Origin of the sequence: Escherichia sp. 94.0001 (genome assembly GCF_013369155.2) — a bacterium.
Classification (GTDB): domain Bacteria; phylum Pseudomonadota; class Gammaproteobacteria; order Enterobacterales; family Enterobacteriaceae; genus Escherichia; species Escherichia coli_F.
Genome location: NZ_JABWMS020000030.1, coordinates 1 through 52,873, shown reverse-complemented (window position 1 = coordinate 52,873; position 52,873 = coordinate 1). Strand labels below are relative to the sequence as shown.

General features: G+C 48.3%; 46 protein-coding genes, 1 tRNA gene and 3 pseudogenes. 25 read left to right on the top strand and 25 right to left on the bottom strand.

All coding sequences use genetic code 11. The features are described 5' to 3' along the window. On the top strand, window positions 1-2,413 hold a 2,413-nt coding region (locus HEN33_RS14900; protein WP_183083438.1), incomplete at its 5' end, for an invasin domain 3-containing protein. A 51-nt stretch (window positions 2,414-2,464) separates the two neighbouring features. Here HEN33_RS14900 and eilA read toward each other — a convergent pair. The 7 genes and pseudogenes from eilA to yicS all read right to left on the bottom strand — a co-directional run bounded on the left by eilA (window position 2,465) and on the right by yicS (window position 10,117). After that, window positions 2,465-4,161 (bottom strand): annotated as a pseudogene (gene eilA / locus HEN33_RS14895) (HilA family transcriptional regulator EilA). Between the two features lie 202 nt (window positions 4,162-4,363). Continuing rightward, window positions 4,364-5,818, bottom strand: coding sequence for an IpaD/SipD/SspD family type III secretion system needle tip protein (locus HEN33_RS14890; protein ID WP_176263700.1), 1,455 nt, complete (start codon window positions 5,816-5,818; stop codon window positions 4,364-4,366). 43 nt (window positions 5,819-5,861) lie between these two features. Next, window positions 5,862-6,983: a hypothetical protein gene (locus HEN33_RS14885; RefSeq protein ID WP_176263699.1), complete on the bottom strand. Its 1,122-nt coding sequence runs from the start codon at window positions 6,981-6,983 to the stop codon at window positions 5,862-5,864. A 12-nt stretch (window positions 6,984-6,995) separates the two neighbouring features. Continuing rightward, window positions 6,996-8,777 (bottom strand): type III cell invasion protein SipB, encoded by a 1,782-nt coding sequence (locus HEN33_RS14880; protein ID WP_176263698.1) that lies wholly within the window; start codon window positions 8,775-8,777, stop codon window positions 6,996-6,998. A gap of 55 nt (window positions 8,778-8,832) precedes the next feature. Then, window positions 8,833-9,015 carry a hypothetical protein gene (locus tag HEN33_RS14875; RefSeq protein ID WP_176263697.1) on the bottom strand — a complete coding sequence of 61 codons (183 nt, stop codon included), beginning with the start codon at window positions 9,013-9,015 and terminating at the stop codon, window positions 8,833-8,835. Between the two features lie 9 nt (window positions 9,016-9,024). Beyond that, window positions 9,025-9,522 (bottom strand): SycD/LcrH family type III secretion system chaperone, encoded by a 498-nt coding sequence (locus tag HEN33_RS14870; RefSeq protein ID WP_000443167.1) that lies wholly within the window; start codon window positions 9,520-9,522, stop codon window positions 9,025-9,027. Between the two features lie 301 nt (window positions 9,523-9,823). Continuing rightward, entirely contained in the window at window positions 9,824-10,117 is a 294-nt protein-coding gene (gene yicS / locus HEN33_RS14865; protein ID WP_001306625.1) for a protein YicS, read from the bottom strand. A gap of 208 nt (window positions 10,118-10,325) precedes the next feature. Here yicS and nlpA point away from each other — a divergent pair, with 208 nt between their 5' ends. Next, complete coding sequence (gene nlpA / locus HEN33_RS14860) at window positions 10,326-11,144, top strand: lipoprotein NlpA (protein ID WP_176263696.1); 819 nt, start codon at window positions 10,326-10,328, stop codon at window positions 11,142-11,144. 3 nt (window positions 11,145-11,147) lie between these two features. Here the strand turns inward: nlpA and HEN33_RS14855 are convergent, their stop codons facing one another. The 4 genes and pseudogenes from HEN33_RS14855 to HEN33_RS14840 form a co-directional block, all read right to left on the bottom strand. Beyond that, window positions 11,148-12,071, bottom strand: a complete 924-nt coding sequence (locus tag HEN33_RS14855; protein WP_176263695.1) for a carboxylate/amino acid/amine transporter — start codon at window positions 12,069-12,071, stop codon at window positions 11,148-11,150. A gap of 110 nt (window positions 12,072-12,181) precedes the next feature. Further along, the gene (locus tag HEN33_RS14850) at window positions 12,182-13,366 is read right to left on the bottom strand and encodes a sugar efflux transporter (RefSeq protein ID WP_001172857.1); all 1,185 of its coding nucleotides are present in this window, start codon (window positions 13,364-13,366) and stop codon (window positions 12,182-12,184) included. A 397-nt stretch (window positions 13,367-13,763) separates the two neighbouring features. Beyond that, window positions 13,764-13,925: pseudogene (gene rhuM, locus HEN33_RS14845) on the bottom strand (RhuM family protein); the annotation flags it as partial. A gap of 78 nt (window positions 13,926-14,003) precedes the next feature. After that, window positions 14,004-14,098: transfer RNA gene (locus HEN33_RS14840), tRNA-Sec, on the bottom strand. Window positions 14,099-14,390: 292 nt separating this feature from the next. On the opposite strand from HEN33_RS14840, the gene HEN33_RS14835 reads away from it, so the two are divergent. The 10 genes from HEN33_RS14835 to HEN33_RS14790 all read left to right on the top strand — a co-directional run bounded on the left by HEN33_RS14835 (window position 14,391) and on the right by HEN33_RS14790 (window position 25,339). Beyond that, a complete protein-coding gene (locus tag HEN33_RS14835) occupies window positions 14,391-15,773 on the top strand; it encodes a glycoside-pentoside-hexuronide family transporter (RefSeq protein WP_000834430.1) in 1,383 nt (460 codons plus the stop codon). A gap of 9 nt (window positions 15,774-15,782) precedes the next feature. Next, window positions 15,783-18,101 carry an alpha-xylosidase gene (gene yicI / locus HEN33_RS14830; protein WP_176263570.1) on the top strand — a complete coding sequence of 773 codons (2,319 nt, stop codon included), beginning with the start codon at window positions 15,783-15,785 and terminating at the stop codon, window positions 18,099-18,101. Between the two features lie 294 nt (window positions 18,102-18,395). Further along, window positions 18,396-19,949, top strand: a complete 1,554-nt coding sequence (locus HEN33_RS14825) for a BglG family transcription antiterminator (protein WP_176263569.1) — start codon at window positions 18,396-18,398, stop codon at window positions 19,947-19,949. A 26-nt stretch (window positions 19,950-19,975) separates the two neighbouring features. Then, entirely contained in the window at window positions 19,976-20,446 is a 471-nt protein-coding gene (locus tag HEN33_RS14820) for a PTS sugar transporter subunit IIA (RefSeq protein ID WP_176263568.1), read from the top strand. A 17-nt stretch (window positions 20,447-20,463) separates the two neighbouring features. Beyond that, complete coding sequence (locus HEN33_RS14815) at window positions 20,464-20,778, top strand: PTS fructose transporter subunit IIB (protein WP_001028073.1); 315 nt, start codon at window positions 20,464-20,466, stop codon at window positions 20,776-20,778. Window positions 20,779-20,802: 24 nt separating this feature from the next. Further along, on the top strand, window positions 20,803-21,894 hold the full coding sequence (locus tag HEN33_RS14810) for a PTS fructose transporter subunit IIC (RefSeq protein ID WP_176263567.1): 1,092 nt from the start codon (window positions 20,803-20,805) through the stop codon (window positions 21,892-21,894). 11 nt (window positions 21,895-21,905) lie between these two features. Beyond that, window positions 21,906-22,757 carry a class II fructose-bisphosphate aldolase gene (locus HEN33_RS14805; protein WP_039021751.1) on the top strand — a complete coding sequence of 284 codons (852 nt, stop codon included), beginning with the start codon at window positions 21,906-21,908 and terminating at the stop codon, window positions 22,755-22,757. A gap of 80 nt (window positions 22,758-22,837) precedes the next feature. Further along, window positions 22,838-23,698 (top strand): ketose-bisphosphate aldolase, encoded by an 861-nt coding sequence (locus tag HEN33_RS14800; protein WP_032185490.1) that lies wholly within the window; start codon window positions 22,838-22,840, stop codon window positions 23,696-23,698. Between the two features lie 47 nt (window positions 23,699-23,745). Further along, window positions 23,746-24,678: an ROK family protein gene (locus HEN33_RS14795; protein ID WP_032185489.1), complete on the top strand. Its 933-nt coding sequence runs from the start codon at window positions 23,746-23,748 to the stop codon at window positions 24,676-24,678. Next, window positions 24,659-25,339, top strand: a complete 681-nt coding sequence (locus tag HEN33_RS14790) for a D-lyxose/D-mannose family sugar isomerase (RefSeq protein WP_176263566.1) — start codon at window positions 24,659-24,661, stop codon at window positions 25,337-25,339. The genes HEN33_RS14795 and HEN33_RS14790 overlap by 20 nt, the downstream gene beginning before the upstream one ends. A gap of 43 nt (window positions 25,340-25,382) precedes the next feature. On the opposite strand, the gene HEN33_RS14785 is transcribed toward HEN33_RS14790, so the two are convergent. Together HEN33_RS14785 and xanP are read right to left on the bottom strand one after the other, a co-directional pair. Then, window positions 25,383-27,092, bottom strand: a complete 1,710-nt coding sequence (locus HEN33_RS14785) for an AsmA family protein (protein ID WP_176263565.1) — start codon at window positions 27,090-27,092, stop codon at window positions 25,383-25,385. Window positions 27,093-27,212: 120 nt separating this feature from the next. Continuing rightward, window positions 27,213-28,604: a xanthine/proton symporter XanP gene (xanP, locus tag HEN33_RS14780; RefSeq protein ID WP_001295238.1), complete on the bottom strand. Its 1,392-nt coding sequence runs from the start codon at window positions 28,602-28,604 to the stop codon at window positions 27,213-27,215. Window positions 28,605-28,883: 279 nt separating this feature from the next. Here xanP and gltS point away from each other — a divergent pair, with 279 nt between their 5' ends. After that, entirely contained in the window at window positions 28,884-30,089 is a 1,206-nt protein-coding gene (gltS, locus tag HEN33_RS14775) for a sodium/glutamate symporter (protein ID WP_000468836.1), read from the top strand. A gap of 188 nt (window positions 30,090-30,277) precedes the next feature. Here gltS and recG read toward each other — a convergent pair whose 3' ends face one another. The 5 genes from recG to gmk are packed head-to-tail and all read right to left on the bottom strand — an operon-like array spanning window position 30,278 to window position 36,141. Further along, window positions 30,278-32,359 (bottom strand): ATP-dependent DNA helicase RecG, encoded by a 2,082-nt coding sequence (recG, locus tag HEN33_RS14770; protein WP_160529789.1) that lies wholly within the window; start codon window positions 32,357-32,359, stop codon window positions 30,278-30,280. 5 nt (window positions 32,360-32,364) lie between these two features. After that, the gene (gene trmH / locus HEN33_RS14765; protein WP_001070187.1) at window positions 32,365-33,054 is read right to left on the bottom strand and encodes a tRNA (guanosine(18)-2'-O)-methyltransferase TrmH; all 690 of its coding nucleotides are present in this window, start codon (window positions 33,052-33,054) and stop codon (window positions 32,365-32,367) included. Between the two features lie 6 nt (window positions 33,055-33,060). Next, the gene (gene spoT, locus HEN33_RS14760) at window positions 33,061-35,169 is read right to left on the bottom strand and encodes a bifunctional GTP diphosphokinase/guanosine-3',5'-bis pyrophosphate 3'-pyrophosphohydrolase (protein WP_032185484.1); all 2,109 of its coding nucleotides are present in this window, start codon (window positions 35,167-35,169) and stop codon (window positions 33,061-33,063) included. Window positions 35,170-35,187: 18 nt separating this feature from the next. Next, window positions 35,188-35,463, bottom strand: coding sequence for a DNA-directed RNA polymerase subunit omega (gene rpoZ / locus HEN33_RS14755; protein WP_000135058.1), 276 nt, complete (start codon window positions 35,461-35,463; stop codon window positions 35,188-35,190). Between the two features lie 54 nt (window positions 35,464-35,517). Next, the gene (gene gmk, locus HEN33_RS14750) at window positions 35,518-36,141 is read right to left on the bottom strand and encodes a guanylate kinase (RefSeq protein WP_001295237.1); all 624 of its coding nucleotides are present in this window, start codon (window positions 36,139-36,141) and stop codon (window positions 35,518-35,520) included. A 257-nt stretch (window positions 36,142-36,398) separates the two neighbouring features. On the opposite strand from gmk, the gene ligB reads away from it, so the two are divergent. After that, window positions 36,399-38,081 carry an NAD-dependent DNA ligase LigB gene (ligB, locus tag HEN33_RS14745; protein ID WP_176263572.1) on the top strand — a complete coding sequence of 561 codons (1,683 nt, stop codon included), beginning with the start codon at window positions 36,399-36,401 and terminating at the stop codon, window positions 38,079-38,081. Here ligB and HEN33_RS14740 read toward each other — a convergent pair. Together HEN33_RS14740 and HEN33_RS14735 are read right to left on the bottom strand one after the other, a co-directional pair. Beyond that, complete coding sequence (locus HEN33_RS14740; protein ID WP_000924289.1) at window positions 38,078-38,695, bottom strand: trimeric intracellular cation channel family protein; 618 nt, start codon at window positions 38,693-38,695, stop codon at window positions 38,078-38,080. The two genes, ligB and HEN33_RS14740, sit on opposite strands and share 4 nt — an antisense overlap. A gap of 251 nt (window positions 38,696-38,946) precedes the next feature. Further along, complete coding sequence (locus tag HEN33_RS14735; protein WP_000621326.1) at window positions 38,947-39,810, bottom strand: YicC/YloC family endoribonuclease; 864 nt, start codon at window positions 39,808-39,810, stop codon at window positions 38,947-38,949. Window positions 39,811-39,936: 126 nt separating this feature from the next. On the opposite strand from HEN33_RS14735, the gene rph reads away from it, so the two are divergent. From rph to HEN33_RS14720, 3 genes are all read left to right on the top strand, one after another. Beyond that, window positions 39,937-40,653, top strand: a complete 717-nt coding sequence (rph, locus tag HEN33_RS14730; protein WP_001247087.1) for a ribonuclease PH — start codon at window positions 39,937-39,939, stop codon at window positions 40,651-40,653. Between the two features lie 66 nt (window positions 40,654-40,719). Beyond that, window positions 40,720-41,361 (top strand): orotate phosphoribosyltransferase, encoded by a 642-nt coding sequence (pyrE, locus tag HEN33_RS14725; RefSeq protein ID WP_176263564.1) that lies wholly within the window; start codon window positions 40,720-40,722, stop codon window positions 41,359-41,361. A gap of 297 nt (window positions 41,362-41,658) precedes the next feature. After that, the gene (locus HEN33_RS14720; protein ID WP_176263563.1) at window positions 41,659-42,618 is read left to right on the top strand and encodes a reverse transcriptase family protein; all 960 of its coding nucleotides are present in this window, start codon (window positions 41,659-41,661) and stop codon (window positions 42,616-42,618) included. Between the two features lie 43 nt (window positions 42,619-42,661). Here HEN33_RS14720 and slmA read toward each other — a convergent pair whose 3' ends face one another. The 3 genes from slmA to coaBC form a co-directional block, all read right to left on the bottom strand. Then, window positions 42,662-43,258, bottom strand: a complete 597-nt coding sequence (gene slmA, locus HEN33_RS14715) for a nucleoid occlusion factor SlmA (protein ID WP_000818601.1) — start codon at window positions 43,256-43,258, stop codon at window positions 42,662-42,664. 106 nt (window positions 43,259-43,364) lie between these two features. Beyond that, entirely contained in the window at window positions 43,365-43,823 is a 459-nt protein-coding gene (gene dut, locus HEN33_RS14710; RefSeq protein ID WP_000976070.1) for a dUTP diphosphatase, read from the bottom strand. Continuing rightward, window positions 43,801-45,021 (bottom strand): bifunctional phosphopantothenoylcysteine decarboxylase/phosphopantothenate--cysteine ligase CoaBC, encoded by a 1,221-nt coding sequence (gene coaBC / locus HEN33_RS14705; RefSeq protein ID WP_073437610.1) that lies wholly within the window; start codon window positions 45,019-45,021, stop codon window positions 43,801-43,803. The genes dut and coaBC overlap by 23 nt, the downstream gene beginning before the upstream one ends. A gap of 171 nt (window positions 45,022-45,192) precedes the next feature. Between coaBC and radC the strand changes: the two genes are divergently transcribed. From radC to mutM, 4 genes are all read left to right on the top strand, one after another. Continuing rightward, window positions 45,193-45,861: a RadC family protein gene (gene radC, locus HEN33_RS14700; RefSeq protein ID WP_176263562.1), complete on the top strand. Its 669-nt coding sequence runs from the start codon at window positions 45,193-45,195 to the stop codon at window positions 45,859-45,861. 216 nt (window positions 45,862-46,077) lie between these two features. Continuing rightward, complete coding sequence (gene rpmB / locus HEN33_RS14695; RefSeq protein ID WP_000091955.1) at window positions 46,078-46,314, top strand: 50S ribosomal protein L28; 237 nt, start codon at window positions 46,078-46,080, stop codon at window positions 46,312-46,314. Window positions 46,315-46,334: 20 nt separating this feature from the next. Then, window positions 46,335-46,502: a 50S ribosomal protein L33 gene (gene rpmG / locus HEN33_RS14690; RefSeq protein ID WP_001051798.1), complete on the top strand. Its 168-nt coding sequence runs from the start codon at window positions 46,335-46,337 to the stop codon at window positions 46,500-46,502. Window positions 46,503-46,599: 97 nt separating this feature from the next. Next, window positions 46,600-47,409, top strand: coding sequence for a bifunctional DNA-formamidopyrimidine glycosylase/DNA-(apurinic or apyrimidinic site) lyase (gene mutM, locus HEN33_RS14685; RefSeq protein ID WP_032185475.1), 810 nt, complete (start codon window positions 46,600-46,602; stop codon window positions 47,407-47,409). Window positions 47,410-47,447: 38 nt separating this feature from the next. Here the strand turns inward: mutM and coaD are convergent, their stop codons facing one another. After that, window positions 47,448-47,927, bottom strand: a complete 480-nt coding sequence (gene coaD / locus HEN33_RS14680) for a pantetheine-phosphate adenylyltransferase (RefSeq protein ID WP_001171870.1) — start codon at window positions 47,925-47,927, stop codon at window positions 47,448-47,450. 7 nt (window positions 47,928-47,934) lie between these two features. Continuing rightward, entirely contained in the window at window positions 47,935-49,212 is a 1,278-nt protein-coding gene (gene waaA / locus HEN33_RS14675; protein ID WP_000891553.1) for a lipid IV(A) 3-deoxy-D-manno-octulosonic acid transferase, read from the bottom strand. A gap of 405 nt (window positions 49,213-49,617) precedes the next feature. Between waaA and rfaQ the strand changes: the two genes are divergently transcribed. The 4 genes and pseudogenes from rfaQ to rfaS form a co-directional block, all read left to right on the top strand. Next, window positions 49,618-50,688 carry a lipopolysaccharide core heptosyltransferase RfaQ gene (gene rfaQ, locus HEN33_RS14670; protein WP_072271709.1) on the top strand — a complete coding sequence of 357 codons (1,071 nt, stop codon included), beginning with the start codon at window positions 49,618-49,620 and terminating at the stop codon, window positions 50,686-50,688. Further along, window positions 50,685-51,809 carry a lipopolysaccharide glucosyltransferase I gene (rfaG, locus tag HEN33_RS14665; RefSeq protein WP_176263561.1) on the top strand — a complete coding sequence of 375 codons (1,125 nt, stop codon included), beginning with the start codon at window positions 50,685-50,687 and terminating at the stop codon, window positions 51,807-51,809. Before rfaQ ends, rfaG begins: the two co-directional genes overlap by 4 nt. Next, window positions 51,802-52,599, top strand: coding sequence for a lipopolysaccharide core heptose(I) kinase RfaP (rfaP, locus tag HEN33_RS14660; protein ID WP_176263560.1), 798 nt, complete (start codon window positions 51,802-51,804; stop codon window positions 52,597-52,599). Before rfaG ends, rfaP begins: the two co-directional genes overlap by 8 nt. A 36-nt stretch (window positions 52,600-52,635) precedes the next feature. Beyond that, window positions 52,636-52,873, top strand: a pseudogene (gene rfaS / locus HEN33_RS14655) (LPS core biosynthesis protein RfaS); the annotation flags it as partial.

Below are 52,873 nucleotides of genomic sequence, written 5' to 3'. Positions count from 1 at the left end.
GGTGGTCATTAAGGACGGCTCAGTGGCAGATGGTGCGATGGCGAACACGCTGCGGGTGAAAGTCACCGACGCGTTCGGCAATGCACTGGCCGGACAGACGGTCAGCGTCTCAGCGGACAACGGGGCAGCGGTTGCCGCGACGGTTATCACCGGGCCGGACGGCACGGTGGAGATCAGTGTCACCAGCCAGACGGCGGGCACCAGTGCGGTCACCGCCAGCATCAACAGCAGCAGCCTGAGCCAGAACGTCACCTTTGTACCGGGTGATGCATCGCAGCTCACTTCAACCGTTGAAACAAATAAGTCGAACTATACGGTTGGAGAGACAATCACCATCACGGTAACGCTCCGGGATGTGTTCGATAATCTGGTAACCGGTGCAGCTTCACAGTTAGCAGCTAATGGTGTGCTTACGGTGGCTGGCACCGACCCGTCAGAAACGGGAAGCTGGGTTGAATCAGGTGGCGTGTATACCACAACCCGTATGGCGACGATTGCCAGTACCAATCAGCACGCCAACCTGCAATTGCAGACGTGGAGTGATGGTGTAACGTCAGATCGCTATGACATACAGTCCGGTTCTCCGGCGCAAGCCACATCAACTATCGCTACGGATAAAAACGCCTACACCGCTGGCGACACTATAACCGTCGCCGTGACGCTGAAAGACGCGCACGGTAACCTGGTTGAAGGGGGCGAGTCCTTACTGTCTGGTGATAACGTAATAGTGGAAGGAGCCGTACGTTCAGGAGGATGGTCTGAAACCGCCGGTGTTTATACTGCTACATGGTCGGCGCAAATGGCGGGAGACTCTCACCACGCGACGTTGACTTTGCCTGAGTGGGGCAGCAGTAAACAATCAGAGAGTTATTCCATCCACAGTGGTGCTCCGGTGCAAACAAATTCAGCCATCAGGACAGATAAAACGACATATATCGCCGGGGAGTCATTAACTGTCACAGTAACGTTGCGGGATGAGTTTGGTAACCCGGCTTTAGGGCTGACATCAGGAGTTATCGAATCATATATCGATAATTTTACGGTGGGCGGCGCAGTCCCCGATTCGATGCAATGGGTCGAACAGAATAATGGTGAATATACCATGATCTGGACAGCATGGTTTGCCGAGAAAAATTTGGTTGCCAGTCTGAAATTAAAAACATGGGCAACGGAGATTAATTCCGCGCTATACGGGATACAACCAGGTGCAGCAGCAAAAACTCAGTCCACGATTATCACGGACAAAACGGTATATATCGCTGGGGAGAGCATAACGGTGACTGTTGTACTTAGTGATGCTCAGGGTAACTTTATTACTGATGGTGTCGCTCAGCTTAATGAGGAAAACGTAAAAGTCAGGAATGCAGATCCTATCCAGGGTAATAATTGGATATACAACGGCAATGGGCAATATCAAAGACAGTATATGGCGCATTTCGCGGAAGTGTATTTGAATGCTCAACTGAAGATGGTTGGTTGGAGCGATGCCAATTATTCAAATAATTATACTATTAAACCGGGTGAAGCGAGTCCGCATGGTTCACAGCTTCGTATAAGAGATGATGTTGTGGTTGTTGGGGCGGATTTACCTGTCAGTGTTTTATTAGCTGATGATTTTGGTAACCCGTTGGATAACGGTCTGGATTTGCTGGATAATGCAGTGTACTTACAAAATGTGGAGAAGAAAGAAGGGGCTAAATGGATATATTTGGGTGATGGCATATATGAGCGTACCTATATGGCCTACAAAGAAGGAGAGAACTTAAATTCATTTCTGCAGATTAACGGTTGGCGTGTAAACGGGCAACCTTCCTATACCATCCTTCCTTTTGTGGCAGTCGATTCACTGAGTGTGAATGGTGCAATATTCAGGGCGGCAGATGGTTTTCCTGAAACAGGATTTGATGGGGCTAAATTCACCTTAGTATTAACCCATAATATGAAGAATACAGATTATGATTGGACGGCAGGCATCTATGGTATTAATGTTAACAATAATGGAGAAGTCACAATAAGTCTGCCCCTAAATAGTGAAATCACTATTACCGGGAAACCAAAAGACGGTAAAGGGAATAATGTTGTATTCAAATTCAAGATGAAAAAATGGTTTACTAGTTTAGGTGCTGCCAGTAATAACACTTGGGATATTATAAATGCATCATGCAATAGCTATGGACAAGTGGCGTCATCTTTAGAATTAGCGCAGCGACCAAGTAGTGGTGTAGTTCCACGAAAAGTAGGAACGTTGTGGGGAGAATATGGTAATTTGAAAGCTTATGGCAGTACATTTAGCAGTACGGATTACTGGACAAGTACTGTACTTATAGGGGTTCACGAGAAATTCGATCCTGAAACTGGTATATCAACACCAGGATCAGGAAAGTCTTCTGGTTTGTGTGTGAGATATTTTTAACGAAATAACTACTAAATTGCCCTGCATCAGCAGGGCAATTTCTCTTCGTTCTTACGCAGAAGTACGCATCGCACTGATAGTATTAAATTCATTTTTTACATTGAGCAAACGAGGGTCGTGAAGCAAAACATTTGACCATAAATCATTGTCTTTAACTAATTGTTGCCAGCGCTTTTCATATTCTTTTTTACCATAAACAGTGTAAATTAATGGCAAAATCACACCATTTATTTTGTTGGTGTTAATACTAGCCAACAACTTCATAATGTCATTTTTTATAGATGCGCCATAGATCAGAAACTTCGTATAAAGCGAGTTAACACAGCTGTAATCAAGACCATGTTCAGGCTCAAGTTTAAGCAATAAACTTTTGGCTTTGTCATTATGTCCTTTCAGTGCCATGACATAGCCAGAATAGAGGTAATAATTGGATTATTACAGGTGTTTTGACTGTTAAGATTTAATGCAAAAGATATCGCGTTATCGAGGGGGGATGTGTAATAAAGTATAATTAATTTAAGAATGCTTATGCCGATTTTATTGGGTTCAAGAGCAATGCTTTTTTCTATTAGATTAAATGCTCTTGCAAGGTCACCGTTCAAAAAGCATAGCAGAGACTGATAATAATAAACGTCTGGCGAATTAGGTTTGAGTAAATGTGCTTGCTTAAATAGCACATTAGACACTGAATGTTCATCTTTTAGCCCACTGATTAAACCCAGTAAACCCAATGCCTGAGAATTTGAAGGGTTAATTTCAAGAGCCTTTTCAATGGAGGTTACTGCCGTAGTTATTGCTTGTTTTTGTTCACTGAGTCCAAGGAGTGCTAATGATATATGGCATTCCGCCAGGCAACAGTAGGGCAAGGTATTTTGCGGTTGCGTACTCACACAATCTCTAAATATTACTAATGCTCGTTTCAAACTCTCTGGTGTATAACGATACATTTCCATTCTGCCATTCATATACATAACAGCAGAATCCAGAGATGGCATTTGTTGTGTATTAATAGATTTAAAATTAATATTGGGTATTTTTTCAATAAGAATATTAATTACTTGTGATAATAATACGGAAAGAGGATTGTCGGGGTTAAAATCAATACTTTGATGATCAATCAACTTATGCGTTCTGGCATGAATTAATTCAATAAATAAACGCCAGTTTTTACCATAGTGAACGACCTGACCCATAATGTAATATTCTGGGCCTGTTTTATTAATAAACTGATGGATAGTAGAAAAATCGCTTGCCTCATTCGTTACCGAGGCAGGTAAAATATCTAAACCACAAAAAGCATATTTTGAAAGGCCCTGCACAAGTTCGTAATGCAGTTTTAGAACATTGATCGAACCTTCAGTACGAAATGGAAAAACAGCAAGAGTGGTAGTCGATTTTACCGGTTCATTATCGGTTACAATCACAATGGGTACAGTAAAACGGTATCCACGACCATAGACCGTTTCGATATACTTACACTGTTTATTCTCATGCAAAAGTTTGCGCAATGCATAAATACACCGTGTTAAAGATTCATCACTGGCAACACTTGCGCTCCAGACCTTATCAATAATCTCTTCTTTGCTAACAATTTCACCGTCAGCATTAAGTAATAGAATAATAACGCCAAGTTCTTTTGGGGGAATATGATATTCTTTGTTTTTGAATAATAATATTCCATTGTTTTTTAATACAAAGTCGCCAAATATATATTGTTGTGTATTATTTTTTCCATGTTGCAGTTGCATAGAACGCTCCTTCCGTTTTCTCTATTCATAGTATTAATTTGATCAATATAAAATAAAGTATTGGCAGAATTGCTCTATCAAAAAACGCTCATTTTGTAAGATTGTGATGAAGAAATGAATGAAAGCTGATGCTTAATAATATGAAACGCTGGTCCCATTTTACGAGACCAGATAGTGGACTATAATATTTGGCGTTACTTAATCAGAAACGTAAATAATCTTTCGCTGAATCAAATAATGCTGTAATGGTTGACGATAATAATTTTATAATCGTATCGTAGGTGGAGTTGGCTGTGCTGTATTTAGTCGTGATAACCTGTACATCGGTTTTCATGTTTTCTGCTTGCCCATTATAACCCGCTAACCATGCCTGGTATTCAGCTGTGCTTATTTCATAACCGGTGAATTCTTTAGATATATTTTTTTCCTTCCCTTTATTATCCCTGTGCACCATTGAATCTGAAGATTGACTCATACTGTCAATAATCTGAGGGTTGGGAATAATAACATATAAACCGCTACCTTGTGGTTCAACTTCGACAATCGGAGAAGGTGTGCGGTGTTTGGGATCGGGTGGAATTACCGGAAGTCCTAAAGCGGCGCACCATTTTTCTGCTTCTTCCAATGGAACACCAATTTTGTCAGCAGGTGCCGGAGGGTATAAAACATAGTCTGGATTGTAATGATAGTGGAAATCACCATTAGGATATTTATCGATATAATAAAAATGCATCAAGGCCTTTTGAAATGCGTTGACATCAAAAATTATCGCATCGCCTTTTTTATTAGAGTGAGTCCATTTTCCCATATTGCTTTGGATATGTTCACTGAAGTCCTGCCAGTATGCGCTCATTATCTCAACGCTATTCGCATAAATTTCGAGGTAGTCGCTACCGAGCACACTCATCAAATCAGCAATATCACTGCATATATATTTATCACTTTTAAATTCGCTTGAACTACTGGCCGTTAAAGTGCTGCTGGTTGCTGAACTTCTCACTTCGGGCGCATTACTGTTTGATGTAGAACTACCTGACATTGCTTTTTTTTGTTTCTGTATAAGCATAGAAAAAAGGGAACTATTTATCTCTGTGGCTTGAATATCTTCAGGCACAGAACTATCTAAAGAAGCGATAGCGTGAGTTAAGGTTCCTTTGGTCATTGCCATTGCACTTGACCCGGTTGTGTTGTGAGCAACGTTAGCCAGGGTTTTTCTCACAGAGTTATGCAGGGTCAATATTTTATCGGGATCCTTTAATTTTCCGTCAATAGTATTAACATTTTCTGTAAGCTGCAGAACTTTTTTTATCAGCGAATAACTTTCGTGTAAGAGCGCAGATCCTTTCTCTGACAGGTTCTCAGTTGGGAAATTTCTGAGCATGTTTTTAACGAAGTTGAGTTGTATGTCATGCTGGCATTTCCAGTCTTCATTTCGCTGGCTACGTTCACTGACTAAAGTTGATAGTTTTTCAACATCTTTCTTGAGCATAGCGCCAATATTATTATCCTTACTGGCGCTGTTATACAAATTACCCTCGCTTTTGCTGTTTTCCAGTTGATGAGGCTCCTCACTTTGCGAGGATGCCTCTTTAAGAGGAATGTTTGCATTCTGCTGACGTAAAATACCTATATTTAAATTATTATCTTTATTAATCATGTGTCATTCCTCCTTAAATATAATTAACTATTATTGCAATAATTTATGAGCGAATGCCTTGAACGATAGCACTATCAGTATCAATAATGGTTTGTATTATTTGCTGTAATAAATTGAGTGCCTGATCTCTTCCTTGAACATCACGATTAATTTGATCCAGATAGCTACTCATAACTGAATGCAAAACATTTTTAGCTTGCTCCGCAACCTCTTTTTCAGCACGAGTATATTCCGCAGCTACAGTTCCGCTTGATTGCAATGTACTGCCAAAAGCCTGAAAGAGATGATGAGAATTAGAAAGAGAATTATAACGACTAAATTTTTTATTATGACTGTCAATATGCTGTTTATCTGCAATTTGCTTATTGATACTGTCTTTTTCTTTTTCTAATTCTTCTAACGGTATTTTATTTTGGTCATTCTCAGTACTCTTATCTTCTGATAATTTATTATTTATTTCAGCAAGTCTAGCTTTTGCCTTTTTCACATCTTCATTTGTCTTTAATTTCTGTTGGTCTTCCGGTGTATCTGTTTTTTGTCCTTGGTTTGGATTAACATCATCTATTTTACCGGCGGGCTTTTTATATTCTGCATTCGCGACTACGCCAACTCCAATAACATTAACAATTGCGCCCGTTGTAGCACCAGCTAAATTTTCCCAAGAGGAGTTAATTGTTTCTTTACTCTGTAATTGGACAAGATCTTCAAAAAGGATGCTCATGCTAGCCTCGGCCTTGGCAGAGGCATTGTACATTGATGTAAAGACTCTTAAAAATTCCTCCATAATGTTCTGTTGTCTCATAGTCAAATTATCTAACATATCGAGAATGTTAAATGTTATGGTTTTCTCTGTTGACTTGGTAGACTGACAGGATGATTTTGTCGCTATGCCAGCGTTTTGAATTATATTATGTAATGTGTTATTAGCGTAATTAAGACCATCTAATACTTTACATTGTAGTTCGGGAGAAAGAGCACGGACAGAATCAATCAGCCTAATAAATTTAGTGTTTGTGTCATTTTTAATATCATTAGGCACAAAACTTTGCAGTATTTTTTTATTTTGAGATACTCTTGTTTCATAACCAGGTTGTTCATCGAACGTTGTTTTATCGAGATTCTTATTATGAGCTGTATTGTTTATGTTGCTAATGTTATTGGGCATTTTTGAATCCTCTTATACGATAGAATGGGAAGCAAATTTCAAAGATTCAGTTCGGTGTTGCAATACACGCACCATCTGAGCTACCTCTTGTTCGACGGTTTTATCTATCCTTTGCATCACTGTAAGCATTTGTTCGCGCGTTTTTGATAAATTACTCATATCCTGCTGAAGAATTTCCATATTTGCGAAATCCTCAGAGGCATATACATTCATGGCTGATGTTGCTATTGAACATACTGATGCGCTGATTTGTTCAAGTCCTTTGGCTATTTTTGCGAATAATAATATCAACTCTGCTGATTCTGTTATTTTACTGCCTACAGCATCTAATGCGGACATGACTTTTTTTGAAACAGATTTAATGATGGTTTCTACTGTGGATTTTATACTCTTTGTTACTTCTTTTGTTATTTCTTCGGTGGCAGTCTTTGTTAGCGCCTTTACGAGTTCACTTATTGCGACAGAACAAATTATCGCTGCACCAATCATTAGCGTTACCATAACAATAGACGCGGCTGCAGTTGAGTATATATCTTGTACCAAATCAATAGTCGTTTGTTTGACACCCAAAACATCCAGAAGAGCGCAGATTGCTAGCAGCGTGGGATCATATTTTGAAATAATACCCGCAAGGCCTTCAGTAAGTTTTCCTAAAATCCATCCGGTAGCCGTGGTGCCCAGCGCGATTTGACAGGTGATATCAATACCTAATACCACTGCCCCCGCTATTCCTCCAATAAGTGCCACGGCTCCAGCTAAGCTTGCACCAGCACTTGGAATAGAAGCGACAATACCAACAACAATTAAGACTGCGCTTACGGCAAAGGTAACTACAGTTACACACTCATTAACTATTTTTAAAACTTTAGTCGTGGTAGTATATTTATGTGCTGTTTCATTGAGTTTATTTTCCCTGACATGGTTAATCTCTTTCATTACCTCAGATTGATTTTTAATAGATTCGCAATTGGTGTCCCCAATAACTTCCATTACTGAGGTAATCAATAGAATAAATGTGGCTGTCGCGTTTCTGTTTTTCTGGTTTTCCTGTGTCAGGCAAATATTGGTGGTGAAGTTATTAATCTGTTCTTGCTGTTGAATTTCGTCAAAAACTTCCATACTTTGGCCGATCGCAGCATCAGCATCCATAATGGCTGTATTTAATGATTTCTCAGCTAACGATTTTTTTTGTAACGACAGCGTGAGTGTTTTTTCAGCCGCGTTTTTTTGCGTCAGTACTTTATTGTATTGTGGATCGTCTGGTTGCAGTTGCGACAACTCTTGATCCAATGTGTTGACTTTTTTTTCCAGCGATTGCACTCTTTTATCGACTGCATTGTAATTATTGTTGGCCTGATGCAGATTATCGTTGGCTTTTTGCGCTGAATCTAATGACGAGGTGTAGGCGTCGCTTAATTCACGAAACTTATTATGTACCATTTCGTGTCGAAGCAGGGTGTTGTCCAGGTTATTATGCAAGCGTGTAGTAATATCCTGATCGGCAATGCCTGATAAATTACCCAAAATCATCGTCAGGCGGGCATCGTTCGTCTTTGCTGCAGTGGCGTTATCAGAATCGGAAACCTGCATTGCAGGTATAGCAAGCATAGGTTTGTTTTCAAGACGAGGGCGAATATCGTTATCAAGGGATTTCGGGTTTTTATTAAGCCGCATGGGATCAACTTGCGTTTTGCTGCTGTCCTGCAGTCTTTTTTCCTCATCGCTATATTGTGTACGCAATGTTTCGCTGATTTGTTCAAACGTGATCGTCTGTCCCGTAATCGGTGCCGACATAATTCACCTCCTTTTTAAGCTATCATCTGGCTTAATTAACTGTTTATTATTTAACTCATGGTAGATGTTTATTTCCATCTAAAATGGCATCAACGGGAAAATAAGCAATGTGTTTATTGTTATTCTTCTCATTTATTTTATTGGTATGGTTGTTTTTTAAATCAATTGTTGCTTCCTCTTTATATTTCTTGGTTGCTTCTTCAGGCGTAAAAGAAGATTTTTTTACGTTTATGTTCATTTTGCCGACTCACTCTGTTTGAACTTCCTCTTCGGAATTGGCTGTCAAGAGTTCAAGATAAGCATTAGCCATCTCTTTAACTTTTTCATTTTGACTGTAGGTTACGACTGTATTAAATAACTCCGTGGCCATTTTAATGTTTTTTAAGCCCATCTGGCATTGGCCCATATAATAAACCAAAGAGAAATCGTTATCGGGAGATAGCATCAAACAGATATGATACATGTCGAATGCCTTTTGATAATCTTTCTTCAACTGACAGACGGCGGCATATCCCTTTAAATAATTATAATTTTGGAAATCATAAATACAGAGAAATTTAAAAAAGAGTTCAGCTTCGTCAAGTCTTCCTTTTTCATAAAAGTTATAAGCGTAAGCATAAACGCCTTCAAGGGTATCCGGGGTTATGCCATGCAGTTCTGCAAGCGTTGCTCCCATACCTAGTGCACGTTCGAACTTACTGGCAATTTCTTTATTTTCTTCTAAATCCAGATTTGCGCTTTCCATCTCTACTCTCTCCTTTCGAACATTCTTTGTTCAGACTTCACCATTTTTTAGAGGGTGGTGATATCAAAATTCGCTCATTTTTATGCCCATCCGTTGGACTTCCTTTTCTGCATTAAAAACAAGTATTGTTTCAATGAGATAAGATTTTCTATGTGATGAAATGAAAATAATGTAGAGGGAATTTTATCCACAATCCTGATGAACGGGTTCAATTCTGATTGGAATTTGAAAAAGCAGGTGATTTACTGATGTGCGAGCGTACGTCAGTGGCTGCTGGCCTGAGCGCGGAGGTGTGCGAAATTCACATATCCGGGCATTCCACCTTACCCAGCGCTTCCCAGTAGTTATTCTGATTATTACGCTCCATCGCCACAATAGCTTCGCGGATATGTTGTTTGTTACTCTCATCAGACAACATTAATTTTTCCCACGCTTCGTCTGATAATGACGCCTGTGGCGTGCAAATTTTACGTAAATCTTGCAATACCGTGGTCTTTTCTTTTGCCGACTGTAGAGAACTGAATGGCGACTCGGCCTGAGAAATGGCTGGGAAAGTCAGGAATACGGTAATCATGAGTAGCATCGTTGGCTTCATAGCTGCAACCTTCTGCAAATGTGCATCGAATGAAGCATAAGTGTAGTTTGCTTTTGCCGCTCTCATCATGCTGTACGAAAGGTGTTTGCGTGGTCAGTAAGAAGTGCCAGTTTTATATACCTTTTTCTTCTATTCGATAGCTTTTCGTTTTTTAAATCGTAGTGATCTTGCCATTATAGTCAGTTAACGATTAAAAAAAGGATAAAAAATGAAACTGACAACACATCATCTACGGGCGGGGGCCGCATTATTACTGGCAGGAATTCTGCTGGCAGGTTGCGACCAGAGCAGCAGCGATGAAAAGCACATTAAAGTGGGCGTTATTAATGGCGCAGAACAAGATGTCGCGGAAGTCGCTAAAAAGGTGGCAAAAGAGAAATATGGCCTCGATGTTGAACTGGTAGGATTTAGCGGTTCGTTGCTACCGAACGATGCGACAAATCATGACGAGCTTGATGCGAACGTCTTCCAGCATCGACCCTTTCTTGAACAAGATAATCAGGCGCATGGTTATAAACTGGTAGCGGTGGGAAATACATTTGTCTTCCCCATGGTGGGTTATTCCAAAAAAATCAAAACCGTGGCGCAAATAAAAGAAGGCGCGACAGTGGCGATCCCCAACGACCCGACCAACCTTGGTCGCGCGCTTTTACTGTTGCAAAAAGAGAAGCTAATTACTCTGAAAGAGGGAAAAGGGTTACTACCTACCGCGCTGGATATAACCGAGAATCCTCGTCATTTGCAGATTATAGAACTCGAGGGGGCGCAGCTCCCGCGCGTACTGGATGATCCCAAAGTTGATGTGGCGATTATCAGCACCACTTACATTCAGCAGACAGGGCTTTCTCCGGTGCACGACAGCGTATTTATTGAAGATAAGAATTCGCCGTATGTGAATATTCTGGTGGCACGGGAAGATAATAAGAATGCAGAAAACGTGAAGGAATTTCTGCAATCTTATCAATCGCCCGAAGTCGCTAAAGCGGCAGAAACCATCTTTAACGGTGGCGCGGTGCCTGGCTGGTAATTCTCACTCATGCCGCGCCGGACGATTTATTTTTCTGGCGCGGCGACGGGAATCCATTGAAATCAAAATCACCGATGACAGAATCAGCAGTGTGCCCAGCCAGTCCGGCAATGTGAACGTGATCCCCAGCAACAGCAAAGAGAGCAGCGCGCTACTTAATGGTTCTGCACAGCTCAAAATGCTGGCTTTTGGCCCGCCAATGAGCTGTGCGCCTTTCAGATATAGACTAAAGGTTAGCGAAGTTCCGATTACCACCAGATAGAAAAACGCCAGAATCAGGCTGCCATTAACCACGAAGTTTGTTCCTTGCCCGGCATAGAAGGGCAGCATGATTAGACCACCGATCAGCATACTCCAGCCGACGACCGGTAACGTGCCATAGCGGGCAATCAGCGTTGAGGGATAGGTGGTATAGAATGCAGCAGCAAATGCCGAGGCAATGCCCCAGAATAACGCGGCCGGAGAGATCGATAATGACGTCGGATTACCGTGTGTCACCAATAAAAAAGTCCCGATCAACGATGTCAAAATAGCGCAAAAAACCAGAATGCCCGGGCGGGATTTACGCACCAGTGAGAACCAGGCGACGATAATCGTCGGTGAGAGGAATTGCAGCACCGTTGCCGTGGCAGCATTCGATTTTTCAATGGTTAGCAAAAAAGTGAGCTGTACGGTTAGCGCGCCAACCACGGAAAAAATCAGCAGACTAATGGCATCTTTGTGATTGTTAATAATAGAAAAGATTTTATCGCCATGCACAAATGACAGCGTCAGCAGAATCAAACCGGCGAATATCAAACGCGTCATAGTCAAAAACTGCGACGACATCTGGCTTTGCTCCATGATGTATTGCGCGCAGACCCCTGAACTTCCCCACAACACGGCGGCAATCAGAACGTTCAGCATCCCCTTTCTGGTGGAACCCATTTTTCCCTCTGCATACTGTTTTGTCGTTTATGTATGCAGGCATGATAGCAAAAATGGCGAGGATGGCTCTGTTTGCGCCACGCCGATTTTTCTTAGCTCAGACTGGTGAGCTAAATATCTTTAATAAACAGCAGGCAAATCATCGCAATACCCAACATCCCTATCGCCAGCCAGAACAACGCGTGGTAGCTCCAGATTTCAACCATAATTCCGTCAACAGAGCCGGCGATAATCCAGCCGACGCGTGAGGTATTTGCATATAACGTTGTCGCAGAGCCTATTTTTTCAGGCATCAGATCCTGAAAATAAAGCATGCCGATACCACAGAGAATACCAAGGAAAATGGCATTTAGAATTTGCAATTCCAGCTCAACTGCCGGAGTCGTCGCCATGAGTACGCTGGCGTAAAAACACATACCACTCACGATAGCAATGAGCATTAATAGTCGCTTGCCAATACGTTTCATGTAATAGCCTGCGATTAACATCATCGGAATTTCCAGACCGGCAGCAATACCAATCATTTCTCCAGCCAGTTTATCGGTTAGATGCAGTTCATCAATAATAAATAGCGGCATATTTATCATGTAGAGATTATTCGCCGCCCACATCATTGAACAGACTACAAAAAGTAGCCGTGTATCCCGCTTTCTATGGATGGAGGGTAAAATTTCTACGGGTTGGGTAACGACAGGAATATTTCTTTGTATTGATGGCAAAAACAACCAGACTATTAAACCGCAAATAACAAATGCGATGGCAGCGGTGAGATACATCACTTTAAAACTAAATCCCATTGCCAGCTCATAAGCGAGCGGTGGCCCGATAACCCAGGCAAGCGAGATCTGAGCACGTAAAAATGTACTGAACATGACCGTCTCACGGCCTGTTCTGTCGGCGTGTTCACGGGCGAGGGCGAACATTTGCGGGTTTGCAGTGGAAGCAAAACTACTCAGAAGTACGCCCGTAGAGAGGAGAATGAAGTAGTTGCGATTCCACGCAAAAAGAGTGCAGGCCAACACTCCAAATAAGCAACATAGCAGGATCAGTAATTTACGGTCGCCTTGTTTATCGGAGTGCCTTGCCAGAAATTGACTGACCAGAATTCCCATAATAGCGCTACCGGTGAAGAAAAAACCTACCATTATAGGACGGGCTTTCAGTTCATCTGCGAGGAATATACTTAGGGTGGGAGTCTGGAGAGCGCCCGCAATACCAGTCAGAAAGGCGACAAGTAAAAATGCCGCGGCAGTGAGATCAAGTATTTTTGATGGAGTGGTAGCCGTTTTTTGCATTCTTCTGAATCACCGGGCGACAAAATATAACTGAGTTACAAATAAGTACCAGTCGAATGAGTATTATATTAAGAATTTTTGAGTATCGCTGATACAACCAGAAAGCAATGCTAGCGCAATATTATAGGGCCAGCAATTGAGATTATTAGCAAAAGCATGTTAAGAATTAATCACCGAATTTATATATTAATTATAGTAAGGCAATGAGCTATTTTTGATAGTAAAAATAAAACAAGTTTATTTGATATATTAAATGAAAAAATTAATCTTGATGGCAGTCTGATTATTGGTGAAGTTTATAGGTCAGTTTTTTTCGCCAGCGGTTAAAGGAATAGAATCGTCGTATAAAAAAAGGTGTTTTGGGGCGTGTAAAACAACATCTTCACCTTAATGGCGATACAGTTGGTTGAGAGTCAGCAGGGGGGCAAATCACCTGCAAATAAACACGGCGCATGCTGGCGCGAATATCGCGGATGCGTTCGAGGACAGAAGAACCGACAGGCGGATTCTTCAGTCGCTCTTCGTCCATCACAAAACCTTTGATCAGGTATTCCTGAAGCCGATTAAATATTGAGCAGTAGAAAATATCTGGATTGACTGTATTACAAGGGGTTGGAGAACGTCAGTAGAGGCAAATTGGCGGAAGATCACAGGAGTCGAACCTGCCCGGGACCGCTGGCGGCCCCAACTGGATTTGAAGTCCAGCCGCCTCACCGGAGACGACGATCTTCCGCGCCTCGATTGCTACATGGAGGCGGGGCGCATTATAGCTACTTCCTTGAGTTTCTACATCCCCCAGATCAGTTTTTTCCGCCTAATACATGCAGCGTATTATCACGAAAGCATTATATTTCATATAAAACCCATATTTTACAATGATATATGAGCGTAATTTACGCTACCACGATCACATAAAACAAGAATCATAAATTAATAACCAGATATCGGAATATTCGCTCTCACAGGGATGGTTTACAAAATGCGTTATCGGTCTCAGCACCCCTATAGCATCAAGGAAAAGCAGATGAAGAGTGAAGTGTTGTCCGTTAAAGAGAAAATTGGTTATGGCATGGGAGACGCCGCCAGCCACATTATTTTCGATAACGTAATGTTATATATGATGTTCTTTTATACCGATATTTTTGGCATTCCTGCCGGATTTGTCGGAACCATGTTTTTGGTCGCTCGTGCACTGGATGCGATTTCCGATCCTTGCATGGGGTTGTTGGCCGATCGAACGCGCTCTCGCTGGGGTAAATTTCGTCCATGGGTACTGTTTGGCGCACTGCCATTCGGGATCGTCTGTGTACTGGCCTATAGCACGCCAGATCTCAGTATGAACGGAAAAATGATTTATGCAGCAATTACTTACACCCTACTTACCTTACTTTATACCGTCGTCAATATCCCTTACTGCGCATTGGGTGGTGTAATCACCAATGACCCGACTCAGCGTATCTCGCTGCAATCCTGGCGTTTTGTGCTGGCGACCGCGGGAGGCATGCTCTCTACTGTGCTGATGATGCCGCTGGTTAATTTAATTGGTGGTGATAATAAACCACTCGGTTTCCAGGGCGGTATCGCGGTCCTTTCCGTGGTGGCATTTATGATGCTGGCATTTTGTTTCTTCACCACTAAAGAACGCGTTGAAGCACCACCTACAACGACGTCTATGCGGGAAGATTTACGTGATATCTGGCAAAACGACCAGTGGCGTATTGTCGGTTTCCTGACCATTTTCAATATTCTGGCGGTGTGCGTACGCGGCGGGGCGATGATGTATTACGTCACATGGATTTTGGGTACGCCGGAAGTGTTTGTCGCTTTTCTTACCACTTATTGCGTGGGTAACCTGATTGGTTCCGCACTGGCGAAACCGCTGACCGACTGGAAATGTAAAGTCACTATCTTCTGGTGGACGAACGCCCTGCTGGCAGTGATTAGCCTGGCGATGTTCTTTGTTCCTATGCAGGCCAGCATCACCATGTTTGTCTTCATCTTCGTGATTGGTGTGTTGCATCAACTGGTGACACCTATCCAGTGGGTAATGATGTCCGATACCGTCGACTACGGCGAGTGGTGCAATGGTAAACGCCTTACCGGGATCAGTTTTGCTGGCACGTTGTTTGTGCTCAAACTGGGGTTGGCCTTCGGCGGCGCTCTTATCGGCTGGATGCTGGCTTATGGCGGATATGATGCGGCAGAAAAAGCGCAGAACAGCGCCACGATTAGCATCATTATCGCGCTATTCACGATTGTTCCGGCGATCTGTTACTTGCTGAGCGCGATTATCGCTAAACGCTACTACTCACTCACGACGCACAATCTGAAAACCGTTATGGAACAGCTGGCCCAGGGCAAACGCCGTTGCCAGCAACAATTCACCTCTCAAGAAGTGCAGAACTAAGGAACGGCAATGAAAATTAGCGACGGAAACTGGTTGATTCAACCTGGCCTCAATTTGATTCACCCGCTTCAGGTGTTCGAGGTTGAACAGCAGGGTAATGAAATGGTGGTCTATGCTGCCCCCCGTGATGTGCGTGAACGTACCTGGCAGCTTGATACGCCTTTATTTACGCTGCGCTTTTTCTCCCCACAGGAAGGTATTGTCGGTGTACGGATTGAGCATTTTCAGGTGGCGCTGAATAACGGTCCTCATTACCCGCTCAATATTTTGCAGGACGTGAAGGTCACAATCGAAAACACAGAACGTTACGCTGAGTTTAAAAGTGGCAACTTAAGTGCGCGTGTCAGCAAAGGTGAGTTCTGGTCACTGGATTTTCTGCGCAACGGCGAACGTATTACCGGTAGTCAGGTGAAAAATAATGGCTACGTGCAGGACACGAATAATCAACGAAATTATATGTTTGAGCGGCTGGATCTTGGCGTTGGCGAAACAGTTTACGGTCTGGGAGAGCGCTTTACTGCCCTGGTGCGCAATGGCCAGACGGTAGAGACCTGGAACCGGGACGGCGGCACAAGTACTGAACAGGCGTATAAAAATATCCCGTTCTATATGACTAACCGTGGTTATGGTGTACTGGTCAATCATCCCCAATGCGTCTCTTTTGAAGTGGGATCGGAGAAAGTCTCCAAAGTGCAGTTCAGCGTTGAGAGTGAATATCTCGAATACTTTGTTATCGACGGCCCGACGCCGAAAGCGGTACTTGATCGTTATACCCGTTTTACTGGTCGTCCGGCGCTGCCGCCCGCGTGGTCCTTCGGCCTGTGGCTAACCACTTCATTTACCACCAACTACGACGAAGCGACGGTAAACAGCTTTATCGATGGTATGGCGGAACGCAATCTGCCGCTGCATGTTTTCCACTTTGACTGTTTCTGGATGAAAGCCTTCCAGTGGTGCGATTTTGAGTGGGACCCGCTGACTTTCCCGGACCCGGAAGGGATGATCCGCCGCCTGAAAGCGAAAGGGCTAAAAATCTGCGTCTGGATTAACCCCTATATCGGGCAAAAATCCCCTGTCTTTAAAGAGTTACAAGAGAAAGGTTATTTACTCAAACGCCCGGACGGTTCGCTGTGGCAGTGGGATAAATGGCAGCCAGGTCTGGCGATTTATGACTTTACCAATCCGGATGCCTGCAAATGGTACGCCGACAAACTGAAAGGTCTGGTCGCGATGGGCGTTGATTGCTTTAAGACCGACTTTGGCGAACGTATTCCAACCGATGTTCAGTGGTTTGACGGTTCCGATCCGCAGAAAATGCATAACCATTATGCGTACATCTACAACGAACTGGTGTGGAACGTGCTCAAGGAAACCGTTGGCGAGGAAGAAGCCGTCTTGTTTGCCCGCTCGGCCTCCGTCGGTGCGCAGAAATTCCCGGTACATTGGGGTGGCGACTGTTACGCTAACTACGAATCAATGGCGGAAAGCCTGCGCGGTGGTTTGTCTATTGGCCTTTCAGGTTTTGGTTTCTGGAGCCACGATATCGGCGGTTTTGAGAATACCGCTCCGGCGCACGTTTACAAACGCTGGTGCGCGTTTGGTTTGCTCTCCAGCCATAGCCGTTTACACGGCAGCAAATCTTATCGTGTGCCGTGGGCCTATGATGATGAGTCCTGTGATGTGGTGCGCTTCTTCACGCAACTGAAATGCCGCATGATGCCGTATCTGTATCGTGAGGCTGCTCGTGCGAACGCGCGGGGTACGCCGATGATGCGGGCCATGATGATGGAGTTTCCGGACGATCCGGCTTGTGATTACCTTGACCGTCAATACATGTTAGGCGACAACGTGATGGTTGCTCCGGTGTTCACTGAATCGGGCGATGTGCAGTTCTACTTGCCGGAAGGTCGCTGGACACACCTGTGGCACAACGATGAACTCGATGGTAGTCGCTGGCATAAACAGCAGCACGGCTTCCTGAGTCTGCCCGTTTATGTGCGTGATAACACCCTACTGGCGCTGGGCAACAACGAGCAACGTCCCGATTACGCGTGGCACGAAGGCACGGCATTCCAGCTCTTTAATCTGCAAGACGGGCATGAAGCCATCTGTGAAGTGCCCGCTGCCGATGGTTCCGTTCTTTTCACCCTGAAAGCGGCGCGTACTGGCAACACAATTACTGTGAATGGTGCGGGCGTGGCGAAGAACTGGACGCTGTGCTTGCGCAATGTTGTGAAAGTAAATGGTCTGCAAGGCGGTTCGCAGGCTGAAAGTGAGCAGGGGCTGGTGGTGACGCCTCAAGGGAATGCGCTGACAATTACGTTGTAATCTATTGAAGAATGCCGGATACGAATGGTTTTGTGTCGTATCCGGTAAATAATCTCACATCTGGTAATAAATATTTCTTCCATCGTATTTGCGAGCATGATCACGATTATTCATCGCGAAAATGTGATCTGTGCTGAAAAATATCCCTTAACCGCCTTGCTTTGTTTTATCACTGTCCGGATTACGGACAGATTTTAGTATTGTTGTGAAATTATTCTGCTTTATATTTACCCTCAGAGATGGCAACTGAAGCTCTTCCTCATGGGGCTTCTTAATCTGTGATAAGGGTAAAAAATGCAAATGATTACCTCGCGACAAAACAGATTATTACGATTCCTTCTACCACGAAGGGAATATACGACTATTGTTACGATTGCCGGCTATTTAAATGTTTCGGAAAAAACCATTCAACGTGATTTACGTTTACTTGAGCAATGGCTGGGGCAATGGAGAATAAATGTTGAGAAGCGTGCTGGCGCGGGTGTGATGTTAAGCGCGGAGAATATTGCTGATTTGCTGCATCTTGATCATTTGTTGGTGGCAGAATGTGAAGAGATTGATGGTGTAATGAATAATGCCAGGCGCGTTAAAATAGCGTCGCAGTTATTAAGTGAAACACCGAATGAAACGTCGATCAGTAAATTGTCAGAACGCTACTTTATCAGCGGAGCCTCTATTGTTAATGACCTGAGAGTAATTGAGTCCTGGCTTGCGCCGTTGGGGTTATCGTTGATCCGCAGCCCAAGTGGTACGCATATTGAAGGTAGTGAAGGGCAAGTCCGACAGGCAATGGCATTACTGATTAACGGCATTATTAACCATAATGAGCCGCAAGGTGTCGTGTATTCACGTCTGGATCCCGGAAGCTATAAAGCATTAGTCCATTATTTTGGAGATGAAGAAGTGTTATTTGTCCAGTCATTGTTACTGGATATGGAAAATGAATTAAGTTGGTCTTTGGGAGAACCTTATTACGTTAACATTTTTACTCACATCCTTATTATGATGTATCGCAACACGCACGGGAATGCGTTATCAAGAGAAGAAGATCAAACCAGGCAATATGATGAAAATATCTTTAATGTTGCCAGTCAGATGATTCATAAGATAGAACAACGAATTGCACATACATTGCCCGATGATGAAGTCTGGTTTATTTATCAATATATCATTTCATCAGGTGTGGCGATTGATGGACAAAAAGATGTTAGCATTATTTCACATATGCAGGCCAGCAATGAAGCGCGTCTGATTACCTGGCGTTTAATTACGGTATTCAGTGACATCGTGGACTGCGATTTTAGTGAAGACAGCGCATTATATGATGGCTTGTTGGTTCATATTAAGCCGCTGATTAACCGTTTAAATTATCGCATTCATATCCGTAATCCATTGCTGGAAGATATTAAAGCAGAATTAGCGGATGTCTGGCGGTTGACGCAATATGTGGTGAATCAGGTATTTAAAACCTGGGGTGAGAATGCAGTGAGCGAGGATGAAGTGGGTTACCTGACCGTTCATTTTCAGGCTGCGATGGAGCGGCAAATTGCCCGTAAACGTGTATTACTGGTCTGTTCAACCGGAATCGGAACTTCGCATCTACTGAAAAGCCGTATTCTGCGAGCATTTCCTGAATGGACGATTGTTGATGTTATTTCAGCAGCGAATTTATCACAGGTTTTGCCTGACAATATCGAACTGATTATTTCGACCATTAATTTGCCTACAGTCACTATGCCGGTCGCTTATGTTACCGCTTTTTTTAATGATGCCGATATTAAGCGGGTCACTGAAATGGTGATTACGGAAAAATTACATCATGCGACGTCTCGGGTCGTTGAAATTTAATGTCAGAATTTTATGAGGTATGACGAATGGACATAACAAAAATCCTGAATACGAATCGCGTTATTTTAGATATGCAAGCGACGAATAAAGCGGAGGCGATTGAAGAATTAACTAATCTTCTCAAAAAAGATGGTGCGATCGATTGTCGGGAAACCTTTATTAAAGATGTCTGGCAGCGCGAAGCGGAAGGCTCGACTGGTTTTGAAAATCATATTGCGATCCCGCATGGTAAATCTTCAGCTGTGATTAATACTACGCTGGCAATTGGCCGTACCCGGCAGGATATTCCCTGGGAAACGCTGGATGGCAGTAGCGTGCGCTGTATTATTTTATTTGCGGTACGTCTTGAAGATCAAAATACCACCCATATCCGTTTACTTTCCCAGGTCGCGGGCGCGCTGGCGGATGATGATATCATAGAACAATTGTTAGTTGAGACGAATCCGCAAAAAATCATTGATCTCTTTAGTCAGTATGCACAATCCGATGTCTGCTAAATAACAGGGAGTATGTCATGAATATTGTCTGTGTTGCCGCCTGTACGGCGGGTATTGCTCATACCTATATTGCTCGTGAAAAGTTAATCAAAGGAGCAAAAGCTCTGGGCCATACCATTAAAGTTGAAACCCAGGGAACCATTGGTACAGAAAATGAATTACAGGCGGCAGATATCTCTGCTGCTGACGTCGTGATTCTTGCTGTAGATGTGAAAATAAAAGGAGAAGAACGCTTCACCAATAAACGTATTGTGCGAGTAAAGACAGAGATCGTCATTAAATCGCCCGTTCAATTTCTTGAAAAGGTCGAAAAATCACTGGGAAACAAATGATCCTTATACTGGAGGGATCTTAATATGAAAGACAATAAAATTCCGGTTTCACAGGAAATTAAAAAACATTTATTAACCGGCATCTCGTGGATGATACCCCTTATTGTGGCCGCCGGGATATGTATTGCGTTGGGGCAAGTTCTTGGCGGTACAGATGTTGGTGAAAAAACAGGAACAATCCCGTGGATGCTTAATCAGATTGGCGGCTGGGGAATGGGGCTGATTGTGCCGCTGATTAGCGCGGCAATTGCCTATTCTATTGCCGATCGTCCCGGATTTGCCCCGGGCCTGATTGTCGGCTTTCTCTGCGGGCAAATCCATACCGGATTTATTGGCGGTATGTTGGGTGGTTTCCTGGTGGGCTACACCATTTTGCTACTTAAACGCTATATCCGCCTGCCGCAGTCGATGCAAGGACTCATGCCAATCATGGTGTTGCCGGTATTAAGCACCATTATCGGTGGGCTGTTAATGATGACGCTGATTGGTAAACCCATCGCCTGGTTACAAGAAGCACTGATTCATTTGCTCGAGTCGATGCAGGGCGGATCGCGCTTCCTGATGGGGGCCATACTTGGCGCGATGGCAACCTTCGATTTCGGTGGTCCGGTAAATAAAACAATGTCGTTGTTTTCCGATGGCTTGCTGGTCAGCGGCGTCTACGGGCCAGAAGCCGTGAAATTTGTCGGCTCAATCATCCCTCCGTTTGGCATCACACTTTCGTTCTTACTGACACGCCATAAATACACCCGTGCGGAGCGCGAGGCGCTGAAAGCCGCGTTTCCGATGGGGATCTGCATGATCACTGAAGGAGTCATTCCGATCGCCGCGCGTGACTTGCTGCGAGTAGTGGGATCTTGTGTGGTGGCCTCGGCGGTCGCGGGCGGCTTGATCATGGTGTGGGGCGTGGAGAGTCCGGTTCCGCATGGCGGCCTGTTTGTTGTGCCTCTGTTCACCCATCCTCTGCTGTTTTGCCTGGCGCTGGGTATAGGCACGGTGATTTGTGGCGTGATGCTTTCACTCTGGAAGAAACTGGTAACGGAACGCGACGAAGAGTTTGACGAACTGAGCGATCAAAAGCTGAAAGATGAAGAGATCACTTTCACCCTCGAATAACCGGAGGCCCTATGTTTGCCGATATGAAAAGTATGGTGATGAAAGCCTGGCATGAACATTACGCCTTGCTGGCGATCAACTGTATGAATCTGGAAAGTGCTCACGCAGCTATCCGCGTGGCGGAGAAGAATCGCGCTCCGATCATTCTCAATCTCTATCAGGGGCATCTGGCGCATTTTCCTGCACCCGTCGCGGCGGCAGTGGTTAAAACGCTCGCGGAATCTGCCTCAGTACCGGTCGCTCTGGCGCTTGATCATGGCAAAAATCCGGACTGTATTCGTCAGGCGTTTCGTGCTGGTTTCAGCGGATTAATGATTGATGCTTCTGCTTTTCCCCTGGAGGAAAACGTGCGCCAGACCAGGGCGGTGGTGGAACTCGCCGCCAGCGCGCAGCTTTGCGTGGAAGGCGAACTGGGCCATCTGGCAGATGCGCCGCGTTACGACCAGGCCACCAATGCCGACCTGATGACGCAACCCACTGATGTGGAACCGTTTATCGCGCAGACAGGCATTGATCTACTGGCCGTCTCGGTAGGCACGGCGCACGGCATGTACGCGCCTGGTGTTGTACCTGCTATTGATTTTCAGCGTCTGGCGGAGATTTTCCACTGCTCGAGCGTGCCTCTGGCATTACATGGCGGTAGCGGTACGCCGTTCGATCAGCTCCAGCTCTGTACGACGCTGGGGGTAGCAAAAATCAACGTGGGGGCGGCCATTTTTGAACGGGGGAAATCCGCGCTCCTGCATACCCTCTGTCACGATATATCCATTGAACTGGTGGACGCGCTGAAAGCTATGGAACTGGCCTTCGAAGAAGCGATTACACCGTATTTACAGGCGAGCGGCTCTATCGGCAAAGCCTGATTCATTTTCTGTCATGGCCTTTATGCCAGTGCAATAACGCACCAGCAGGGCGGACTACACGCTGAAACTGGAGATTTAACATGTTAGTTTCGATGAAAGAATTACTGCAACCTACCCGCCAGCACGGCTTTGCCATTGGCGCATTTAATGTGGCGGATAACTGTTTCCTTCGCGCAGTCGTGGATGAAGCAGAAGCGACAAATACTCCGGCGATTATTGCCATCCATCCCAGCGAACATGATTTTGTGGGCGATGCTTTTTTCGCTCACATTCGCGAAATTACCCAGCGTAGTCCGGTCCCGTTTGTACTGCACCTCGATCATGGTGCCTCTGTAGAGCATGTTTTGCGTGCGATTCGCTGCGGATTTACCTCAGTAATGATCGACGGTTCGCTGCTGCCGTATGAAGAAAACGTGGCGCTGACCGCAGAAGTGGTTCGCCTCGCTCACGCGGTTGGCGTGTCGGTTGAGGGTGAACTGGGAACCATCGGACAAACAGGAACGTCGGTAGAAGGTGGTGTTTCACAAGTGACCTACACAGATCCGGCGCAGGCCGCCGATTTTATTGCTCGTACAGGTGCCGACACACTGGCTGTGGCGATTGGTACAGCGCATGGCATCTATCCAAAAGGGATGCAACCGAAGCTGCAAATGGACATTTTGCGCGACATTGCCGGACGTATTGATATTCCGCTGGTGCTACACGGTGGTTCGGCAAACCCGGACGCGGAGATTGCTGAATCAGTTACGCTCGGCGTCGGCAAAATCAATATCTCCAGCGATATGAAATACGCCTATTTCCAGAAAGTGCGTGAAATTCTCGCTAAAGAGAGCTGGTGGGACCCGAACGTCATCTATCCGGATGCGATTAACGCGGCGCGGGAAGTCATTCGCCACAAAATGAAACTGTTCGGTTCGCTCGGTAAAGCATCACTGTACTAACCCAGAAGGGCGGGGTGACCCGCCTTTTACGCAACAAGGAACGAGATATGCACTATCTGGGGTTGGATATTGGTGGGACCAAAATCGCCGCCGTCGTCATGGATGCGCATGGCTGGGAGATTCGCCGTTACCGCTGCCCGACGCAAAAGTCGACATATCAACAATTTGTCTCATGCGTTGTGGCGCTTATCGAGCAGATTAGGCGGGACGTTCAACGACCGATGCTGACAGGGATCGCCTTACCCGGCAGTATCTCGCCACTCACTGGCCTGATTAAAAATGCGAATATTCAGGTGATTAACGGTCATGCGTTACAGGCTGATTTGCAGCAATTGCTTGGGCAACCGGTGGTGATAGCCAATGATGGTAACTGTTTCGCGCTATCAGAAGCTTGCGACGGTGCCGGGCAAGATTATGACGTGGTATTTGGTATTACGCTTGGCACGGGCTGCGGCGGTGGCATTGCCATCAAGCAACGACCGTTTATAGGGGCCTGGGGAAATGCTGCCGAATGCGGTCATATCACGTTGCCAGGCTATACGGAGCAGGAAGATGGTCCATCAGTCAGTTGCTATTGCGGCAAACACAACTGCGTGGAGTCGTTTGTTTCCGGCAGCGGTTTTAGTGAACGCTATCAACAGATGACTGGTAACTTGCTCACTCCTGCGGCGATTGTCACCCTGGCACAACGTGGTGATGCTTGTGCCATGCAGCAGGTGGCACGTTTTCGCCAACAGCTTGCCCGCACGCTGGCAACCATCGTTAACGTTGTTGACCCTGGCGTGATTGTGATCGGCGGCGGGCTTTCGAATGTGGAACTGCTTATCACCGATCTGAACGCAGAAGTCGCTCCACTGGTTTTCACCGATCAATTCACCACTCCCATTGTAAAAGCACAGCACGGCGACAGTAGCGGAATGCGTGGCGCTGCCTGGCTTGCTATGCGCAACGGAGAAGCCAATGAAACGCTCACAAATTAATTATGTTATTGATAAAGCACATGCCATTGCGCAGACCTTCCGCGTTTGTTTGCCAGAGTTCGCCTATTTTACGGTGGATGACTGGCTGCAGCGGGAACGGGATAACTGGCAAGAAGTAGTCGACTTACAGCTCGGTTGGGATATCACCGATTTTGGTCGTGGTGATTTCAACCAAACGGGACTAACACTGCTAACGATGCGCAACGGCGCGCTGGGGTCGGCGGCATATCCAAAACCGTATGCTGAGAAAATGTTGCAGATCCAACAAGATCAGCAGACTCCCTGGTATTTTCACACCCACAAAATGGAAGATATCCTCAATCGGGGCGGTGGAGACTTATGCATGCAGTTGGCCTGGGCCAACGAAGCCAATCTCTGTGATGATCAACGAGTCATTACCGTGAATGTTGATGGTCAGCGGCGTACCATGAAACCTGGTGAAACGCTGGTGCTAAAGCCGGGGCAGGGCATTTGCCTGCCGCCGCGTCTCTATCATCGCTTCTGGGCGGAAAAAGCGTTTGTTCTCGGCTGGGAAATTTCGATGGTAAATGATGACCAACACGATAATTATTTTCTTGAGCCGGGAGGACGTTTTCCGGCGATAGAAGAAGATGAACCGGTGAAATGGTTATTGTGCAGTGAGTATGGAATTTTGCGCTAATAACGGGGAACGCTAGCGCTGATATCCGCTAGCGTCCTAATTTTTACTGCACCGGCTCCGTCGACGTAACTTCACCACTGGAAACTACGCCCGCATTCATGGTTTGAGTCACTTGCTGCTTTGCGGCATTCACGGCATGCAATTGCCCGCTAACCGTAGGTTTCAGCGGGACATTGACCTGAATATCGCCACTGGCGGTAAGCTGAATATTGCCGTCGCCAGTCAACGGTAGTTCAGGCCATCCCCACTGTTGCAAAATATTCACCGGCACGCCGCGTCCATTCAGGCTGATATGGGTCTGACGTTGTGGCGTTTGTGAAACACTGGCGGTGGCTTCCAGAATGCCTTTTTCAGTAAATGCACTCAGTTCGCTGATATTCACCGTGCTGCTGTTGGCAGTTAGCGCCAGCGACGGACGACGGACATCAACACGATTAAACGTTGCGGCGGCGGCATTCAGATTCGCCGAGCCACTCCAGACGCCCCATTTATGATCGGTAACCAGCGTCAGATTGGCACCGTAACCATCGAGCGCGGTGAGCTGCCACGGGAAGTCAGGGTCGATATCAATGATCAGATTGCGGCTGGCGCTAAATCTCTTCAGTTGCAGGCTGTTTAACCAACCGGGTGTCGTTTCCATCCACAACTGTTGCCAGTTTTTTGGCAAGGTATATTCCAGTCCGGCAATTGCCGCATCATCAAGGATCAACATTTTCCCGTCACGCAACCAGTTCCCTGACGTTCTGACCATGCCCCCTTCCCAGCGGCTGGTGAACTGGCGCAGTGCTACGCCCTGCGGGGAAAATTCCGCGTTTATAATCGGGTCAAATAAATGCAGCGAACCATAAATGAACTCGCTGGCGTTCATCGACAGTTTGCCTTCCTGTGTCTGCCAGTCATCTTTACTGAAGGTCATGTTGCGCAAGCTGAGATCGAGGTCGGTCACCGCCCAGTCCGGACCTTGCAGACGAGCGTCAATGACTTCCAGGCGACCAATCTGCAACGACGGGACAGAGCGTAATGGCGCAAAGAAGTCGGTTAGCGATTTTTCGCTTTGTAGACGGATATCCGCCAGCCGCAGATTTTCCACTTGCCAGCTGCCGTCGGCGTTACGCTGCGCGTTTCCGGTTAATGTCCCGCGGGCGATGTCGGCACCCAGGTTAGTCAGCGTAACGCGATCGTTATCAATACTGCCTTCAATCAGTACATTGGTGGCAGGAACATCATTGAGCGAAAGCGATCCGGCACTAAACTGAATCTGCGCCTTCGTACCCAGCACTTTACCGGCTTCTGGTGACCACGGAACCACGCCACCATTTACCCGCTGCGCGCTCAGTTTCCATTCGCTATTCGGGCTATTAAACGCCATATCACGCAGTTGCAGACGATCGGCTTTGAACGGTAGCGGCGCGGTCTGGTCGGTGAGATTCAGCGTCCCGTTTTCCAGTAGGATGGTATCGACATGGCGTGGTTCGGTCAGTTGGCGACTGCTTAGCGCAATGTCGACACTTTTTGCCACCAGGGTCGCGGGCTGACCATCACGACCAAACGTGACGTTCTCCAGCACGATATGAGATGGCGCGGAAAAACGGTGATCCATCGCCCCGAAGGCCAGATGATAGTCGCTATTTTCGGAAACCCATGCGCTGATATGTTCTGCTCCCCAGCGGGTTTGCAGAAGAAAATAGAGGCCAGCGATCACCACTAACAGAGCGATGAGAATGTAGAGAAGCAGCTTCCCAATAAATTTCATGGTCTTCCATCCCGTGAAATGCACATAAGGGAGTTATGCACGATTTACGCGCAATCCTCAAGGCGGGAATGGTGAAAGAGGTGAGACTGCGGCGGTAATTATCTTACCGCCGTCAGTGAATTACTGTTTTTCTGGTGGGAAAATCAGATTCAGCACGATGGCAGTAATACCGCCCGCGGCGATCCCAGAAGAGAGCAGGTTTTTCAGCCATTCAGGAGCAAACTGCAAAATCAGCGGCTGCTGAGAAACGCCCAGACCGACCGCCAGCGACAGCGCGATAATCAGAATCGCCCGACGGTTCAGTGGCTCACGAGACACAATGCGCACACCGGAGGCGGCGATGGTGCCAAACATCACAAGCGTAGCGCCACCCAGAACCGGTTCTGGAATGTGTTGTACAAAACCGCTCACTGCCGGGAACAGACCCAGCACGATCAACATCAGCGCGACGACAAAACCGACATAGCGGCTGGCAACACCGGTCAACTGGATCACACCGTTGTTCTGCCCGAAGCAGGAGTTCGGGAAAGTGTTAAACACCGCCGAAACAAACGAGTTCAGACCGTTTGCCAGCACGCCGCCTTTCAGACGTTTCATGTATAGCGGACCGGATACAGGCTGTTCGGAAACGTCAGACGTCGCCGTGATATCGCCAATAGTTTCCAGCGAAGTGATCATAAAGACCAGCATCAGCGGCAGCAGCAGGCTCCATTCAATGCCAAGACCGTAGTAGAGCGGGGTTGGCACCATAATCAGTTCTTGCGTCATCGGTTCGTTGCTTTCTGGCAACATGCCCATAAACCACGCCAGCGCATATCCTGCCGCCATCGCAATCACCAGTGAAGCCACGCGCAAATATGGGTTACGCTGACGGTTAAGCAGGATAATTAAGGCCAAGACCACGCCTGCCAGCAACAGATTTTTCGGTGCGCCGAAGGTGTTATCGCTCATGGCTGCGTAACCGCCGCCAATGGATGTTAGCCCAACCTGAATTAGCGACAGGCCGATAATCATCACCACAACGCCAGAAACCAGCGGCGTAATAATGCGGCGCGCCAGATGCAGAACGCGGGAGATCACCATCTCGGTGCAACTTGCCAGCATCAACGTGCCGAACAAAGCCGCCATCATGGTAGGAACATCAGCACCACCGGTCTTCAGCGCTGTGCCGCCCATAATCAGCGGGGCAACAAAGTTGAAGCTGGTGCCCTGAATAGACAACAGCCCGGAGCCAACCGGCCCCCAGGCCTTAATTTGAATAATCGACGCCACACCGGAGGCAAACAGCGACATACTAATAATGTGTTGTGTGTCTTGTGCCGGTAACCCCAACGCCTGGCAGATTAATAGCGCTGGCGTGATCACCGCAACGAACATCGCCAGTAGATGCTGGCAGGCGGCAAACAGAGTTTGAGGAAGCGGCGGACGATCTTCAAGACGGTAAATCAGTTCGCTGTTTTGAGTCTGCGCAACCGGTTGCGCATTTTCTGACTCGAGGGTGGAAACAGACATCGAAAACAATCCCGTGGTAGCAAAGCGGGCATTTTAGCTGAGCAAAAGAGAAAAGCAAACGTTTGCTACACCTTCTTCTAAATATTTAAATGAGATAAATGCACTTTTTTATATAACTTTTGGTATTTTTCTGCTTAAAATCCATGCCATTTGTTCATTAACAGCTGAGAATTTGACCCAGGAAAGCATAACTCGATACCCGTCATATTTCATGAAGGTACCACTTCGCGATGAAGTATGACGAGTATGAAAGAGTGATGCGGATACAAAGGAGTAACTATGTTTCATCTCGATACTTTAGCAACGCTTGTTGCCGCAACGCTGACGTTGCTGCTCGGGCGTAAGTTGGTCCATTCCGTCTCCTTTTTGAAGAAATACACCATACCGGAACCTGTTGCGGGTGGTTTGTTGGTGGCGCTGGCGCTACTGGTACTGAAAAAAAGCATGGGCTGGGAAGTCAACTTTGATATGTCCCTGCGCGATCCGTTAATGCTGGCTTTCTTCGCCACCATTGGCCTGAACGCCAACATTGCCAGTCTGCGCGCTGGTGGGCGTGTGGTTGGTATTTTCCTGATTGTGGTTGTTGGCCTATTGGTGATGCAAAATGCCATTGGCATTGGTATGGCTAGCCTGTTAGGGCTTGATCCACTGATGGGGCTGCTGGCCGGTTCTATTACGCTTTCGGGCGGTCACGGTACGGGTGCTGCCTGGAGTAAATTGTTCATTGAACGTTATGGCTTCACCAATGCGACGGAAGTGGCGATGGCCTGTGCAACGTTCGGTTTGGTGCTGGGCGGCTTGATTGGCGGTCCGGTGGCGCGCTATCTGGTGAAACACTCCACCACACCGAACGGTATTCCGGATGACCAGGAAGTCCCGACGGCGTTCGAAAAGCCGGATGTGGGCCGCATGATCACCTCGCTGGTGCTGATTGAAACTATCGCGCTGATTGCTATCTGCCTGACGGTGGGGAAGATCGTTGCGCAACTTTTGGCTGGCACTGCTTTTGAACTGCCGACCTTCGTCTGTGTACTGTTTGTTGGCGTGATTCTGAGCAACGGTCTGTCAATGATGGGCTTTTACCGCGTCTTTGAGCGTGCGGTATCCGTGCTTGGTAACGTAAGCCTGTCGTTGTTCCTGGCGATGGCGCTGATGGGGCTGAAACTATGGGAGCTGGCTTCGCTGGCGCTGCCGATGCTGGCGATTCTGGTGGTACAGACCATCTTCATGGCGTTGTATGCCATTTTCGTCACCTGGCGCATGATGGGTAAAAACTACGATGCGGCAGTGCTGGCAGCGGGTCACTGTGGTTTTGGCCTTGGTGCAACGCCAACGGCAATCGCCAACATGCAGGCAATCACCGAACGTTTTGGCCCGTCGCACATGGCGTTCCTGGTCGTGCCGATGGTTGGTGCGTTCTTTATTGATATCGTTAACGCGCTGGTGATTAAACTGTATTTGATGTTGCCGATTTTTGCGGGTTAATTGATGAAGCGGCGGTAGAAGTGCCGCCGCAACAAAGACAAAAGCCTGATATGCTTCGCTTATCAAGTCTGCGTATTGATTCACAATTTATTGAATTTGTAGTTTTTTTGTAGGACGGATAAGGCGTTCACGCCGCATCCGGCAGGAAGGTAGGGTAACCTGAAATGGCGGTTTCTCACCGCCGCCTTTTACGCATTTGAGTAACGTTCTGTTTCTGGCATCCAGCGTTCTATCAGGGCTTTTGCCTGCTGTGGGTAACGTTCGTGGATATGGCGTGCCAGGCGCTGAACTTCCGGGATCATCGCCTGATCGCGCAGTAAATCTGCCACTTTAAATTCGGCATTCCCTGTCTGACGCGTACCTAGTAGCTCACCTGGGCCGCGTATCTCCAAATCTTTCTGTGCAATCACAAAACCGTCGTTGCTGTCGCGCAGCACTTGCAGGCGAATTTGCGCCGTTTTAGAAAGCGGTGTTTTGTAGAGCAACACGCAGTGAGAAGCCACCGCGCCACGACCTACACGCCCGCGCAGCTGGTGTAACTGCGCCAGACCCAGACGCTCAGGGTTTTCGATAATCATCAGGCTGGCGTTAGGCACATCAACGCCGACTTCAATAACGGTCGTGGCAACCAGCAGGTGTAACTCGCCTTGTTTAAATGATGCCATGACGGCCTGCTTCTCGGCTGGTTTCATCCGTCCGTGTACCAGACCAACATTCAACTCTGGTAGCGCCAGTTTCAACTCTTCCCAGGTAGCTTCCGCCGCCTGTGCTTCCAGTAATTCTGATTCTTCAATGAGTGTGCACACCCAGTACGCCTGACGCCCTTCAGTCATACAGGCGTGGCGCACGCGGTCGATAATGTCGTTGCGGCGGGTATCCGGGATAGCCACCGTCGTCACAGGCGTACGACCTGGCGGTAACTCATCTATCACCGAGGTATCGAGATCGGCATATGCAGTCATTGCCAGCGTGCGGGGGATCGGCGTGGCGGTCATGATCAACTGATGCGGATGGAAGCCCTGCTGCTGGCCTTTCTCCCATAACGCCAGACGCTGATGCACGCCAAAACGATGCTGTTCGTCGATGATCACCAGCGCCAGGCCGTTAAACTGCACCTGTTCCTGGAAGATGGCGTGTGTACCGACAATCATCTGCACCTGACCGCTGGCGATGGCTTCCTGCTGTGCCAGTCGTGCTTTACCTTTCTGTTTACCGGCGAGCCAGCCCACTTCGATACCGAGCGGAGCAAACCAGTTACGGAAGTTATTGGCGTGCTGCTCGGCGAGTAATTCGGTTGGTGCCATCAATGCCACCTGTTTGCCGTGCGCAATCGCACGCAACGCGGCGAGGGCGGCGACCAGCGTTTTACCGGAACCTACATCGCCCTGCACCAGGCGCATCATCGGCACATCCAGCGCCATATCGCGCTCGATCTCCGCCACCACGCGTGCCTGTGCGCCCGTTGGCTTGAACGGTAAGGCTGCGAGGAGTTTATTTTTCAGCGCGTCATTGGCGCTCAGCGGCTGGGCATGAAAACGCTGTGCTCCGGCACGTAAGGCTAACATGCTGAGGTTATGCGCCAGCAACTCTTCCAGAATCAGCCGGCGTTGTGCCGGATGCTGCCCGGTTTCGAGATCGCTAAGCTGTAGCGTCGGCGGCGGGCGGTGCAAAGTGCGCAACGCTTCCGGTAGCGTCATCATTCCTTGTGACAGTTCCGGCGGCAGGAGTTCTTCAATGGCGCAGGTGTCGAGCAGATCCAGCGCCTGGTCGGTTAATTTACGCAGCGTGGCCTGCTTTACGCCTTCCGTAGTTGGGTAAACCGGCGTTAGCGTTTCCTGCAACTCTGGCATACTGAGATCGCCCTGCACGCGGTATTCCGGGTGGATCATCTCTGCACCGTATTTACCGCGCTTTGCTTCTCCATAGGCCAGCACACGGCGGCCCGTCGCCAGGCTATTTTTCATTGCCGCGTTGAAATTGAAAAAGCGCATGGTGAGAATGCCGGAACCGTCGCTGATCTGGCAGGTCATCATCCGCCGACCGCCGAAGGAGATATTGCAATTCAGTACTTCGCCTCCCACCGTGGCATAAACGCCCGGCAGTAGTTCACCGATGGGGTAGAGATGGGTGCGATCTTCGTAGCGCAGAGGAAGGTGTAAGAGTAAATCCTGCACGGTATGCAGGTTGATTTTCGCCAGCTTATTACTTTGCGCCGCGCCAACGCCCGTTAGCGAACTGAGCGGAACAGCATCTAACAGGCGACCTTTCATGGCGCTTACCCTGCTGCCTGCATAGTGGCCCACCAGTCGGCATCAGCTTCAATTTCGCCTTGCTGATTAACGTGGGGGTAAGGTAGGCCTTTGCGTTTTGCGACTTTCGCCAGCACCGGATAGCCGCCTTCAAACAGCAGGCGTTGTTGCTCTGCTTCCGGCAACATGCTGTTTTCACGCAGATACATACCTGCGTTTTGCCGCTGGCGCTGGGCTTCGTAAAGAATGAGGGCTGAGGCAACGGAAACATTCAGCGACTGCACCATACCGATCATCGGTATAATGATGTCCCGATCCGCCAGGGCTAACGCTTCCTGAGTGATGCCCGTTTTCTCCTGACCCATCAAAATACAGGTCGGGCGGGTGTAATCAATTTCGCGGAAATCGACAGCGTTATCAGAAAGATGGGTTGCCAGAATCTGCATGCCCTGGCCTTTCAGATGAGCAACGGCATCGCCAATGGTGCGGTGTGTTTTCACCTGCACCCAACTGTTGCTGCCAGCCGCAGCCGAAGCCATGGTGCGCATCCGACTGCCAGGCCAGACAGCATGAACTTCATGTACGCCAACGGCATCTGCAGTACGAATAATCGCAGAAACGTTATGAGGTTTGTGGACCTGCTCCATGCAGACGGTCAGATCAGGCTGCCGCCTGGCGAGCATTTCGCAGATGCGTGCATAACGTGTTGGGTTCATAAAACATTAATTTCGGTTTCGGGTGACTTTAATCACGTCTGGCATCACGCGGATTTTGCGCATGATATTCGCCAGATGCACACGGTCACGGGCGGTCAGACGAATAAAGGCGCTGTAGACGCGACCATCTTTCTCTTCCGTATTCAAACTTTGAATATTCGAGGTCGTGGTGTTAATAGCCGCCGTCAGGTTTGCCAGCGCGCCCTGATGATTGAACATCTCCACCTTGATTTCGGTGATGAACTCCTGCGCCGTCTCTTTATCCCATTCTACAGCCATAAACTTCTCTGGCTCTTTCTGGTAGCCACGGATGTTACGACAGGATTCATGGTGGATCACCAGACCTTTACCGGGGCTGACGTGGGCGATAATCGGGTCGCCAGGAATGGGGCGGCAGCATTTCGCAAAGGTGATCAACACGCCATCAGCACCTTTAATTGGCAGATGTCCGTGACTTTGGGTCGCCGGTGGAATTGAGGCGTCCCCATGTTGCAGATTTTTCGCGACCACCACGCTCATCGCGTTGCCAAGACCAATTTCCGCCAGCAGATCGTCAAGCGTTGCCAGCTTCATGCGGTCCAGCTCGCGCTGAATATTTTCCGGCGGGATTTCATTGAGCTTACGGCTGCCACCCAACGCATGATTGAGCAGACGACGGCCCAGGCTTACAGAATCATCACGCTTGAGGTTTTTCAGCAACTGACGAATTTTGGCGCGCGCTTTCGAGCTAACGACAAAGTTCAGCCATGCGGCATTCGGGCGAGCGCCCGGTGCGGTAATGATTTCAACGGTTTGGCCACTGGAGAGCGGCTGCGACAGCGGGTAAGGCTGACGGTCGACGCGAGCGCCCACGCAGGCATGACCGATATCAGTATGCACTGCATAAGCGAAGTCGACAGGTGTGGCACCGGCAGGCAGCTCGACAATACGCCCTTCCGGTGTGAAAACGTAAATCTCATCCGGGAAGAGATCGGATTTAACGCTCTCGATAAATTCAAATGAGCTACCGGCACTCTGTTGCAGCTCCAGCAGGCTTTGCATCCAGCGCTGGGCGCGAATTTGTGCGGTAGTACTGGTTTCGCCGTGCTCTTTATAAGCCCAGTGCGCGGCAACACCCATCTCTGCCATCTGATCCATATCTTCGGTACGGATCTGGACCTCAACCGGCACACCGTGCGGGCCAATCATCGAGGTGTGCAAAGACTGATAGCCGTTCGCTTTTGGAATGGCGATGTAGTCTTTCACGCGACCCGGACGCGGCTTGTACAGGCTATGCATTTGCCCGAGCACGCGATAACAGGTGTCGGAATCATTGACGATCACGCGGAAGGCGTAGATGTCCATGATTGAGTGAAAACGCTGCTCTTTGAGCACCATTTTGCAGTAGATCGAATAAAGATGCTTCTCGCGACCACTGACGCGGCACGGTATTCCCGCTTCCTGCAAACGCCCTTCGATTTCCGAGAGGATTTTTTGGATCATCTCTTTACGGTTGCCGCGAGCGGCTTTCACCACTTCTTTGATTACGCGGTAACGGTTGGGATACAGCGCCTCAAAACCCAGCTCTTCGAGTTCGGTTTTAATGTGGTGGATACCTAAACGGTGTGCCAGCGGGCTGTAAATTTCGAGGGTTTCACGGGCGATGCGGCGACGTTTGTCCGGGCGAAGTGAGCCCAGAGTGCGCATGTTGTGGGTACGGTCGGCAAGTTTGATGAGAATGACGCGGATATCCTGCACCATCGCCATAATCATCTTGCGAAAGTTTTCGGCCTGCGCCTCTTTCTTATCGCGGAACTTGAGTTTATCAAGTTTCGACACCCCCTCTACCAGCTCGGCGACGCTTTTACCAAAAAGCTGTTCCATGTCCTGGTAGGTGGCGGGTGTATCTTCAATCACGTCATGCAGCAGCGCCGCCATTAGCGTTTCATAGTCGAGTTTCATCTCGGCCAGAATGCAGGCAACCGCTACCGGGTGCGTGATATAGGGTTCACCGCTTGAACGTGTTTGCCCCTCGTGAGCATCACGTGCAACGAGATACGCCTGCCGCAGACGCTTGATTTGGTCTTCCGGCAGGTAGGTTTGAATCAGTTGATTCAGGCTTTCAAACAGATACAAGGGCGACCCGCTTTGTGATTAACGACGACCTTCAGCAATAGCGGTAACGGCTTGTAATTCAGCGGCTTCCTGCTCTTGCTGTTCCTGGCGTTCGCGAACGTCGAGGATCTGGTTGTTGATCAGACCTTCTTCGATTTCGCGCAGCGCGATTACTGTGGTTTTATCGTTTTCTTCCGGTACCAGCGGATCCTTTCCGCCTACCTGCATCTGACGAGCGCGACGCGCGGCGACCAGTACCAGGTCAAAACGGTTACCAATTTTCTCTACAGCGTCCTGAACAGTTACGCGTGCCATACTTAAAAAGCTCCACAGGTGAAGAAATGACTGGGCATGATACTGAAATCAGGTTCAGTCTGCCAACAATTTGCTGATTAAAGCGTCATGACGCTGCTTTTGGCGGCTCATGCGCAGACGTTCGGCGCGAATAATGGTCTTCAAATCGGTCAACGCGGTATCGAAGTCATCATTCACAATCAGGTAATCATATTCGGCGTAATGGCTCATTTCTGCAACAGCTTGCGCCATACGCTTTGCAATGACCTCTTCGCTGTCCTGACCGCGACCGCGTAGACGGCGGTCCAGTTCAATTTTGGACGGCGGTAAAATAAAGATACTCCGCGCGTGCGGCATCTTCTGGCGAATTTGCTGCGCGCCCTGCCAGTCGATATCGAGAAAAACATCGACACCGGTCGCCAGTACTTGCTCAATGGCCTCACGCGAAGTGCCATAGTAATTACCAAAAACTTCTGCGTGTTCCAGGAACGCATCTCTGCTAATCATTTCTTTAAATTCATCATGATTAACAAAGAAATAATGTTCACCGTGGACTTCACCAGGACGCGGTTGGCGTGTGGTGTGTGAAACAGAAACCTGGGTGTCATACAACGGTTGGGTTTTTAATAAAGCCTGAATTAGGCTGGATTTACCCGCGCCACTGGGGGCAGAAACAATATAAAGCGTGCCTTGAGCCATGAGTATCTTTCGTATGTGATTAGCGAAATAAAGCCTACATACGAGCTTATTATACACGGCGCGGCCATGTGACGTAGCCCTTGCTCACACTTTTTGCGCAAAGTTGTTGCGTTTTGCGTAGCTGCTTCCGCATTTGCCTGTGATTCACTGCAATAAAGACGATTCTCAGGAAGCGTCCTCGCAGACTCCGTTTTTGCCACTCGGCTTTGCTTTCATCACGTTGTATATCTGCCTGACTATCTACAGCGGAGGTGATGATGAAAGTATGGATGGCGATATTAATAAGTATCTTGTGCTGGCAATCATCGGCGTGGGCGGTCTGTCCGGCCTGGTCGCCAGCCAGAGCACAGGAAGAAATTTCCCGCCTGCAACAGCAAATAAAACAGTGGGACGATGACTACTGGAAGGAAGGGAAAAGTGAGGTAGAAGACGGTGTTTACGATCAGTTAAGCGCCCGTCTTACACAGTGGCAACGCTGTTTTGGGAACGAGACCCGCGACGTGATGATGCCGCCTTTAAACGGTGTGGTTATGCATCCGGTTGCCCATACGGGTGTACGCAAAATGGCGGATAAAAACGCATTAAGTCTGTGGATGCGCGAACGTAGCGATCTTTGGGTTCAGCCAAAAGTTGATGGCGTTGCGGTAACCCTGGTTTATCGGGACGGGAAACTGAACAAAGCAATTAGTCGCGGCAATGGCCTGAAAGGCGAGGACTGGACGCAGAAAGCTCGCTTAATTTCCGCTGTGCCGCAAACCGTTAGCGGGCCTTTAGCTAACAGTACGCTTCAGGGGGAAATATTTCTCAAACGCGAGGGGCATATCCAACAACAAATGGGGGGAATAAATGCCCGCGCAAAAGTTGCTGGTCTGATGATGCGCCAGGACGATAGCGACACGCTGAATTCATTGGGCGTTTTTGTCTGGGCATGGCCGGATGGACCGCAGTTAATGACCGATCGTTTAAAAGAGCTGGCTACCGCTGGTTTTACTCTAGCGCAGACGTATACCCGTGCGGTGAAAAATGCTGATGAAGTTGCGCGCGTACGCAATGAGTGGTGGAAAGCGAAATTACCCTTCGTCACCGATGGCGTGGTTGTGCGAGCGGCGAAAGAACCCGAATCCCGCCATTGGCTACCAGGCCAGGCAGAGTGGCTGGTGGCCTGGAAATATCAACCTGTAGCTCAGGTTGCCGAAGTGAAGGCGATTCAGTTTGCGGTGGGCAAGAGCGGTAAAATCTCGGTGGTTGCGTCACTTGTGCCTGTCATGTTGGATGATAAAAAAGTTCAGCGGGTGAATGTTGGTTCCGTCAGACGCTGGCAGGAGTGGGATATTGCGCCTGGTGATCAGATCCTCGTCAGCCTTGCCGGGCAGGGTATTCCTCGCATTGATAATGTGGTCTGGCGCGGTACAGAACGCACAAAACCGACACCACCAGAAAACCGCTTTAACTCGTTGACCTGCTACTTTGCTTCTGATGTTTGTCGGGAACAGTTCATTTCACGCTTAGTCTGGCTGGGGTCAAAACAGGTTCTGGGGCTGGATGGCATTGGTGAGGCTGGCTGGCGCGCGCTGCATCAGACTCATCGCTTTGAGCATATCTTTTCCTGGCTTTTATTAACGCCAGAGCAATTACAGAACACGCCGGGGATCGCGAAAAGTAAAAGCACACAGTTATGGCATCAGTTTAATCTGGCTCGTAAGCAGCCTTTTACTCGCTGGGTGATGGCAATGGGAATACCACTAACCCGGGCGGCGCTTAACGCCAGTGATGAACGGTCCTGGTCGCAACTTTTATTTAGCACAGATCAGTTCTGGCAGCAGTTGCCGGGGACTGGATCGGGGCGCGCCAGACAGGTTATTGAATGGAAGGAAAATGCGCAAATCAAGAAGCTGGGCAGTTGGCTGGCTGCCCAGCAGATCACAGGTTTTGAACCTTAGTGACCTTCGTGGCTGTAGTAAAAGACCGGTAATCCCAGCTTAAGACGTAGCGCCAGTAAACGGGCAAAAAAGCCGAATACCAGGGTGGAGATAATCACCACATCATGGTTAGAAACATAGTGTTGCAGCGCGATGTACAGCACGGCGGAGGCAAATGAGACACCGGCATACAACTCTTTCTGGAATACCAGTGGGATGCGTTTACAGAACATATCGCGCAAAACGCCGCCAAATACGCCGGTCGTCACAGCTGCGACAACGGCAATGATCGGGCCGTGTCCCATATCCAGTGCAACCTGTGCGCCAATGATAGAAAAAACTACCAGTCCGAGCGCATCGAGCACCAGAAACACTTTGCGCAGGTAAGGCATTACAGGAGCAACAATAGTGGTGAGTACTGCGGCGGTAGCGACGATAATCACATATTCCGGGTGTTTGACCCAGCCGAGCGGATAGTGGCCCAGCAGAATATCGCGCACTGACCCTCCGCCAATTGCCGTGGCGGTCGCAATAATAATTACGCCAAATGTATCCATGCGCCGTCGTCCGGCCGCCAGCGCCCCCGTCATGGCTTCGGCAGTAATGCCAACCAAATACAAAATGTGTAACAGCATGGTTCTCTCCCTAAAAATCTGTCTGGCAGGGTAGCGATTTGTGCGCATTGTCACGATTGAGATTTTTTAAGGTGAGAGGGAATTGATAACTTGTAGTTATGTGAAATTGTTATTTTCTGTAGTGTGAATGCATTATTCTGATTTCGTGATGAGTAAAATGCATTAGAAAAAGTATGGAGTAATTAAACGTGAGGACGAAACTATATGCGTAGCGCCGCTGTAATTTACAACGGCCTACGGAGATATGTTGTTTACTCAATATTCTGGATTTGCTCGCGCATCTGCTCAATCAACACTTTCAGCTCGATGGCAGAGTTTGTCACTTCGGCATTGATAGACTTCGAGGCCAGGGTGTTTGACTCGCGGTTGAACTCCTGCATCATAAAGTCCAGACGACGACCAACGGCTTCTTTTTTCTTCAGAATGTTGTAGGTCTCTTTAACATGCGCTTCGAGGCGGTCCAGCTCTTCGGCAACGTCAATTCGTTGTGCCAGCAGAACCAACTCCTGCTCCAGACGGTTGTTCTCCAACTGAACCTGAGCATCTTCCAGCTTAGCGACCAGACGCTCACGCTGCCATTGCAGGATTTCCGGCATATGGGCGCGGACTTTGACCACTTCGGCGGTAACGCCTTCCAGACGCTGCTCGATCAATGCTTTCAGCGCCTGACCTTCGGTTTCGCGCGCGATGATAAAGTCGTCCAGCGTACCATCCAGCGCCGCGAGAATTTCAGCAGCAATCGCGTCGAGATCCTGCTCCTGGGCTGCCATCACGCCTGGCCAACGGAGAATATCAACCGGGTTGATTTCCCCTTCGTCACTCTGCATTTTTACCCAGTTCGCGGCAGTTACCAGCTGTTTAGCCAGTTTTTCGTTGAGGATCAGCTCACCTTGTGCGCTGACATCTGGCTCATAGCGCAGGGTACATTCCACTTTACCACGCGTCAGGCGAGAACGAATACGCTCGCGAACGACAGGTTCAAGGCTACGGAACTGCTCCGGCAGACGAAAGTAAGTTTCCAGATAACGCTGGTTTACCGAGCGCATTTCCCAGGTTGCGCTCCCCCATTCACCCTTGATTTCACGCCGGGCGTAGGCGGTCATACTGCGGATCATAGACGTTCCTGTTTATAAAAGGAGAGGTGGAAGGATTATAGCCATCGATGCCTTGTCAGGATAGGAATAACCGCCGGAAGTCCGTATAATGCGCAGCCACATTTGTTTCAAGCCGGAGATTTCAATATGCGTCCAGCAGGCCGTAGCAATAATCAGGTGCGTCCCGTTACCCTGACTCGTAACTATACAAAACATGCAGAAGGCTCGGTGCTGGTCGAATTTGGCGATACCAAAGTATTATGTACCGCCTCTATTGAAGAAGGCGTGCCCCGCTTCTTGAAAGGTCAGGGCCAGGGCTGGATCACCGCAGAATATGGTATGCTGCCGCGTTCTACTCATACCCGTAATGCCCGTGAAGCGGCGAAGGGTAAGCAGGGCGGCCGCACGATGGAAATCCAGCGTCTGATCGCTCGTGCATTGCGCGCCGCAGTAGATTTGAAAGCCCTCGGTGAGTTTACTATTACGCTGGACTGCGACGTACTTCAGGCTGATGGCGGCACCCGCACTGCTTCTATCACCGGTGCTTGTGTTGCACTAGCCGATGCCCTGAATAAACTGGTTGAAAATGGCAAGCTGAAAACCAACCCGATGAAAGGGATGGTAGCCGCGGTTTCTGTCGGGATTGTGAACGGCGAAGCGGTTTGCGATCTGGAATACGTTGAAGACTCTGCCGCTGAAACGGACATGAACGTGGTGATGACCGAAGACGGGCGCATCATTGAAGTGCAGGGAACGGCAGAAGGCGAGCCGTTTACCCATGAAGAGCTACTCACCTTGTTGGCGCTGGCCCGAGGGGGAATCGAATCCATTGTAGCGACGCAGAAGGCGGCGCTGGCAAACTGATTTTTAAGGCGACTGATGAGTCGCCTTTTTTTTTGTCTGTAGAAAAGTAAGATGAGGAGCGAAGGCATGAAAGCATATCAGCGCCAGTTTATTGAATTTGCGCTTGGCAAGCAGGTGTTAAAGTTTGGCGAGTTTACGCTGAAGTCCGGGCGCAAAAGCCCCTATTTCTTCAACGCCGGGCTGTTTAATACCGGGCGCGATCTGGCACTGTTAGGCCGTTTTTACGCTGAAGCATTGGTGGATTCCGGCATTGAGTTCGATCTGCTGTTTGGCCCTGCTTACAAAGGGATCCCAATTGCCACTACTACCGCTGTGGCGCTGGCGGAGCATCATGACCTGGACCTGCCGTACTGCTTTAACCGCAAAGAAGCAAAAGATCACGGTGAAGGCGGCAATCTGGTCGGTAGCGCATTACAAGGACGCGTAATGCTGGTGGATGATGTGATCACCGCCGGAACGGCGATTCGCGAGTCGATGGAAATTATTCAGGCCAATGGCGCGACGCTTGCTGGCGTATTGATTTCGCTCGATCGTCAGGAGCGTGGTCGCGGCGAGATTTCGGCAATTCAGGAAGTTGAGCGTGATTACAACTGCAAAGTGATCTCTATCATCACCCTGAAAGACCTGATTGCTTACCTCGAAGAGAAGCCAGAAATGGCGGAACATCTGGCGGCGGTTAAGGCCTACCGCGAAGAGTTTGGCGTTTAATAATATGCGTTGCGCAGGTTTTTTAGAGCGCGCAGCGTGATGCGCTTTAAGATATCGTGTTAATCTGCTTTCGCCAGCAGTGGCAATAGCGTTTCCGGCCTTTTGTGCCGGGAGGGTCGGCGAGTCGCCGACTTAACGCCAGTAGTTTGTCTATATACCCAAAGCCGCTTCATTGTACTTAAGTACGCTTCGCGTACGTCGCGCTGATGCGCTCAGTACAGTTACGCGCCTTCGGGATGGTTTGATGGTATTGCTGCTGTTGGCGCCTCTTTTGGCCGCCGTGATGTGGAGAGTGGAATGGATGCTACCCGGATAACCCTTCTGGCGCTCGATTTGTTCGGCTCGCCGGGCTGGAGCGCCGATAAAGAAATACAGCGGCTGTATGCGCTCAGTAATCATGCCGGACGCCATTACCGACGCATTATTCTTTCTAAACGCCACGGTGGTCAGCGGCTGGTGTTAGCCCCTGATTACTTGCTCAAAACCGTACAGCGCAACATTCTTAAGAACGTCCTTTCACAATTTCCACTTTCCTCTTTTGCTACCGCCTACCGGCCGGGTTGCCCAATCGTCAGCAATGCGCAGCCTCACTGCCAACAGCCGCAGATCCTGAAACTCGATATCGAAAACTTTTTCGATAGCATTAGCTGGTTACAGGTCTGGCGTGTGTTTTGCCAGGCCCAGTTGCCACGCAATGTGGTAACCATGCTGACCTGGCTTTGTTGCTATAACGACGCGTTACCGCAGGGGGCACCAACTTCGCCTGCCATTTCCAATCTTGTGATGCGCCGTTTTGATGAGCGCATAGGGGAATGGTGTCAGGCTCGGGGAATTACCTACACCCGCTACTGCGATGACATGACCTTTTCCGGTCACTTCAATGCCCGCCTGGTTAAAAATAAAGTGTGCGGATTGTTAGCGGAGCTGGGCCTGAACCTCAATCAACGCAAAAGCTGCCTGGTCGCGGCCTGTAAGCGCCAGCAAGTAACCGGGATTGTTGTTAATCACAAACCACAACTCGCCCGCGAAGTGCGGAGGGCACTGCGTCAGGAAGTACATTTGTGCCAAAAATATGGCGTCATTTCGCATCTTAGTCGTCGTGGTGAGCTTGATTCTTCTGGCGATCTTCATGCACAGGCAACGGCGTATCTTTATGCTTTGCAGGGAAGAATAAACTGGTTATTGCAAATCAATCCTGAGGATGAGGCCTTTAAACAGGCGAGGGTGAGTGTAAAGCGAATGCTGGTGGCATGGTAAGAAAAGCGTCAGGCAGACGTTTCTGCCTGAACGTTTGGGAGAATTACTGCAACTGCGCAGCAATTAGCGGCCAGCGGGCGTCAAAGTCATCCGTCGGGCGGTATTTAAACTCGCTGCGGACAAAGCGTGACAGCATACCTTCACAGAAGGCCAGGATCTGGCTTGCCAGCAGGGTTTCGTCGGTGGTGTAACCTTCACCCTCACGCATTCTCTTTTCACGCAATACCTGACGCAACTGCGCTTCAATACGCTCGAATAGCTGGTTGATGCGCCCTTGCAGGCGATCCTGTTCAAACATTAGTGCATGACCAGTGAGGATGCGGGTCAGGCCAGGATTACGCTCACCAAAACCGAGAAGCAGCAACACAATCAGACGCAGGCGCGCTGTGGTGTCTTTCTCATCTTTCAGAATCAGATTGATGCGAGTAATCAGGCTATCTTCGATAAACTCAATCAGGCTATCGAACATGCGGGTCTTACTGGGGAAGTGGCGATACAGTGCCGCTTCGGAAACGCCGACAGAGGCGGCCAGTTTTGCCGTCGTGATACGTTGGCTTCCATCGCTGGATTCCAGCATCAGCGCCAGAGACTGAAGTATTTCCTCGCGACGGTTCCTTTTCGCAGTTTGTTTTTCTGCCATGTTACAAAATACCCCTGAAAATAAGCACTTGCCAGGCGGCACCCACGCTATGACCGCAAACGAAATGTTTGCGGCTATGTTATGACGTTATTCGGATGCGTATGTGTTACTGACGACCAGAGTGACCAAAGCCGCCTTCACCGCGGTCGGTGGCGTCGAAATCTTCCACCAGATTAAATTCAGCCTGTACTACCGGAACAAAAATCATCTGGGCGATGCGTTCGCCAGGTTGAATGGTGAAGCTGTCCTGACCACGGTTCCACACGGAAATCATCAACTGGCCCTGATAGTCAGAATCGATCAATCCTACCAGGTTACCAAGCACGATACCGTGCTTATGTCCCAATCCGGAGCGCGGCAGCATCATTGCCGCCAGTGAAGGATCGGCAATATGAATCGCCAGCCCGGTCGGAACCAGCGTAGTGTCACCCGGAGCCAGTTCTACGGCGTCGTCGAGACAGGCACGCAGGTCAAGTCCGGCAGAGCCAGAGGTGGCATAAGTCGGGAGCGGAAATTCCTTCCCAACGCGCGGGTCCAGAATCTTAACGTCGATTTTTTTCATCATAACGGGTCACGATCTCGTCGAGTAATAATTGGCCAAGGAGCTCTTTGCGCTCAAGCGGTAAGACTTTATCTCCGTCCTGCCAGAAAAGGTGTAATGCGTTGTTGTCGCTGTTAAATCCTTGAGTTGGCTGGGAAACATCGTTCGCGCAGATCAGATCAAGGTTTTTACGGATACGTTTTTGCCGGGCGTATTCTTCCACATTATTTGTTTCGGCGGCAAATCCAACGACGTAGGGTCGATGGTCTTTTAGTGCGGCAACGCCTGCGACGATATCGGGGTTTTTAACCATTTTTATTGTTAATTCATCACCCTGCGTGGCCTGCTTTTTGATTTTCTCTGGGGCCACGGTAGCTGCGCGATAATCCGCCACGGCGGCGCAACCGATAAAAATATTTTGCTGCTGTACAGAAGCATTCACGGCCGCTTCCATTTCCAGCGCAGTTATCACATCAACACGTTTAACAAACGGTGGCGTCGGTAGCGAAACCGGACCTGATACCAGTGTGACGTTCGCGCCACGACGGGCAGCAGCAGCAGCGATAGCAAACCCCATCTTGCCGGAGCTGTGATTAGAGATATAACGCACCGGGTCAAGCGGTTCACGCGTCGGACCGGCGGTAATCATAATGTTCAGATGTTTCAGGTCGTTGACGGGCGAAAAATGGGCTACCGCCATATCCACAATGGTTAATGGATCGAGCATTCGCCCCGGGCCGATATCACCACAAGCCTGACTGCCGCTGTCTGGCCCCCAGATGAGCAAACCACGCGAGGCAAGCACCTCTAAATTATGCTGGGTGGCGGCGGCACGGTACATCTGCTGGTTCATGGCGGGGAGCACGGCAACAGGCGCAGGTGTAGCCAGGCAAATTGTTGATACCAGGTCATTCGCCATTCCGGCGGCAACGCGAGCAATCAAATCCGCCGTGGCAGGGGCGAGAATCACTAAATCAGCCCATTTACCCAGCTCAATATGGCCCATAGCGGCTTCGGCTGCCGGGTCCAGCAGACTGTCGGAAACGGGATAACCCGAAACTGCCTGCAAGCTAAGTGGGGTGATAAAGGCTTTTGCCGCTTCGGTCATGGCTACGCGGACGTCGGCCCCGCGATCGCGCAAACGACGCACCAGTTCAGGGGTTTTATAGGCAGCAATGCCGCCGCTAACGCCGAGAACGATTTTTTTACCGGCCAGGCTCATGATGATTTTTCCTGTTGGGTGACACCAGAAGTTGGCGATTTTATCACAATACTTTTGTTGTCGTGCCTTCACCTGAAAATCACTTTGCGAGGCGCTTTCCAGGATTGAAAACTGACCGTCGATTTAACGGAACGGCTATGACAGGATGCGAGCACCACAAAGGAGGTGAAGGTGAAAAACAATGCACAGCTGTTGATGCCGCGCGAAAAAATGCTGAAGTTTGGCATTGGTGCGTTAACGGATGTTGAGCTGCTGGCGCTATTTCTGCGTACCGGAACGCGCGGTAAAGATGTATTAACCCTGGCAAAAGAGATGCTGGAGAATTTCGGCTCTCTTTATGGCTTGTTAACCTCTGAATATGAACAATTTAGCGGTGTTCATGGAATTGGTGTGGCGAAGTTCGCTCAGTTAAAGGGGATTGCTGAACTGGCGCGGCGTTACTACAACGTGCGGATGCGTGAAGAAAGCCCTTTACTCAGCCCGGAGATGACGAGGGAATTTTTACAACGCCAGCTCACGGGCGAGGAGCGGGAGATCTTTATGGTGATCTTTCTCGACTCCCAACACAGGGTTATAACGCATAGCCGTCTTTTTTCCGGCACGCTAAACCATGTTGAAGTCCATCCTCGGGAAATTATCCGCGAAGCGATAAAAATAAACGCCTCGGCGCTGATCCTTGCACATAATCACCCTTCGGGTTGTGCTGAACCCAGTAAAGCGGATAAACTCATCACCGAACGGATAATAAAAAGTTGTCAGTTCATGGATTTACGCGTGCTCGACCATATCGTGATTGGGCGTGGAGAGTATGTTTCTTTTGCCGAACGCGGCTGGATTTAACCCGCTATGCGCGATCCTTCGGGATCTTTGTCTGTTCGGGACTTGAGCACATCGCTGAGTCAGCGTATACTACGCCACCTTTGAGAATCTCGGGTTTGGCATTTGGGCCTGGCAATCGAGAGTTCACATAGAACTGCGATGACCGGGCTGTAAAGCCTGACGAGGCGCCAATACCCCATACGAAGCTCGAGCTAATTTGATTTTTGGAGAATAGACATGTCCCGAGTCTGCCAAGTTACTGGCAAGCGTCCGGTGACCGGTAACAACCGTTCCCACGCACTGAACGCGACTAAACGCCGTTTCCTGCCGAACCTGCACTCTCACCGTTTCTGGGTTGAGAGCGAGAAGCGTTTTGTCACCCTGCGCGTATCTGCTAAAGGTATGCGTGTAATCGATAAAAAAGGCATCGATACAGTTCTGGCTGAACTGCGTGCCCGTGGCGAAAAGTACTAAGTACTTAGAGGAAATAAATCATGGCTAAAGGTATTCGTGAGAAAATCAAGCTGGTTTCTTCTGCTGGTACTGGTCACTTCTATACCACTACGAAGAACAAACGTACTAAGCCGGAAAAACTGGAACTGAAAAAATTCGATCCAGTTGTTCGCCAGCACGTGATCTACAAAGAAGCGAAAATCAAATAATTCTCGCTTTGATGTAACGAAAAACCTCGCTCCGGCGGGGTTTTTTGTTATCTGCTTGCCCCCATATTGACTGCATCTGTTCATTCCCGGAGATGCTATGCCTGAATTACCCGAAGTTGAAACCAGCCGACGCGGCATCGAACCGCATCTCGTTGGTGCAACCATTCTTCATGCGGTGGTGCGCAACGGTCGCTTGCGCTGGCCGGTTTCAGAAGAGATCTACCGTTTAAGCGACCAACCAGTGCTTAGCGTGCAGCGCCGGGCTAAATATCTGCTGCTGGAGCTGCCTGAGGGCTGGATTATCATTCATTTGGGGATGTCTGGCAGCCTGCGCATCCTTTCAGAAGAACTTCCTCCCGAAAAGCATGACCATGTTGATTTGGTGATGAGCAACGGCAAAGTGCTACGCTACACCGATCCGCGCCGTTTTGGTGCCTGGCTGTGGACCAAAGAGCTGGAAGGGCATAATGTGCTGGCCCACCTTGGACCGGAGCCGCTTAGCGACGATTTCAACGGTGAGTACCTGCATCAGAAGTGCGCGAAGAAAAAAACGGCGATTAAACCGTGGCTGATGGATAACAAGCTGGTGGTAGGCGTAGGGAATATCTATGCCAGCGAATCTCTGTTTGCGGCGGGGATCCATCCGGATCGGCTGGCGTCATCACTGTCACTGGCAGAGTGTGAATTGTTAGCTCGGGTGATTAAAGCGGTGTTGCTGCGTTCGATTGAGCAGGGCGGTACAACGCTGAAAGATTTTCTGCAAAGTGATGGTAAACCGGGCTATTTCGCTCAGGAATTGCAGGTCTACGGGCGAAAAGGCGAGCCGTGTCGGGTGTGCGGTACGCCGATTGTGGCGACGAAACATGCACAACGGGCGACGTTTTATTGTCGGCAGTGCCAGAAGTAATTGATGCGCGCCGGATGGCATACCATCCGGCATAAACGCTACGCTAATTTTGCCATCAATGCCTGATGGACATTCTCTGGCAGGAAATGGGTGACATCGCCCTGATGGCGCGCCACCTCTTTCACCAACGATGAAGAGATAAACGACCACTCTTTCGAAGGCATCAGAAACACACTTTCCAGTTCCGGCATTAAGTGGCGATTCATATGCGCCAGCTGCATTTCATATTCAAAATCCGCCACCGCACGCAGGCCACGAATCAGCACCGTAGCGTGTTGATTGCGGGCGAAGTTCGCCATCAAATCACTAAACCCGACCACTTCCACGTTCCCCAGATGCGCGGTTGCCTGCTGTGCCAGATCCACACGCTCTTCCAGGGTAAACATCGGTTTTTTACTGGGGCTGGCGGCAATCGCCAGAATAACGTGATCGAACATTTGCGTGGCGCGCGTCACGATATCGATATGACCATTGGTAATGGGATCGAAAGTACCCGGATAAATCGCCCGTTTTTGCATAACAACCTCAATGCGTTTTCGGTGGCAGGTAAGGTTCCAGCAGTTGAAGCAGACGCTGTAGCGCGCCCTGGTTTTGATACAGCACTTCAACGGCATGACGGCCATAGAAACTACGGTAATCGGCGTCGGTGAGTAAAGAGGAAACCTCTTTTGCAAGCGTAGTGGCATCGGTGACGGTAATCAGCCCGCTTGCCTGCTCCAGCCGTGCGCAAATATCTTTAAAGTTAAAGGTATGCGGTCCCATCAATACCGGAATAGCGTGTGCGGCGGCTTCCAGTGGATTATGCCCACCACGTTCAACCAGTGAACCACCAACAAAGGCGAGATCGGCAATACCGTACAGCAACATCAACTCGCCCATCGTATCGCCAACCACAACCTGCGTGCTAGTGGAAGGGACTTCCCCTGAAGAGCGTGTGATATAGCTTAGCCCAGCCTGGCGGACAAGGTTAATCGCATCCGGGAAGCGTTCCGGGTGACGTGGTACCAGGATGAGCAATAAGTTCGGGAATTGCTGTAACAATGCCTGATGTGCGGCAATGACCACACTCTCTTCGCCTTCGTGAGTGCTGGTGGCAATCCATACCGGGCGATGAGGTGCCCACTGGCGGCGCAGCGTTACTGCTTTGGCAGCCAACTGCGGCGTGACAGAGATATCGAATTTCAGGCTACCAGTGATGGTCACCTGATTATTTTTTGCACCCAGCGCCACAAAACGTGCACCATCTTCTTCATTTTGGGCGGCAATCAGCGTAATTCGACGTAGCAAGCGACGGACGAATTTGCCCAGTTTGGCATAACCTGCGGCAGAGCGTGCAGAGAGTCGCGCGTTAGCGATCACCAACGGAATTTTACGTTTATGTAGCGCCGCAATCAGGTTAGGCCATAGCTCGGTTTCCATAATCAACACCAGTTTGGGGTCGACTTTATTCAGGAAACGATTAAGCGCATCGGGTAGATCGTAAGGCAGATAAACGTGCTGAACATCCTTACCGAACGCAGATTGTACGCGTTCCGAACCGGTTGGCGTCATGGTGGTGACGGTAATCGGTAAATCAGGATAACGATGACGCAGCGCGCGCACCAATGGGATCGCCGCCAGCGTTTCACCAACGGAGACGGAGTGCAGCATAATGCCGCCTGGTTTTAGCGGATGGCGGTAAAAACCGTAACGTTCACCCCAGCGTTTTCGATAGGCCGGAGCCTTACGTCCGCGCACCCAGAGCCGTATCCAGATCAGCGGCTGAATAAGGTAGAGAAGGGCGGTGTAAAGCAATTCGAGCATAGTAAATAGCTGACTTATGGATGTGCTGGGGATTCTATGTATTTAGCTGTGGCTTTACCATTACTTTTCCCGTTTTTGACTTAAATAGCCTCTGTTTGAGCTGATCTGCCGCTAGATCTTCATTTTTTTTGTATTCTTATACGATTCATTGAATTTTAGCCAGGATTGCAAATTTACATCGACAATATCTGGATTCGCTGTATGCGGGATTTTATCTATATGATTTTTATAATTAAAACATATTTTGTGTATAAAAATCATTCGGGTCGGATTGCTGCGAAAGAAATGATACACTAGCGCGTCAAAGTAAGTGCGTTATCAGTATTCGGGTAGCTGTTGAGCCTGGGGCGGTAGCGTGCTTTTTTCTGCTTAACTTAACCAGACAATCACACAAAAGAGTCGCTAGTGGAAAAGCCATTTCGAAAAATCCTGGTCATAAAGATGCGATATCACGGAGATATGTTATTAACTACTCCTGTAATCAGTACACTCAAGCAGAATTATCCCGACGCAAAAATCGATATGCTGCTTTACCAGGATACAATTCCGATTTTATCTGAAAACCCAGAAATTAATGCACTCTATGGTATAAGCAATAAAGGTGCGGGAACATTCGATAAAATTAAAAATGCACTTTCACTGATAAAAACTCTGCGTGCGAATAATTACGACCTGGTCATTAATCTTACGGATCAGTGGATGGTGGCCCTGCTGGTACGTTGTTTACCTGCTCGTATGAAAATATCGCAGCTTTATGGTCATCGGCAGCATGGCATTTGGAAAAAAAGCTTTACACACTTAGCACCTATACACGGTACACATATTGTTGAACGTAATTTGTCGGTCCTTGAGCCATTAGGTATTACCGATTTTTATACTGAAACAACAATGAGTTATGCTGATGATTGCTGGAAGAAAATGCGCCAGGAATTAGATGCACTGGGCGTGAAAGATCATTACGTCGTTATCCAGCCGACAGCCCGACAGATATTTAAGTGCTGGGACAACGATAAATTTTCTATGGTTATCGATGCGTTGCAACATCGTGGTTATCAGGTTGTGCTGACTTGTGGCCCTTCGGCAGATGATCTCGCTTGCGTAGATGAAATTGCACGAGGCTGCCAAACAAAACCTATTACCGGCCTTGCCGGTAAAACACGTTTTCCTGAACTGGGCGCATTAATTGATCATGCAGTGCTCTTTATTGGTGTGGATTCTGCGCCGGGGCATATTGCGGCGGCTGTGAAGACGCCAGTTATTAGCCTGTTTGGGGCCACTGATCATGTATTCTGGCGTCCATGGACCGATAATATAATTCAGTTCTGGGCGGGGAATTATCAGAAAATGCCGACCCGGCACGAACTTGACCGCAACAAAAAATATCTTTCTGTTATTCCAGCGAAGGATGTCATTGCCGCTACGGAAAAGCTGTTGCCAGAAGATGCACCTTCAGCTGACAGGAATGCACAATTATGATCGTGGCATTTTGCTTATATAAATATTTTCCATTTGGTGGGCTACAGCGTGACTTTATGCGTATAGCGTCAACAGTTGCCGCACGGGGCCACCATGTTCGGGTATATACACAGTCGTGGGAAGGCGATTGCCCGGAAGCATTTGAGCTTATTCGCGTACCGGTTAAATCCCATACTAACCATGGACGTAATGCAGAATATTATGCCTGGGTTCAAAACCATCTGAAGGCACATCCCGCTGATCGCGTTGTTGGATTTAATAAGATGCCAGGGTTGGATGTTTATTTTGCCGCTGATGTTTGTTACGCCGAGAAAGTTGCGCAAGAAAAAGGTTTTTTCTATCGTTTAACATCACGCTATCGCCATTATGCTGCATTTGAGCGAGCGACGTTCGAACATGGTAAACCGACAAAACTCATGATGCTGACCGATAAGCAAATCGCCGATTTCCAGAAGCATTATCAAACTGAATCTGAACGTTTTCAAATTCTTCCACCTGGTATCTACCCGGACAGAAAATACAGCGCGCAAATCCCAAACAGTCGTGAAATATATCGCCAGAAAAATGGCGTAACTGAACAACAAAACTTATTGCTACAGGTTGGATCAGATTTTGGCCGTAAAGGTGTGGATCGCTCAATTGAAGCTTTGGCATCGTTACCAGAATCGTTACGCCATAATACGTTGTTGTTTGTTGTTGGCCAGGATAAACCACGTAAATTTGAAGCGCTGGCAGAAAAACTCGGTGTGGGTAGTAATGTGCATTTCTTCTCCGGTCGCAATGATGTGTCAGAATTAATGGCAGCCGCTGATTTATTACTGCATCCCGCTTATCAGGAAGCCGCGGGTATCGTTCTTCTTGAAGCGATCACTGCTGGATTACCTGTTTTAACAACAGCGGTATGTGGGTACGCACATTATATTGCGGATGCTAATTGTGGAACGGTCATCGCTGAACCTTTCTCCCAGGAACTATTAAATGACGTTTTACGCAAAGCGTTAACTCAATCTCCATTGCGCATGGCCTGGGCGGAGAATGCTCGGTATTACGCCGATACTCAGGATTTGTATAGCTTGCCGGAGAAAGCGGCAGATATCATTACAGGTGGTTTAGATGGTTGAATTAAAAGAGCCACTTGCCACACTCTGGCGTGGTAAAGATGCCTTTGCAGAAGTTAAAAAGCTGAATGGCGAGGTCTTTCGTGAACTCGAGACGCGTCGCACATTACGCTTTGAACTGGCCGGGAAAAGCTATTTCCTCAAGTGGCACAAAGGGACGACTTTAAAAGAAATTATAAAAAACCTGCTCTCATTGCGGATGCCCGTTTTAGGCGCAGACAGAGAGTGGCACGCTATTCATCGACTGCATGATGTCGGTGTTGATACGATGCACGGAATAGGGTTTGGTGAAAAAGGGTTAAATCCATTAACTCGCACATCATTTATTATTACCGAAGATCTAACTCCCACAATTAGCCTTGAAGATTATTGTGCAGATTGGGCGGTCAGCCCGCCTGATGTACATATTAAGCGTATGCTGATCGCGCGTGTGGCAACCATGGTGCGCAAAATGCACGCCGCAGGGATAAATCACCGCGACTGTTATATTTGCCACTTTTTGCTCCATTTGCCATTTACTGGCCGGGAAGATGAGTTAAAAATTTCGGTAATAGACCTGCATCGCGCGCAGATACGGGCAAAAGTACCATTTCGTTGGCGGGATAAAGATTTGATTGGTTTATATTTCTCATCAATGAATATTGGTCTGACGCAGAGAGATATTTGGCGATTTATGAAGGTTTATTTTGGGATGCGTTTACGTAACATATTGTCTCTTGAACAGAATTTATTGAACATGGCAAGTGTTAAGGCCGAGCATATTAAAGAGCGAACACAACGCAAAGGATTATAAAAATATTTATCAGTATGTACTGGAACTAACTTTATTATGACTATTTATTTTATAAATTGGGTTGCAGATTATGAATTAAAGATGATCCAGTACTTGAAAAAAAAGTACATGATAAAAAACATAACAACTCCAAAAAAATACAACTGGATTAATAAGAAAATCTCAAAAATAGGGATGGACAATGCATGGCTTGGACGATTATTCATCAAGCGTTACCTCAATGATATTAAAAAAGATGACATAATTATCATTAATGACAGCGTTGTTAATAAAG

Bases quoted from the DNA above. Each gene is read 5' to 3' on its own strand.
- HEN33_RS14890 (WP_176263700.1), bottom strand. From the start codon at position 5,818: ATGATTAATAAAGATAATAATTTAAATATAGGTATTTTACGTCAGCAG.
- HEN33_RS14885 (WP_176263699.1), bottom strand. From the start codon at position 6,983: ATGCCCAATAACATTAGCAACATAAACAATACAGCTCATAATAAGAAT.
- HEN33_RS14880 (WP_176263698.1), bottom strand. From the start codon at position 8,777: ATGTCGGCACCGATTACGGGACAGACGATCACGTTTGAACAAATCAGC.
- HEN33_RS14875 (WP_176263697.1), bottom strand. From the start codon at position 9,015: ATGAACATAAACGTAAAAAAATCTTCTTTTACGCCTGAAGAAGCAACC.
- HEN33_RS14870 (WP_000443167.1), bottom strand. From the start codon at position 9,522: ATGGAAAGCGCAAATCTGGATTTAGAAGAAAATAAAGAAATTGCCAGT.
- yicS (WP_001306625.1), bottom strand. From the start codon at position 10,117: ATGAAGCCAACGATGCTACTCATGATTACCGTATTCCTGACTTTCCCA.
- nlpA (WP_176263696.1), top strand. From the start codon at position 10,326: ATGAAACTGACAACACATCATCTACGGGCGGGGGCCGCATTATTACTG.
- HEN33_RS14855 (WP_176263695.1), bottom strand. From the start codon at position 12,071: ATGGGTTCCACCAGAAAGGGGATGCTGAACGTTCTGATTGCCGCCGTG.
- HEN33_RS14850 (WP_001172857.1), bottom strand. From the start codon at position 13,366: ATGCAAAAAACGGCTACCACTCCATCAAAAATACTTGATCTCACTGCC.
- HEN33_RS14835 (WP_000834430.1), top strand. From the start codon at position 14,391: ATGAAGAGTGAAGTGTTGTCCGTTAAAGAGAAAATTGGTTATGGCATG.
- yicI (WP_176263570.1), top strand. From the start codon at position 15,783: ATGAAAATTAGCGACGGAAACTGGTTGATTCAACCTGGCCTCAATTTG.
- HEN33_RS14825 (WP_176263569.1), top strand. From the start codon at position 18,396: ATGCAAATGATTACCTCGCGACAAAACAGATTATTACGATTCCTTCTA.
- HEN33_RS14820 (WP_176263568.1), top strand. From the start codon at position 19,976: ATGGACATAACAAAAATCCTGAATACGAATCGCGTTATTTTAGATATG.
- HEN33_RS14815 (WP_001028073.1), top strand. From the start codon at position 20,464: ATGAATATTGTCTGTGTTGCCGCCTGTACGGCGGGTATTGCTCATACC.
- HEN33_RS14810 (WP_176263567.1), top strand. From the start codon at position 20,803: ATGAAAGACAATAAAATTCCGGTTTCACAGGAAATTAAAAAACATTTA.
- HEN33_RS14805 (WP_039021751.1), top strand. From the start codon at position 21,906: ATGTTTGCCGATATGAAAAGTATGGTGATGAAAGCCTGGCATGAACAT.
- HEN33_RS14800 (WP_032185490.1), top strand. From the start codon at position 22,838: ATGTTAGTTTCGATGAAAGAATTACTGCAACCTACCCGCCAGCACGGC.
- HEN33_RS14795 (WP_032185489.1), top strand. From the start codon at position 23,746: ATGCACTATCTGGGGTTGGATATTGGTGGGACCAAAATCGCCGCCGTC.
- HEN33_RS14790 (WP_176263566.1), top strand. From the start codon at position 24,659: ATGAAACGCTCACAAATTAATTATGTTATTGATAAAGCACATGCCATT.
- HEN33_RS14785 (WP_176263565.1), bottom strand. From the start codon at position 27,092: ATGAAATTTATTGGGAAGCTGCTTCTCTACATTCTCATCGCTCTGTTA.
- xanP (WP_001295238.1), bottom strand. From the start codon at position 28,604: ATGTCTGTTTCCACCCTCGAGTCAGAAAATGCGCAACCGGTTGCGCAG.
- gltS (WP_000468836.1), top strand. From the start codon at position 28,884: ATGTTTCATCTCGATACTTTAGCAACGCTTGTTGCCGCAACGCTGACG.
- recG (WP_160529789.1), bottom strand. From the start codon at position 32,359: ATGAAAGGTCGCCTGTTAGATGCTGTTCCGCTCAGTTCGCTAACGGGC.
- trmH (WP_001070187.1), bottom strand. From the start codon at position 33,054: ATGAACCCAACACGTTATGCACGCATCTGCGAAATGCTCGCCAGGCGG.
- rpoZ (WP_000135058.1), bottom strand. From the start codon at position 35,463: ATGGCACGCGTAACTGTTCAGGACGCTGTAGAGAAAATTGGTAACCGT.
- gmk (WP_001295237.1), bottom strand. From the start codon at position 36,141: ATGGCTCAAGGCACGCTTTATATTGTTTCTGCCCCCAGTGGCGCGGGT.
- ligB (WP_176263572.1), top strand. From the start codon at position 36,399: ATGAAAGTATGGATGGCGATATTAATAAGTATCTTGTGCTGGCAATCA.
- HEN33_RS14740 (WP_000924289.1), bottom strand. From the start codon at position 38,695: ATGCTGTTACACATTTTGTATTTGGTTGGCATTACTGCCGAAGCCATG.
- HEN33_RS14735 (WP_000621326.1), bottom strand. From the start codon at position 39,810: ATGATCCGCAGTATGACCGCCTACGCCCGGCGTGAAATCAAGGGTGAA.
- rph (WP_001247087.1), top strand. From the start codon at position 39,937: ATGCGTCCAGCAGGCCGTAGCAATAATCAGGTGCGTCCCGTTACCCTG.
- pyrE (WP_176263564.1), top strand. From the start codon at position 40,720: ATGAAAGCATATCAGCGCCAGTTTATTGAATTTGCGCTTGGCAAGCAG.
- HEN33_RS14720 (WP_176263563.1), top strand. From the start codon at position 41,659: ATGGATGCTACCCGGATAACCCTTCTGGCGCTCGATTTGTTCGGCTCG.
- slmA (WP_000818601.1), bottom strand. From the start codon at position 43,258: ATGGCAGAAAAACAAACTGCGAAAAGGAACCGTCGCGAGGAAATACTT.
- dut (WP_000976070.1), bottom strand. From the start codon at position 43,823: ATGATGAAAAAAATCGACGTTAAGATTCTGGACCCGCGCGTTGGGAAG.
- coaBC (WP_073437610.1), bottom strand. From the start codon at position 45,021: ATGAGCCTGGCCGGTAAAAAAATCGTTCTCGGCGTTAGCGGCGGCATT.
- rpmB (WP_000091955.1), top strand. From the start codon at position 46,078: ATGTCCCGAGTCTGCCAAGTTACTGGCAAGCGTCCGGTGACCGGTAAC.
- rpmG (WP_001051798.1), top strand. From the start codon at position 46,335: ATGGCTAAAGGTATTCGTGAGAAAATCAAGCTGGTTTCTTCTGCTGGT.
- mutM (WP_032185475.1), top strand. From the start codon at position 46,600: ATGCCTGAATTACCCGAAGTTGAAACCAGCCGACGCGGCATCGAACCG.
- coaD (WP_001171870.1), bottom strand. From the start codon at position 47,927: ATGCAAAAACGGGCGATTTATCCGGGTACTTTCGATCCCATTACCAAT.
- waaA (WP_000891553.1), bottom strand. From the start codon at position 49,212: ATGCTCGAATTGCTTTACACCGCCCTTCTCTACCTTATTCAGCCGCTG.
- rfaG (WP_176263561.1), top strand. From the start codon at position 50,685: ATGATCGTGGCATTTTGCTTATATAAATATTTTCCATTTGGTGGGCTA.
- rfaP (WP_176263560.1), top strand. From the start codon at position 51,802: ATGGTTGAATTAAAAGAGCCACTTGCCACACTCTGGCGTGGTAAAGAT.